The 56,523-nt window shown below is 71.9% G+C and carries 48 protein-coding genes and 2 pseudogenes (1 of these 50 running past the window's edge); 19 read left to right on the top strand and 31 right to left on the bottom strand.

The genetic code is table 11. The features are described 5' to 3' along the window. The first annotated feature begins 96 nt into the window (after positions 1–96). Genes ACFYWG_RS18460 through ACFYWG_RS18450 form a run of 3 tightly spaced genes read left to right on the top strand, consistent with a single transcriptional unit; the run spans position 97 to position 3,143 of the window. Entirely contained in the window at positions 97–1,380 is a 1,284-nt protein-coding gene (locus tag ACFYWG_RS18460) for a magnesium transporter MgtE N-terminal domain-containing protein (protein WP_383505965.1), read from the top strand. Further along, complete coding sequence (locus tag ACFYWG_RS18455) at positions 1,370–1,966, top strand: DUF1003 domain-containing protein (protein WP_376332478.1); 597 nt, start codon at positions 1,370–1,372, stop codon at positions 1,964–1,966. The genes ACFYWG_RS18460 and ACFYWG_RS18455 overlap by 11 nt, the downstream gene beginning before the upstream one ends. A gap of 43 nt (positions 1,967–2,009) precedes the next feature. After that, positions 2,010–3,143 (top strand): Mrp/NBP35 family ATP-binding protein, encoded by a 1,134-nt coding sequence (locus tag ACFYWG_RS18450; protein ID WP_376332476.1) that lies wholly within the window; start codon positions 2,010–2,012, stop codon positions 3,141–3,143. Positions 3,144–3,258: 115 nt separating this feature from the next. Here ACFYWG_RS18450 and ACFYWG_RS18445 read toward each other — a convergent pair whose 3' ends face one another. From ACFYWG_RS18445 to sigE, 5 genes are all read right to left on the bottom strand, one after another. Then, entirely contained in the window at positions 3,259–3,930 is a 672-nt protein-coding gene (locus tag ACFYWG_RS18445; protein ID WP_376332474.1) for a hypothetical protein, read from the bottom strand. A 236-nt stretch (positions 3,931–4,166) separates the two neighbouring features. Further along, positions 4,167–4,613 carry a sec-independent translocase gene (locus tag ACFYWG_RS18440; RefSeq protein ID WP_383505971.1) on the bottom strand — a complete coding sequence of 149 codons (447 nt, stop codon included), beginning with the start codon at positions 4,611–4,613 and terminating at the stop codon, positions 4,167–4,169. Positions 4,614–4,830: 217 nt separating this feature from the next. Beyond that, the gene (locus ACFYWG_RS18435; protein WP_389202246.1) at positions 4,831–7,002 is read right to left on the bottom strand and encodes a trypsin-like peptidase domain-containing protein; all 2,172 of its coding nucleotides are present in this window, start codon (positions 7,000–7,002) and stop codon (positions 4,831–4,833) included. A gap of 133 nt (positions 7,003–7,135) precedes the next feature. Next, entirely contained in the window at positions 7,136–8,125 is a 990-nt protein-coding gene (locus ACFYWG_RS18430) for a zf-HC2 domain-containing protein (protein ID WP_389202244.1), read from the bottom strand. Next, complete coding sequence (gene sigE, locus ACFYWG_RS18425) at positions 8,122–8,820, bottom strand: RNA polymerase sigma factor SigE (protein WP_376332466.1); 699 nt, start codon at positions 8,818–8,820, stop codon at positions 8,122–8,124. The genes ACFYWG_RS18430 and sigE overlap by 4 nt, the downstream gene beginning before the upstream one ends. Positions 8,821–9,054: 234 nt before the next feature. Here sigE and ACFYWG_RS18420 point away from each other — a divergent pair, with 234 nt between their 5' ends. After that, positions 9,055–9,753, top strand: a complete 699-nt coding sequence (locus ACFYWG_RS18420) for an O-methyltransferase (protein ID WP_376332550.1) — start codon at positions 9,055–9,057, stop codon at positions 9,751–9,753. Between the two features lie 103 nt (positions 9,754–9,856). Here ACFYWG_RS18420 and ACFYWG_RS18415 read toward each other — a convergent pair whose 3' ends face one another. After that, complete coding sequence (locus tag ACFYWG_RS18415; protein WP_003966491.1) at positions 9,857–10,024, bottom strand: DUF3117 domain-containing protein; 168 nt, start codon at positions 10,022–10,024, stop codon at positions 9,857–9,859. A gap of 384 nt (positions 10,025–10,408) precedes the next feature. Here ACFYWG_RS18415 and ACFYWG_RS18410 point away from each other — a divergent pair, with 384 nt between their 5' ends. After that, on the top strand, positions 10,409–11,212 hold the full coding sequence (locus tag ACFYWG_RS18410) for an enoyl-CoA hydratase/isomerase family protein (protein WP_389202242.1): 804 nt from the start codon (positions 10,409–10,411) through the stop codon (positions 11,210–11,212). Positions 11,213–11,295: 83 nt separating this feature from the next. On the opposite strand, the gene ACFYWG_RS18405 is transcribed toward ACFYWG_RS18410, so the two are convergent. After that, positions 11,296–11,883, bottom strand: coding sequence for a DNA-3-methyladenine glycosylase I (locus ACFYWG_RS18405; RefSeq protein ID WP_389202240.1), 588 nt, complete (start codon positions 11,881–11,883; stop codon positions 11,296–11,298). Next, positions 11,880–12,269, bottom strand: a complete 390-nt coding sequence (locus ACFYWG_RS18400) for a DivIVA domain-containing protein (RefSeq protein WP_376332460.1) — start codon at positions 12,267–12,269, stop codon at positions 11,880–11,882. Before ACFYWG_RS18400 ends, ACFYWG_RS18405 begins: the two co-directional genes overlap by 4 nt. 135 nt (positions 12,270–12,404) lie before the next feature. Between ACFYWG_RS18400 and folP the strand changes: the two genes are divergently transcribed. Continuing rightward, positions 12,405–13,265 (top strand): dihydropteroate synthase, encoded by an 861-nt coding sequence (folP, locus tag ACFYWG_RS18395; protein WP_383505990.1) that lies wholly within the window; start codon positions 12,405–12,407, stop codon positions 13,263–13,265. Between the two features lie 92 nt (positions 13,266–13,357). On the opposite strand, the gene ACFYWG_RS18390 is transcribed toward folP, so the two are convergent. After that, complete coding sequence (locus ACFYWG_RS18390) at positions 13,358–14,116, bottom strand: TIGR00730 family Rossman fold protein (protein WP_376332456.1); 759 nt, start codon at positions 14,114–14,116, stop codon at positions 13,358–13,360. A 119-nt stretch (positions 14,117–14,235) separates the two neighbouring features. Further along, positions 14,236–15,315 (bottom strand): succinyl-diaminopimelate desuccinylase, encoded by a 1,080-nt coding sequence (gene dapE, locus ACFYWG_RS18385; protein WP_389202237.1) that lies wholly within the window; start codon positions 15,313–15,315, stop codon positions 14,236–14,238. 85 nt (positions 15,316–15,400) lie between these two features. Between dapE and ACFYWG_RS18380 the strand changes: the two genes are divergently transcribed. Next, a complete protein-coding gene (locus tag ACFYWG_RS18380) occupies positions 15,401–16,468 on the top strand; it encodes a heavy metal transporter (protein WP_389202235.1) in 1,068 nt (355 codons plus the stop codon). 347 nt (positions 16,469–16,815) lie between these two features. Beyond that, on the top strand, positions 16,816–17,262 hold the full coding sequence (locus ACFYWG_RS18375; protein ID WP_376332450.1) for an ATP-binding protein: 447 nt from the start codon (positions 16,816–16,818) through the stop codon (positions 17,260–17,262). Between the two features lie 82 nt (positions 17,263–17,344). Here the strand turns inward: ACFYWG_RS18375 and ACFYWG_RS18370 are convergent, their stop codons facing one another. Continuing rightward, complete coding sequence (locus ACFYWG_RS18370; protein WP_383506001.1) at positions 17,345–18,436, bottom strand: bifunctional succinyldiaminopimelate transaminase/glutamate-prephenate aminotransferase; 1,092 nt, start codon at positions 18,434–18,436, stop codon at positions 17,345–17,347. Between the two features lie 119 nt (positions 18,437–18,555). Beyond that, positions 18,556–18,876, bottom strand: a complete 321-nt coding sequence (gene fdxA / locus ACFYWG_RS18365) for a ferredoxin (protein WP_014048159.1) — start codon at positions 18,874–18,876, stop codon at positions 18,556–18,558. 140 nt (positions 18,877–19,016) lie between these two features. On the opposite strand from fdxA, the gene ACFYWG_RS18360 reads away from it, so the two are divergent. Together ACFYWG_RS18360 and ACFYWG_RS18355 are read left to right on the top strand one after the other, a co-directional pair. Beyond that, positions 19,017–20,048: a GNAT family N-acetyltransferase gene (locus ACFYWG_RS18360; RefSeq protein WP_389202233.1), complete on the top strand. Its 1,032-nt coding sequence runs from the start codon at positions 19,017–19,019 to the stop codon at positions 20,046–20,048. A gap of 17 nt (positions 20,049–20,065) precedes the next feature. After that, on the top strand, positions 20,066–20,917 hold the full coding sequence (locus ACFYWG_RS18355) for a tetratricopeptide repeat protein (protein WP_376332444.1): 852 nt from the start codon (positions 20,066–20,068) through the stop codon (positions 20,915–20,917). Between the two features lie 176 nt (positions 20,918–21,093). Here ACFYWG_RS18355 and ACFYWG_RS18350 read toward each other — a convergent pair whose 3' ends face one another. From ACFYWG_RS18350 to ACFYWG_RS18335, 4 genes are all read right to left on the bottom strand, one after another. Beyond that, positions 21,094–23,712, bottom strand: a complete 2,619-nt coding sequence (locus ACFYWG_RS18350) for a hypothetical protein (protein WP_389202230.1) — start codon at positions 23,710–23,712, stop codon at positions 21,094–21,096. Positions 23,713–23,868: 156 nt separating this feature from the next. Beyond that, on the bottom strand, positions 23,869–24,282 hold the full coding sequence (locus ACFYWG_RS18345; RefSeq protein WP_376334659.1) for a DUF6113 family protein: 414 nt from the start codon (positions 24,280–24,282) through the stop codon (positions 23,869–23,871). Then, positions 24,279–25,145 carry an N-acetyl-1-D-myo-inositol-2-amino-2-deoxy-alpha-D-glucopyranoside deacetylase gene (mshB, locus tag ACFYWG_RS18340; protein WP_383511781.1) on the bottom strand — a complete coding sequence of 289 codons (867 nt, stop codon included), beginning with the start codon at positions 25,143–25,145 and terminating at the stop codon, positions 24,279–24,281. The genes ACFYWG_RS18345 and mshB overlap by 4 nt, the downstream gene beginning before the upstream one ends. A gap of 28 nt (positions 25,146–25,173) precedes the next feature. Then, on the bottom strand, positions 25,174–25,368 hold the full coding sequence (locus tag ACFYWG_RS18335; RefSeq protein WP_376334663.1) for a hypothetical protein: 195 nt from the start codon (positions 25,366–25,368) through the stop codon (positions 25,174–25,176). 175 nt (positions 25,369–25,543) lie between these two features. On the opposite strand from ACFYWG_RS18335, the gene ACFYWG_RS18330 reads away from it, so the two are divergent. Continuing rightward, complete coding sequence (locus ACFYWG_RS18330) at positions 25,544–27,667, top strand: prolyl oligopeptidase family serine peptidase (RefSeq protein WP_389202227.1); 2,124 nt, start codon at positions 25,544–25,546, stop codon at positions 27,665–27,667. Between the two features lie 125 nt (positions 27,668–27,792). On the opposite strand, the gene ACFYWG_RS18325 is transcribed toward ACFYWG_RS18330, so the two are convergent. The 9 genes from ACFYWG_RS18325 to ACFYWG_RS18285 form a co-directional block, all read right to left on the bottom strand. Next, the gene (locus ACFYWG_RS18325; protein ID WP_389202225.1) at positions 27,793–28,209 is read right to left on the bottom strand and encodes a VOC family protein; all 417 of its coding nucleotides are present in this window, start codon (positions 28,207–28,209) and stop codon (positions 27,793–27,795) included. 67 nt (positions 28,210–28,276) lie between these two features. Further along, on the bottom strand, positions 28,277–29,425 hold the full coding sequence (locus ACFYWG_RS18320; protein ID WP_376334668.1) for an ABC transporter ATP-binding protein: 1,149 nt from the start codon (positions 29,423–29,425) through the stop codon (positions 28,277–28,279). Continuing rightward, entirely contained in the window at positions 29,418–30,476 is a 1,059-nt protein-coding gene (locus ACFYWG_RS18315) for an ABC transporter ATP-binding protein (RefSeq protein WP_383505740.1), read from the bottom strand. The genes ACFYWG_RS18320 and ACFYWG_RS18315 overlap by 8 nt, the downstream gene beginning before the upstream one ends. A gap of 11 nt (positions 30,477–30,487) precedes the next feature. Continuing rightward, positions 30,488–31,450, bottom strand: a complete 963-nt coding sequence (locus tag ACFYWG_RS18310; RefSeq protein ID WP_376334672.1) for an ABC transporter permease — start codon at positions 31,448–31,450, stop codon at positions 30,488–30,490. Beyond that, on the bottom strand, positions 31,443–32,372 hold the full coding sequence (locus ACFYWG_RS18305) for an ABC transporter permease (RefSeq protein WP_333932341.1): 930 nt from the start codon (positions 32,370–32,372) through the stop codon (positions 31,443–31,445). The genes ACFYWG_RS18310 and ACFYWG_RS18305 overlap by 8 nt, the downstream gene beginning before the upstream one ends. Before the next feature lie 132 nt (positions 32,373–32,504). Further along, positions 32,505–34,118 (bottom strand): ABC transporter substrate-binding protein, encoded by a 1,614-nt coding sequence (locus tag ACFYWG_RS18300; RefSeq protein ID WP_383505736.1) that lies wholly within the window; start codon positions 34,116–34,118, stop codon positions 32,505–32,507. 653 nt (positions 34,119–34,771) lie between these two features. Then, complete coding sequence (gene typA, locus ACFYWG_RS18295; protein WP_383505733.1) at positions 34,772–36,679, bottom strand: translational GTPase TypA; 1,908 nt, start codon at positions 36,677–36,679, stop codon at positions 34,772–34,774. A 154-nt stretch (positions 36,680–36,833) separates the two neighbouring features. Next, positions 36,834–37,511 carry a hypothetical protein gene (locus ACFYWG_RS18290; protein ID WP_389202220.1) on the bottom strand — a complete coding sequence of 226 codons (678 nt, stop codon included), beginning with the start codon at positions 37,509–37,511 and terminating at the stop codon, positions 36,834–36,836. Between the two features lie 116 nt (positions 37,512–37,627). Next, positions 37,628–39,793, bottom strand: a complete 2,166-nt coding sequence (locus ACFYWG_RS18285) for an ABC transporter family substrate-binding protein (RefSeq protein ID WP_389202218.1) — start codon at positions 39,791–39,793, stop codon at positions 37,628–37,630. A gap of 289 nt (positions 39,794–40,082) precedes the next feature. Here ACFYWG_RS18285 and ACFYWG_RS18280 point away from each other — a divergent pair, with 289 nt between their 5' ends. The 4 genes from ACFYWG_RS18280 to ACFYWG_RS18265 are packed head-to-tail and all read left to right on the top strand — an operon-like array spanning position 40,083 to position 43,997. Next, positions 40,083–40,373 (top strand): hypothetical protein, encoded by a 291-nt coding sequence (locus ACFYWG_RS18280; RefSeq protein WP_376334681.1) that lies wholly within the window; start codon positions 40,083–40,085, stop codon positions 40,371–40,373. Positions 40,374–40,428: 55 nt separating this feature from the next. Beyond that, positions 40,429–41,265: a hypothetical protein gene (locus ACFYWG_RS18275; RefSeq protein WP_376334683.1), complete on the top strand. Its 837-nt coding sequence runs from the start codon at positions 40,429–40,431 to the stop codon at positions 41,263–41,265. 18 nt (positions 41,266–41,283) lie between these two features. Further along, positions 41,284–43,224 carry a fumarate reductase/succinate dehydrogenase flavoprotein subunit gene (locus ACFYWG_RS18270; protein ID WP_389202215.1) on the top strand — a complete coding sequence of 647 codons (1,941 nt, stop codon included), beginning with the start codon at positions 41,284–41,286 and terminating at the stop codon, positions 43,222–43,224. Further along, positions 43,221–43,997, top strand: coding sequence for a succinate dehydrogenase/fumarate reductase iron-sulfur subunit (locus ACFYWG_RS18265; RefSeq protein ID WP_389202213.1), 777 nt, complete (start codon positions 43,221–43,223; stop codon positions 43,995–43,997). Before ACFYWG_RS18270 ends, ACFYWG_RS18265 begins: the two co-directional genes overlap by 4 nt. Before the next feature lie 42 nt (positions 43,998–44,039). Here the strand turns inward: ACFYWG_RS18265 and ACFYWG_RS18260 are convergent, their stop codons facing one another. Next, complete coding sequence (locus ACFYWG_RS18260; protein WP_389202211.1) at positions 44,040–45,173, bottom strand: hypothetical protein; 1,134 nt, start codon at positions 45,171–45,173, stop codon at positions 44,040–44,042. A gap of 300 nt (positions 45,174–45,473) precedes the next feature. Here ACFYWG_RS18260 and ACFYWG_RS18255 point away from each other — a divergent pair, with 300 nt between their 5' ends. From ACFYWG_RS18255 to ACFYWG_RS18240, 4 genes and pseudogenes are all read left to right on the top strand, one after another. After that, complete coding sequence (locus tag ACFYWG_RS18255; RefSeq protein WP_389202209.1) at positions 45,474–48,428, top strand: hypothetical protein; 2,955 nt, start codon at positions 45,474–45,476, stop codon at positions 48,426–48,428. A 12-nt stretch (positions 48,429–48,440) separates the two neighbouring features. Next, positions 48,441–49,304, top strand: coding sequence for an immunity 49 family protein (locus ACFYWG_RS18250; protein ID WP_389202207.1), 864 nt, complete (start codon positions 48,441–48,443; stop codon positions 49,302–49,304). A 26-nt stretch (positions 49,305–49,330) separates the two neighbouring features. Further along, a pseudogene (locus ACFYWG_RS18245) lies at positions 49,331–50,271 on the top strand (immunity 49 family protein). 462 nt (positions 50,272–50,733) lie between these two features. Then, on the top strand, positions 50,734–51,516 hold the full coding sequence (locus tag ACFYWG_RS18240) for an immunity 49 family protein (RefSeq protein ID WP_389202205.1): 783 nt from the start codon (positions 50,734–50,736) through the stop codon (positions 51,514–51,516). Positions 51,517–51,535: 19 nt separating this feature from the next. Here the strand turns inward: ACFYWG_RS18240 and ACFYWG_RS18235 are convergent, their stop codons facing one another. From ACFYWG_RS18235 to ACFYWG_RS18215, 5 genes and pseudogenes are all read right to left on the bottom strand, one after another. Further along, positions 51,536–54,172, bottom strand: coding sequence for a SpoIIE family protein phosphatase (locus ACFYWG_RS18235; protein WP_383510377.1), 2,637 nt, complete (start codon positions 54,170–54,172; stop codon positions 51,536–51,538). Positions 54,173–54,424: 252 nt separating this feature from the next. Then, entirely contained in the window at positions 54,425–54,856 is a 432-nt protein-coding gene (locus tag ACFYWG_RS18230) for an ATP-binding protein (RefSeq protein WP_376334283.1), read from the bottom strand. Between the two features lie 135 nt (positions 54,857–54,991). Continuing rightward, on the bottom strand, positions 54,992–55,420 hold the full coding sequence (locus ACFYWG_RS18225; protein ID WP_385419866.1) for a (deoxy)nucleoside triphosphate pyrophosphohydrolase: 429 nt from the start codon (positions 55,418–55,420) through the stop codon (positions 54,992–54,994). 99 nt (positions 55,421–55,519) lie between these two features. Continuing rightward, a pseudogene (locus ACFYWG_RS18220) lies at positions 55,520–55,738 on the bottom strand (SPOR domain-containing protein); the annotation flags it as partial. Between the two features lie 314 nt (positions 55,739–56,052). Beyond that, positions 56,053–56,523: the 3' portion of a GntR family transcriptional regulator gene (locus ACFYWG_RS18215; RefSeq protein WP_376334279.1), read on the bottom strand. The gene runs 282 nt beyond the window's last position; 471 of the gene's 753 nt are visible here — the last part of the coding sequence; the start codon falls outside the window, past its right edge; the stop codon is at positions 56,053–56,055.

Here is a 56,523-nt window from a genome sequence, read left to right as displayed (position 1 = left end):
AAGCCCACCCGAGCGGGCAATTCGGAAGAGACAGGCAGCAGCACAGCCCCACACACAGGCACCACGAACCACCCCGCACGAAAAGGAGCCGCGGCCATGGCAGCGGGCGCCCCCCGGATCTTCGTATCGCACCTCTCCGGCATCGCCGTGTTCGATCCCGCCGGCGACCAGGTGGGGCGGGTGCGCGATCTGGTCGTCATGCTGCGGGTGGGCCAGCGGCCGCCGAGACTGCTCGGCCTGGTCGTCGAACTCGCCACCCGCCGCCGCATCTTCCTGCCGATGACCCGGGTCACCGCCATCCAGTCCGGCCAGGTCATCACCACCGGCGTGCTCAACGTGCGGCGCTTCGAGCAGCGTCCCACCGAGCGGCTGGTGTTCGGGGAGCTGCTGGACCGGCGCGTGACGCTGACCGAGACGGGTGAGGAGGCCACCGTCCTGGACCTGTCGGTGCACCAGCTGCCGGCCCGCCGGGACTGGGAGATCGACCGGGTCTTCGTCCGCAAGGGCAAGCGCGGCGGCGCCTTCCGGCGGGCCAAGGGCGAGGCGCTGACCGTGGAGTGGTCGGCCGTCACCGGCTTCTCGCTGGAGGAGCAGGGGCAGGGCGCGGAGAACCTGCTGGCCACGCTGGAGCAGCTGCGCGCCGCCGACCTGGCCAACGTGCTGCACCACCTCTCCCCCAAGCGCCGGGCCGAGGTCGCCGCCGCCCTGGACGACGACCGGCTGGCCGACGTGCTGGAGGAGCTGCCGGAGGACGACCAGATCGAGATCCTCGGCAAGCTGAAGGAGGAGCGGGCCGCCGACGTGCTGGAGGCCATGGACCCGGACGACGCGGCCGACCTGCTGGGCGAGCTGCCGACGGACGAGCAGGAGCGGCTGCTGAGCCTGATGCAGCCCGGCGACGCGGCCGACATGCGGCGGCTGATGTCGTACGAGGACCGCACGGCGGGCGGGCTGATGACCACCGAGCCGATCGTGCTGCGTCCGGACGCCACCGTCGCCGACGCCCTGGCCCGCGTCCGCAACCCCGACCTGTCGCCCGCCCTGGCCGCCCAGATCTACGTCTGCCGGCCGCCGGACGAGACCCCGACCGGCAAGTACCTGGGCACGGTCCACTTCCAGCGCCTGCTGCGCGAGCCACCGCCGTCCCTGGTCAGTTCCATCGTGGACACCGACCTGCAGCCGCTGGACCCGCAGGCGGACCTGCCCGCCATCGCCGGGTTCTTCGCCACGTACGACATGGTCGCCGCCCCCGTCGTCGACGAGGCGGGGTCGCTGCTGGGCGCGGTGACGGTGGACGACGTGCTCGACCACATGCTCCCGGAGGACTGGCGCGAGCAGGAGTTCCACCTGGACGAGGAGGTGGCGACCGATGGCTCCTGAGCGCGACCCCGCACGCGACCGGGCCCCCTCGGGCGCCACCGCCGCCTCCCGGCCGCGCACCCGCCTGGACCAGCCGCTGCTGCGCAGGCGGCGGTTCCTGCCCGAGTACGACCCGGAGGCGTTCGGGCGGCTGTCGGAGCGGATCGCGCGCTTCCTGGGCACCGGGCGGTTCATCGTCTGGATGACGGTCGTCATCATCCTGTGGGTGGTGTGGAACGTCTTCGCGCCGGGTCAGCTGCGCTTCGACGAGTACCCGTTCATCTTCCTGACCCTGATGCTGTCCCTCCAGGCCTCCTACGCCGCCCCGCTGATCCTGCTCGCGCAGAACCGGCAGGACGACCGCGACCGGGTCAACCTGGAGCAGGACCGCAAGCAGAACGAGCGGTCGATCGCCGACACCGAGTACCTCACGCGGGAGATCGCCGCCCTGCGCATCGGCCTGGGCGAGGTCGCCACCCGCGACTGGATCCGCTCCGAGCTGCAGGACATGGTCAAGGAGCTGGAGGAGCGGCAGAACGGCCACCGCCACGACCCCGTCGTATTCCCGGCGGAACGGTCACGGGGACGTGACGCAGACGACCGCTGAGACGCTTTCCTACGCCCCGGTACGGCGCCGTACCATCGACCCTATGGCTATGGAAGACGCGGTGCGCGAGGCACTGGCGACGGTGAACGACCCCGAGATCCACAAGCCCATCACCGAGCTGGGGATGGTCAAGTCGGTCGAGATCGGTGCTGACGGGGCGGTCGCGGTCACCGTGTACCTCACGGTCTCGGGCTGCCCGATGCGGGACACGATCACGCAGCGCGTGACCGACGCGGTCTCCGCCGTCGAGGGCGTCACCCGCGTCGACGTCACGCTGGACGTGATGAGCGACGAGCAGCGCCGCGAGCTGGCCTCCGCCCTGCGCGGCGGGCAGACGGAGCGCGAGGTCCCCTTCGCCAAGCCGGGCAGCCTGACCCGCGTCTACGCGGTCGCCTCCGGCAAGGGCGGCGTCGGCAAGTCCTCGGTGACGGTCAACCTGGCCGCGGCGATGGCGGCCGACGGCCTGAAGGTCGGTGTCGTGGACGCCGACATCTACGGCCACTCCGTGCCGCGCATGCTGGGCGCCGACGGCCGGCCCACCCAGGTCGAGAACATGATCATGCCGCCGTCCGCGAACGGCGTGAAGGTCATCTCCATCGGCATGTTCACCCCGGGCAACGCCCCGGTCGTGTGGCGCGGCCCGATGCTGCACCGAGCCCTTCAGCAGTTCCTGGCCGACGTGTACTGGGGCGACCTGGACGTCCTGCTCCTGGACCTGCCGCCCGGCACCGGCGACATCGCGATCTCCGTCGCCCAGCTGGTCCCGAACGCGGAGATCCTGGTCGTGACGACGCCGCAGCAGGCCGCCGCCGAGGTCGCCGAGCGCGCGGGCTCCATCGCCGTGCAGACCCACCAGAAGATCGTCGGCGTCGTCGAGAACATGTCGGGGCTGCCCTGCCCGCACTGCGGCGAGATGGTCGACGTGTTCGGCACCGGAGGCGGCCAGCTCGTCGCCGACGGCCTGACGCGCACGACCGGCGCGAACGTCCCGGTCCTCGGCAGCATCCCGATCGACGTCCGCCTGCGCGAGGGCGGCGACGAGGGCAAGCCGGTCGTGCTGACGGACCCGGACTCCCCGGCGGGCTCGGCCCTGCGCGCGATCGCGGGCAAGCTGGGCGGCCGCCAGCGCGGCCTGTCGGGCCTGTCGCTGGGCATCACTCCCCGCAACAAGTTCTGACCGAGACGCCCGTCGGACACCCCAGGCCGAGGCCCCACGGCGAAGGGGCGCCGGAAACCCGGCGCCCCAGCGAACTCACGCGCACGCGAACGAACTCACTCGTACGCGAACGAACTCACTCGTACGCGGCGATGTCCTTCACCACGGCGAACCCGAGCCCGTACGCGCTCATGCCCCGGCCGTACGCACCGACGTGCACCCCGGCCGCGGTGGACCCGGCGAGCACCCAGCCGAACTCCGACTCCCGGTAGTGGAAGGCCGTCGGCACCCCGTCCACGGGCAGCGACAGCGTCGACCAGTCGGGCCCGTCGAGGTCGTCGGCCAGCACCCACGCCGTCTCGGTCTGCTGCTCCAGCCAGTCGTCCCGCAGGGCGTGGTCCATCTGGCCGGGCCAGGTGAAGGACAGCAGTCCCACACCCGCGAGCCAGGCCGCGGACGACACCGACGTGGCCTCCAGCAGCCCCGTGCCGTCGGCGGTGCGCCGCTGCGGGTTGGCCGCCACGGTCACCACGACCGCGAACTTCTCCTTGGACTCCTGATCGCCCCCGGCGGCGTGCTCGTTGCGCACCGTGGGCTCGTCGCCGTGTCCGATGGACCCGTGCTCCACGGCGCCGTCGGCCGTGGTCCCGACCTGCATCAGCCAGCGCGGTCCCGTGAAGGCCTCGTCGAGGCCGTACCACGGGAAGGGCGCACGCAGGTAGCCGTCGACCGTACGCCGTGCGAAGGGGACCGGTTGTCCACCCTCCGCGGCCGGCGCCTGCGCGACTGCCCGACTCGTCGTCTCCATGTGCCCGGACGCCTCCTCGCTCTCGTCGGGCCGGTGGGCCCGCCCCCCTCGGGTGGCGCTGCTGGTCCGTATGCGGCCACCCGTCAACTGGGCAGCATAGCCACCCCGCCGCGAGCAGCAGGGAAAGCGCCCGGCGCGTGGGCCGCACGAGCGCCCGGATCAGGCCGTACTCGCCCCGACCGGAGTATGAGACGCGTCACTCCCGCCCGGCGCACCGCCCCGGGCCGGGGCGGTGCTCAGGTGGCGTCCGCGTCGAAGGGCGGGCGGTCGTCCCGGTCCGGCGTCTCGGGCTTCTTCGTCATGTCGATCCGGCCGCCGGCGGAGCCGGACGACGAGGAGGACGAGGAGGACGTGTCGGAGTCACGGCCGTGGACGGCGTCGGTGACCTCGGCCATCTCCTTCTTCAGGTCGAAGCCGTTGCGGATCTCCTTGAGCCCCAGGTCCTCGTTGTCCAGCTGCTTGCGGATGAACGTCTTGGGGTTGAGGTCCTCGAACTCGAAGTCCTTGAACTCCGGGCCGAGTTCCTCCCGGATGTCGTTCTTGGCGCTCTCCGAGAACTCACGGATCTTCCGGATCGTGCGTGTCACGTCCTGAATGACCTTGGGGAGCTTGTCCGGACCGAAGACGAGCACGGCAAGGACGATGAGCGTCACCAGCTCGAGTGGTCCTATGTCATTGAACACCTGAAGCTCCTAGCGATGTCCTCGGTCCTCGGCCCTCGTGGTCGGTGCGGGTCCTGCCGTGGTCCGGGCCGGATCCACGGTACCCGGCGATCCCGTCCGACCGGTACTGTCCCGGGATCTCCGGGTGTGCGCGGTGGGAGCGCTTTCCCGATTGTTCGCCTCGCCGGCGCCCGGGGGGAGCCGCGGCGTCGGCTGCGTCCGTCCGGCACGTCGTCCCTCAGCCGCCGGACGATCCGAGGACCAGGGAGACGGTCCGTTCCCTGCCGTTCCGCTCCAGGGTGAGTTCCAGCCGGTCCCCGGGGCGGTGCGCCCGGGTCTTGACGATCAGCTCCTCCCCGGAGTGGACCCGCTGGCCGTCCACCTCGGTGATGACGTCTCCCGCCTTGATGCCGGCCTCGGCGCCGGGGCCGCCCTTGGCCACGGGCGGGCCTCCCTCGCCGCCCTCGGCGGCGACCCGGGCGCCGTCGCCCGAGTAGTCCATGTCAAGGGTGATGCCGATGACGGGGTGGGTCGCCCGGCCGGTGTTGATCAGCTCCTCGGCGACGCGCTTGCCCTGGTTGATCGGTATGGCGAAGCCCAGGCCTATCGAGCCGGACTGTCCGCTGTCCGGGCCGGAGCCGCTCTCCGCCGAGCGGATGGCCGAGTTGATGCCGATGACCCGGGCCCGGGCGTCGAGGAGGGGCCCGCCGGAGTTGCCCGGGTTGATGGGCGCGTCGGTCTGCAGCGCGTCGACGTAGGACACGTCGCTGCCGTCGCCCTTCTCGCCGCCGGCCGTGATGGGCCGCTGCTTGGCGCTGATGATGCCGGAGGTGACCGTGCCGGCCAGGTCGAAGGGCGCGCCGATGGCCACGACCGGGTCGCCGACGCGCACGTTGTCCGAGTTGCCGAGGGGCAGGGGGGTGAGGCCGCGCACGCCCTTCACCTTCACGACGGCGAGGTCGTAGCCGCTGTCCCGGCCGACGACCTCGGCCCGGGCCGTCTGGCCGCCGTCGAAGGTGACGGTGATGTCGCCGCCCGATCCGGCCGGCTGGACGACGTGGTTGTTGGTGAGGATGTGGCCGCGGGTGTCGAGCACGAAGCCGGTGCCGGTGCCCTGCTCGCCCGAGCCGCTCACGTGCAGGGTGACCACGCTGGGCAGGGCCCGGCCGGCGATCCCGGCGACACTCTCGGCGTCCCGGCCCGCGGGCTCCTTCCCCGCCTGCGGCAACTCGACGGCGCCGACGCCGCCGTTGCGTTCCAGGTACGTCCCCACGGCGCCGCCGATGCCCCCGGACACGAGCGCGATCACCAGACCGGCGGCGACGAGCGACTTCCGTCCCTTCCTGCGCCGCTGCGCGGTGCTGAGCACGGCGGCGCCGGTCTGCTGCAACGGCCCCTGACTTCCCCCGGGTACGGCCCAGGGGTCGTAGCGCTGCCAGGGGTCGGGGGCGGTATCGGGGGCGGTCTCGGGGGCCGCCGGCGCGGCGCCGCCTTCACCGTGGGCCGCATCCGGCGGCGGCGCAGCCGCGGGGCCACCCGGGGGCGGCGCCTGAGCCGGCACCGGAGCGGCGGCCGACGGGGCCTGGGCAGCAGCCTGGGTACTGGGCGGGGCCTGCGCGGGGTCCTGGGCGGTGGGCTCGGCCTGCGCCGGGAGCTGGGCAGTGGGCTGGGCCTGCGTGGGCAGCGGGGCGCCGGGGTGGGCGGGAGCCCCGGCCGGCGGCATCGGCGGCTCACCAGGCGCCACCGCTGCCGGCCCGCTCGGGGGCGTCATCGGCGGCGCGGCGTGGGTCGCCGGTACGGGAGCGCCCGGCGCGGCCGGGTGGACGGGGGCTGCCAGGGCCTGTCCCGCCGCCGTCGCGGGGTGCTGCACGGGCGGTGCGGGCGCCCAGGGGCCCGGTTCGCCGTAGGGCGGGGTGCTGTACGGGTCCGGGTCGTGCAGGGGCTGGGGACCGCTTCCGGCAGGGACGGACGGGGACGCTGGGACGGACGGGGACGGTGAGGGTACGGACGCCGCGGCCGGGGTGGAACCCCCGTGCAGGGTGTCGTCCTCGGCGGGGGCGCACGACCTGTCCGCCTCCCCGGCCTCCCCATCAGCCGAGGCACTGGTGTCAGCGACAGCAGGCACAGGAACCTCGGGGCTCCGCAACTCGTAGTCGCCGTCACCCCGGCCGGTCCGGTCCCCCGAGGCGACTCGGTCCGCCTGCGCCTCGGCTGCGTGACGCGCTGCCGGCCGGGCCAGTTCGAAGTCCCCGTCCGTGTCGGCGGGTGCCGGCCCGGCGGTGTCCGCCGGGCGGCCCGTGTCGTGCCGGTCCGTCGCCTGCTGCGGGGTGCTGTCCTCCGGCTCACCCGCGGGTTCCTGCGCCCGCGGCCTGCCCCACCACTTCCCCTTCGTGGGCTTCCCCTCGTCCATGCTCTCCCCACAGCCGCGGCACGGCCCGTCGCGGTGGCCGCGGTTCGTCGAATCGGCGCCCCGGCCACTGCCTCGGCCGCGGGCGGCAACCCCCGGATTCAATCAGGTTCCCCGGCCACCGCGCAGGGACCGGTCAGCGGGACGTGCGGGAGGAGGGCGCCGGGGAGGGGGCCGCGGTGGGATCCGTCAGGGGCACAGCGAGCAGGGGCGCCGTGAGCTCGGGGACCGCGGACCACGAGGTCAGAGCGGCCGGCGTGGCCGCCTCCAGGGGACGTATCAGCGGGGACACGACCGCCGCGCCTGCCATGACCGGGGCGGCCAATGCGTGCACGGCCTGCTGCGGGGCGGCGGACACCGGTACTCCGGGCAGCAGGGGCGCGGACACCTCGGTCGGGGCGACCGGGGCCTGGCCCAGCCCGTTCGGGGTGAGCAGGGGGACGGGGGTGCGGCGCCGCTGGGACTCGGGCGCCGCCGCGGCCGCTCCCGTGCCCGGCGTGCGCGTCGGCGTCACGTTGCTCCCCGAGCCGGAGCCGCTGCGGGCCTCGGTGTCGGTCGGGGTGACGGCGGCGACACCGCCCAGCGCGATCGCGGCCAGGGACACCGCCCCGGCGGCCACAAAGGCGAACCGCAGCCGCGAGGAGGACCGGTCCGTGTCGGGCCGTCCCACGTCGTGGATGCGGAAACCCCGGCTGCCCGAGGGGAGACCGCGCTGGTCGGACGGCAGGGCCGGCACGTGGTCGCGGGACGGGGCGTAGCCGAAGTCGAACCGGTCGCCGCGCCTGACCCCGAAGGCACCGGACGAGGCGAACCGCCCGGACACGTCGGGCAGCCCTCCCCGGCCCGGCGGCGTGGCATCACCGTCCGGGCCGCCGCCCGCGGGTAGTCCCTGCAGGCGGGCCAGGAAGCTCTCGGAGGGGGGCGGCGGGGCCGCCTCCGCGAACACGTTCTTCAGCCGGCGCTGGGCGTCCACCTCCGCCTTGCACTTCGGGCAGGTGGCCACGTGCGCCAGTACGCGCTCACGCGCGTCATGACCGAGCTCGCCGTCCACCAGGGCGGAGAGTCGGTCTCCCAGATGCTGCTCTGCGAGGTGTCCCTCGGAAGCCTTCGGTCGTGTTCCGCTCACGCGCTCGCGCCCCCTCCTCCCAGGGCGGGGACACGGGGCACGAAGGAGCGGCGCCCGGCGCGCGCCTCCGGCGAGCGGTGCGCGAGGGCCTTGCGCAGCTGGGAGCGGCCGCGGTGGATGCGCGAACGGACGGTGCCGAGCTTCACCCCGAGGGTCGCGGCGATCTCCTCGTACGACAGCCCCTCGATGTCGCACAGCACGACCGCGGCGCGGAACTCGGGGGCCAGGGTGTCGAGGGCCTGCTGGACGTCCGCGTCGAAGTGGGCGTCGTTGAACACCTGCTGGGGGGTGGGCTCCTTGCTGGGGAGCCGCTCGGCCGCGTCGTCGCCGAGCGCGTCGAACCGGATGCGCTGCTTGCGGCGGACCATGTCCAGGAACAGGTTCGTGGTGATGCGGTGCAGCCAGCCCTCGAAGGTGCCGGGCGTGTACGTCGACAGGGAACGGAAGACGCGGACGAAGACCTCCTGCGTGAGGTCCTCCGCGTCGTGCTGGTTGCCGGTCAGACGGTAGGCGAGCCGGTAGACCCGGCCGCTGTGCGTGCTGACGATCTCCTCCCAGGTGGGCGGAGTCCACGCCTGCCCGTCCGCGTCGCTGGTGAAGGTCGCGGTCTGGGTGAAGCCGGCGTGGCTCTGGTCGGCAACGGTGTCGTTCACAGATGTCGGCCTGCCCGCTGATCCGAGGAAGCGCCTGAGCACCCCTGCGCGATCGCCGGACGCAGCCGCACCTCCCCTGTCAGCTCTGGTGGTGTCCAGTGGAGCCCCTACCATAGCCACCTCGCCCGTTAGGACCGGATAAGCGGTTTTACGAGAAATTGATGTGGGCTGATACGCCTCGTACTGCTGCGTCGGGACTTGCTCGCCGTCCTGATCCACCGTCCGCCCCCCGTCACGGCCCACACCTGTCGCTCATCCCCTTAAACGACCGGTCCCATCTGCGGGTTCCCGCGCCCAACGGATACAGTCACGCCCAGGCATTCACGGGGACAGGAGAGGGTCATTACCGGCAACCGGCAGACGAGCTGGGCGTTCGCCGACGCCTATGTCGCCGAGGACGAAGCGCTGCTGTGGGCCCGGGACCGGGCCCGCGAGGCAGGGCTGCGCTCGGTGACGCCCGGCACGGGCGCCGCGCTGCGCTTGCTGGCCGCCTCCGTCGACGCGAAGGCCGTCGCGGAGATCGGGACCGGCTGCGGGGTCTCCGGGATCCACCTCCTGCACGGCATGCGGCCGGACGGCGTGCTGACGACCGTCGACCCGGAGCCGGAGCACCAGCAGTTCGCCCGGCAGGCCTTCCGTGCCTGCGGCTTCGCCAGCAACCGGGCGCGCTTCATCCCGGGCCGCGCCCTGGACGTCCTGCCCCGCCTCGCGGACGCCGGCTACGACCTGGTCTTCTGCGACGGCGACCGCCTCGAGGTCATGGACTACCTCGCTGAATCGTTGCGGCTTCTGCGCCCCGGCGGACTGGTCGTCTTCGAAGGCGCGTTCGCCAACGGGCGGACCGTGGACTCCGGCCCGCAGCCCACCGAGGTGCTGCGGCTGCGGGAGCTGCTGCGCTCCGTGCGCGAGAGCCAGGAGCTGGTGCCGTCGCTGCTGCCGGTGGGCGACGGCCTGCTGTGCGCGGTGAAGCGCTAGCGGACGCCCGGGCCGCCCTGCCCCACGGTGCCGGAGGGGAAAACAGCTGCCCCGGCACCTCATGTGATGCCGGGGCAGCTGAAAGGGTATGGTCGCTTGCGCGTCAGCCGACGACCTTCTTGAGGGCGTCGCCGAGGGCGTCGGCCTCGTCCGGGGTCAGCTCGACGACGAGCCGACCGCCGCCTTCGAGCGGAACGCGCATGACGATGCCCCGCCCCTCCTTGGTCACCTCGAGCGGGCCATCACCCGTCCGCGGCTTCATGGCCGCCATGCTCGTTCCCCTTCCTGAAACCCAGCTCATCGTCAAAGCCGACGGCCCTGAGAAGGGCACACGTGCGGCCCTTGTGGCAGGACACGCGACACCGGCATCGAACACATTGCTTCCCAGCCATTATCCCGCATCCCAGGACCCGATGACCAACATCGGTCGGCATCGCTTGGGCAACGCACGCGAGCAAAACCACTCAATTCGGCGGTGAGGCTGCGATACTCCGCCACCGCACGCACATCCGCCGAACAGATCCGGACGAGAATTCTTTGACGCAGGTCACACGGCGGGGCCGGTCTTCCCTCCGCGATCTCCGTCATGCTGTCCTGCAGACCCGGGACGTACCGGCCGGTACGGGCCCGATCCGCGACCCGGAGGGGATACGCCATGGCCGACACCGTGCTCTACGAGGTGAGCGACGGACTCGCGACGATCACGCTGAACCGCCCGGAGGCGATGAACGCGCTGAACGTGGCGGCCAAGGTCGCCCTGCGGGAGGCGGTCGAGTCCGCGGCGGGCGACGCCGCGGTGCGGGCGGTGCTGCTGACCGCCGCCGGTGACCGGGCGTTCTGCGTGGGCCAGGACCTCAAGGAGCACATCGGCCTGCTGGTGCGGGACCGGGAGACCGGCTCGGGGCAGACCATGAGCACGGTCCGGGAGCACTACAACCCCATCGTGCGGGCCCTGGCCGGGGCGCGGAAGCCGGTAGTCGCCGCGGTGAACGGGGTGGCGGCCGGGGCGGGCTTCGGCTTCGCGCTCGCGGCGGACTACCGGATCGTGGCGGACACGGCCTCGTTCAACACCTCGTTCGCCGGGGTCGCGCTGACCGCCGACTCGGGCATCTCCTGGACGCTGCCGCGGGTGGTCGGCCCCTCCCGCGCCACCGACCTGCTGCTCTTCCCGCGCAGCATCAGCGCGCAGGAGGCCTACGAGCTCGGGGTCGCCAACCGGCTGGTGCCGGCCGGGGAGCTGCGCGCGGAGGCCGAGAAGGTGGCGCGGGCGCTGGCCGAGGGGCCCACAGTGGCCTACGCGGCGCTGAAGGAGTCGGTGGCCCACGGGCTGACCCACTCCCTCGAGGAGACCCTGGAGAAGGAGGACGAGCTGCAGACCCGGGCGGGCTCCTCCGAGGACCACGCGATCGCCGTGCAGGCCTTCGTCGACAAGGAGAAGCCCAAGTACCTGGGCCGCTAGGCCCGACCGGGGGGCGGCGACGCCCCCTTTCCGGGCTGTCCCCCGCCCGGCTTCCCCGCCGGGCCGCCCTCTGCCGGGCTCCTTTACCGGGCTCTCCTCGCCACGCACGCCTCCAGGTGGTCGTCGACCAGCCCGCACGCCTGCATCAGCGCGTACGCCGTCGTCGGGCCGACGAAGCGCAGGCCCCGCTTCTTCAGCGTCTTGGACAGGGCGGTCGACTCGGGGGTGACCGGCGGGACGTCGGAGAGGGCCTTGGGGGCCGGGCGGGTGGCGGGGTCGGGGGCGTGGGACCAGATCAGCTCGTCCAGCTCGCCCGGGGACCACCCGGCCAGCACCCGGGCGTTGGCCATCGTCGCGTCGACCTTGGCGCGGTTGCGGATGATGCCGGCGTCGGCCAGCAGGCGTGCGCGGTCCTCGTCGGTGAAGGCGGCCACCGCGGAGATCTCGAAGTCGGCGAAGGCGGCGCGGAAGCCCGGGCGGCGGCGCAGGATGGTGATCCAGGACAGCCCGGACTGGAACGCCTCGAGGCTCAGCCGCTCGAAGAGCGCGTCGTCGCCGTGGACCGGGCGGCCCCACTCCTCGTCGTGGTAGGCCACGTACTCGGGGGCGGACAGGGCCCAGGGGCAGCGCAGCGCGCCGTCCGGGCCGGCGAGGGCGGCACCCGTGGTCACGTGCGGTCCTCCCGGCCGGGGGCGGGCTTGTCGAGGGGGACGTGGTGCTCGCCGGAGCCGTGCACCGGCCCGTGGGCGGCGGCCGAGCGGGCCCCGGCCAGGGCCGACTCCAGGTCGGCGATGCGGGCGTCGCGCTCGGCCAGTTCCGCGCCCAGACGGCTCAGGGCGTCGTCCACGTCGGCCATCCGGTAGCCGCGGGCGGCCAGCGGGAAGCGCAGGCCCTCCACGTCGGCGCGCTCGACCGGGCGGTCCGGGGGCAGCGGGTCGCGCAGCCGCTCGGGCGCGGCCTCGGGCAGCGGGCCGTTCTCGCCGCCGCCGACCACGGCGAGGGTCACGGCGGCGACCACGACGGCGAGCGCGACGACCAGGAACAGGAACATAACCATCGCGGGCCCCCACGGTCGCACGGAACTTGAGTCTTCTCGGACGGACGGTGTCAGGGTCCGATCGTGCCATGCGAGTGTGCCGGTTAGGGTCGCAGGCGGCGGAAGAGGGGCACCTACCAGGAAAGGTCACAGCGGATGCTCAGGCTGGGCAGGCGGGAATTCGGACCCCACGAGCCGGTGATCATGGCGATCGTCAACCGGACTCCGGACTCCTTCTACGACCGGGGCGCCACGTTCCGCGACGAGCCGGCCCTCGCCCGCGTGGAGCAGGCCGTGGCCGACGGCGCCGCGATCATCGACATCGGCGGGGTCAAGGCCGGGCCGGGCGAGGAGGTCACGGCCGAGGAGGAGGCCCGCCGCACGGTCGGGTTCGTGGCGGAGGTGCGCCGCCGGTTCCCGGACGTGATCATCAGCGTGGACACCTGGCGGGCCGAGGTCGGCCGAGCGGTGTGCGAGGCCGGCGCGGACGTGCTGAACGACGCGTGGGGCGGTGTCGACCCGGCCCTGGCGGAGGTCGCCGCCGAGTACGGGGCGGGTCTGGTGTGCACGCACGCCGGGGGCGCCGAGCCGCGCACCCGCCCGCACCGGGTCGAGTACGCCGATGTCATGGCCGACATCCTCGAGGTCACGGTCGGGCTGGCGGAGCGGGCGGTGGCGCTGGGCGTGCCGCGGGAGTCGGTCATGATCGACCCCGGCCACGACTTCGGCAAGAACACGCGGCACAGCCTGGAGGCGACGCGGCGACTGGACGAGATGGTCGCCACGGGATGGCCGGTGCTGGTGTCGCTGTCGAACAAGGACTTCGTCGGGGAGACGCTGGACCGGCCCGTGAAGGAGCGGGTGGTGGGGACGCTGGCGACCACGGCCGTCTCCGCGTGGCTGGGCGCGCAGGTGTACCGGGTGCACGAGGTGGCGGAGACGCGGCAGGTGCTGGAGATGGTGGCGGCGATCGCGGGGCACCGGGTCCCCGCCGTCGCGCGGCGCGGGCTGGCCTAGGGCCACCAGGGGGTTTCCGCCCCCGGTGCTCCCGGCTCCGCCCACGCGACGGCCCGGCGGGGTCCGCCAGGAGCCCGGACGCGACGAGCCCTCTACCTGCCCGCTTCCTTCGACACCAGGGCCACCGCCTCGTCCACGTCGTCCGTCACGTGGAACAGCAGCAGGTCCTTGTCCGCCGCCTTGCCCTGGGCGATCACCGTGTCGCGCAGCCACTCCACCAGGCCGCCCCAGTAGTCCGTGCCGAAGAGCACGATGGGGAACCGGGTGACCTTCTGCGTCTGCACCAGGGTGAGGGCCTCGAAGAGCTCGTCGAGGGTGCCGAGGCCGCCGGGCAGGACCACGAAGCCCTGCGCGTACTTGACGAACATCATCTTCCGGACGAAGAAGTAGCGGAAGTTGAGCCCGATGTCGACGTACGGGTTGAGCCCCTGCTCGAACGGCAGCTCGATGCCGAGGCCGACCGAGACGCCCTTGGCCTCGCAGGCGCCCTTGTTCGCGGCCTCCATGGCGCCCGGCCCGCCGCCGGTGATGACCGCGAAACCGGCCTCCACCAGGCCCCGGCCCAGCTGGACGCCGGCCTCGTACTCCGGGGAGTCCGCCGGGGTGCGGGCGGAGCCGAACACGCTGATGGCGGGCGGCAGTTCGGCCAGCGTGCCGAAGCCCTCGATGAACTCCGACTGGATGCGCAGCACCCGCCAGGGGTCGGTGTGCACCCAGTCGGAGGGGGCGCGCTCGTCGAGCAGCCGCTGGTCCGTCGTCGCCGGCTGCACCTGGTCCCGCCTGCGGAGGACCGGGCCCAGGCGCTGTTCCTCCGGCGGCTGCTTCTTCCCCTCGGGGTTGCCGGTCGCCATGTGCGCTCCCTCCGTCGTGCCTGTCTTTCCACCTCAGCGTAGATCTACGCGGGTTACGAACGAGGGACGTGAGCATGTCCGCGATACAGCGGCGTAAACCCGCCGGGGTGACCGCCGGGTCAGGTGGTGAGCCAGTTCCGCAGGCACTCCTCGCCCGCCAGGATCTTGGCGACCTCCACGCGCTCGTCCCGCTTGTGCGCCAGGAGGGGGTTGCCGGGGCCGTAGTTGACCGCGGGGACGCCCAGGGCGGAGAAGCGGGAGACGTCGGTCCAGCCGTACTTCGGCATCGGGGTGCCGCCGACCGCCTCGATGAACGCCTTGGCCGCCGGGTGGGAGAGTCCGGGCATCGCGGCCGGGCTGTGGTCGACGACGTCGAACCCGCTCAGCGCGCAGTCCGCGAAGACCTCCCGGACGTGGGCGACGGCCTCCTCGGGCGTGCGGTCGGGCGCGTAGCGGAAGTTGACGGTGACGACGCACTCGTCGGGGATGACGTTGCCGGCCACTCCCCCGCCGATGCCGACCGCGTTCAGCCCCTCGCGGTATTCGAGGCCGTCGACGACCGGCCGGCGCGGCTCGTAGGCGGCGAGGCGGGCGAGGATCGGGGCGGCGGCGTGGACGGCGTTGGAGCCCATCCAGCCGCGTGCCGAGTGGGCGCGCTCGCCCGCGGTCCTCAGCTCGACCCGGAGGGTGCCCTGGCAGCCGCCCTCGACCTGCCCGTCGGACGGCTCCAGCAGGACGGCGAAGTCGCCCGCCAGCCAGTCGGGGTGCGCCTCGGCGACGTGCTTGAGGCCGTTGAGCTCGGCGGCGACCTCCTCGTTGTCGTAGAAGACGAAGGTCAGGTCGCGGTTGGGGGCCGGGACGGTGGCCGCGATGCGCAGCTGGACCGCCACACCGGACTTCATGTCGCAGGTGCCGCAGCCCCACAGGACGCCGTCCTCGTCGAGCCGGGAGGGGACGTTGTCCGCGATCGGGACGGTGTCGATGTGCCCGGCCAGGACGACCCGCTCGGCGCGGCCCAGGTCCGTCCTGGCCACGACGTTGTTGCCGTACCGGTCGACCGTCAGGTGGGGCAGCGCGCGCAGGGCGGCCTCGACGGCGTCCGCGAGGGGCTTCTCGGTGCCGCTCTCGGAGCGGAAGTCGACGAGCCGGGCGGTGAGCTCCGCGGCGTCCAGCGTGAGGTCAAGCGAGGTGTCGGCCATGCCGTCGACCCTAACGCGCCAGGTCGTGCGGCCGCTGTCCGCACCGGGCTCCTGTCACTTCGTACTCTCCAGTACCTTGTACCGCGTGCCAGAGCAGTCTTCTCCCAAGCGCCGTGGCCGCCTGTTCCGATGCGGGTCCGCCTTCCTGGCCCTGCTCGCGGTCGCCGGTTACCTCGTCGTGCAGTACGTCACCGGGGGATCGGGCGGACCGGGCTGCAAGGTCGTCTCGGGCAAGGGCGACGGGGCGTCCTACGCGTTCACGCCCGAGCAGGCGGTCAACGCGGCGACGATCACCGCCGTGGGCACCGCGCGGGGCCTGCCGGAGCGGGCCGTGACCATCGCGCTGGCGACCGCCCTGCAGGAGTCGGCCCTGCGCAACATCGACTACGGCGACCGCGACTCCCTCGGCCTGTTCCAGCAGCGGCCCTCGCAGGGCTGGGGCACACCGCGGGAGATCATGGACCCGACCTACTCGGCGGGCGAGTTCTACGACCACCTGGTCAAGGTGCCGGGCTACACGCGGCTGCCGCTGACCGTCGCCGCGCAGCGGGTGCAGCGCAGCGGCTTCCCGCAGGCCTACGCCAAGCACGAGCCGGACGCCGCGCTGCTGGCCGCGGCGCTGACCGGGCAGTCCGCGGCCACGCTGACCTGCGAGGGCCGCCCGGGCGCGACCCGCGCCTCGGGTGCGGACGGGGTGCGGGCCGCCCTGGTCCGGGACTTCGGCCGGGACGTGCTGGCCCCGGCCGCCGCGCAGGTGGACGCCTCCCCCTCGGCCGCCTCGACGCCCTCGCCGGGCACCCCGGCGGCGACCGCGCCCTCCCCCGGCGCCTCGGCCGCGCCGGAGCCCGACGGCAGCGCCTCGGCCGCGCCTACGCCCTCCCCGGGCACCTCCTCCGGGGGCGGCGGCCGCACCGTCACCCTGCCGGTGCCCCCGGGTGCCCCCTCCGCCGGGCGGGGCCCGGACCAGCGGGGCTGGCAGCTGGCGCACTGGGCGGTGGCCAACGCCTCCCAGTTGCACATCGCCCGGGTCGCCTACGCGGGCCGGGAGTGGGTCGCGGGGAACACGGCCAGCGAGTGGCGCGAGGCCCGCACACAGGGGGCGGCGGGCGCGCAACGCGGCGCCGAGGCGGTCCGCATCGTCACGATGCGCTGACTCGGGCAGAGGTGCGGGGCCTCACTCCGGAGAGTTGCCCGGACGGTGCCGCGGGGCCCGGGTGCGCAGGTTTTCGCAGGCTCACCCCACGTACCTCGAAAACCCTTGGGAACAAAGGGCGGGAAGGATTCCTCGCACCTTTCCGCGAGGGCCCCTTTGACCGTTTTTATCCGCAGCCGATAATGCGACGCATTACCAACTCTTTACGTCGGGTCGCCGCAACCTTCGCGGGCTTCGAGCGGTAGTCACTGCGTCCGAGCCGGGGCGATCAACAGCCCGTCGATCAACTCCCGGACCAGGTCAAGCAGTTCACGATCCTCACTGTTTTCACCCGTCGAAGGAGCACCATGTCCCTCCCCCTGACCCGCCGGATCGCCCGTGCCGCGCTGCTCGTCGCTGCGGGAGCGGCTGCCGGGGTCGGTGCGGCCGGCTCCGCCAGCGCGGCCCCTGAGCTGCCCGCCACCCCGAACCTCGGTGGCCTGACCGCCCTGGACGGGGCGAACGTCGCCGGCACCGTCGACGGTGCGGCGCAGAACGTCACCGAGTCCGCGGGCGAGACCGGCGGCAAGACCGTCGAGAAGGCGGTGCCGGCCGCGGGCAAGACCGGCGGCAAGGCGGTCAAGAAGACCACGCCCGTCGCGCAGCAGGCGGCCGGTGACGCGGCCGGCACGGCCGGGCAGCTCGTCGGCGACACCGCCGGTTCGGCCCAGGGCGGCCTGCCCACCGACGCGCTGACCAAGGGCGGCGTGCCCTCGGCCGACTCGCTGCCGGTGAAGAGCCTGCCGCTCGGCTGACGCGCCGGGCGGTCCGACGGCGAAGGGGTCCGGGGAGAGCTCCCCGGACCCCTTCGCCGTGTCCGCGTGTTCCCGTACGGGGTCACAGCCGCCGTACGGCCGCCGCCACCCTCTCGTCCGTGGCCGTGAACGCCACACGGACGAACTGCGCGCCCGCGGGGCCGTAGAAGTCACCCGGGGCCACCAGGATCCCGAGGTCCGCGAGGTGGGCGACGGTGTCCCAGCAGGACTCGCCGCGCGTCGCCCACAGGTACAGGCTCGCCTCGCTGTGCTCGATGCGGAAGCCGTGGCCGAGCAGCGCCTCGCGCAGCAGGGCGCGGCGGGCGGCGTAGCGCTCGCGCTGGACGCGGACGTGCTCGTCGTCGCCGAGGGCCGCGACGACCGCCGCCTGGGTGGGCGCGGACGTCATCATGCCGCCGTGCTTGCGGATCTCCAGCAGCGGGCCGAGGACCGCCGGGTCGCCCGCCAGGAAGGCGGCGCGGTAGCCGGCCAGGTTCGAGCGCTTGGACAGGGAGTGCACGGCGACGATGCCGTCGTACGAGCCGCCGTTGACGTCCGGGTGCAGGACGGAGACCGGGTCGGCCTCCCAGCCCAGCTCCAGGTAGCACTCGTCGGAGACCAGCAGGACACCGTGCTCGCGCGCCCAGGCGACGGTCCGGGTCAGCTCCTGCTTCGACAGCACCTTGCCCGTCGGGTTCGACGGGGAGTTGAGCCACAGGAGCTTCAGGCCCTCGGGGTCCAGCGCGGTGGGGTCGTCGTAGGCCTCGTACGCGGCGCGGGCCAGCCGGGCTCCGACCTCGTAGGTCGGGTAGGCCAGCCGCGGGAAGGCCACGCGGTCGCCGGGGCCGAGGCCGAGCTGGGTCGGGAGCCAGGCGACGAGTTCCTTGGAGCCGACGATCGGCAGCACGTGGCGGTGGGTGACCTCCCGGGCGCCGAGGCGGCGCTCGGCCCAGCCGGTGATCGCGTCGCGCAGCTCGGGCGTGCCCCAGACGGTCGGGTAGCCCGGCGAGTCCGCCGCGGCCACCAGGGCCTTCTGGATCAGCTCGGGGACCGGGTCGACCGGGGTGCCGACGGACAGGTCCACGATGCCGTCCGGGTGGGCGGCGGCCGTGGCCTTGTAGGGCGTCAGCTTGTCCCAGGGGAAGACGGGAAGGCGGTCGGAGACTGCGGACACGGGTTCTGGCTCACTTTCTGGCCGTACGAGCCGGGTGACGGCGAACGCCTCGGCCCCGTACGGCGATCAACGGGTGATCGGGCCGTACGGGACCGAGGCGGCGCTGGCGCGGACCGCCCTTACTGGTTCTGCGGCGGCAGCGCGGCGACGAACGGGTGGTCCCGCTCGATCAGTCCCAGCTTGCTGGCTCCGCCGGGCGAGCCGAGGTCGTCGAAGAACTCGACGTTCGCCTTGTAGTAGTCCTTCCACTCCTCGGGAGTGTCGTCCTCGTAGAAGATGGCCTCCACCGGGCACACCGGCTCGCAGGCCCCACAGTCGACGCATTCGTCCGGGTGGATGTACAAGGACCGCTGGCCCTCGTAGATGCAGTCGACCGGGCACTCCTCGATGCACGCCTTGTCCTTGACGTCGACACAAGGCTGCGCGATGACGTAGGTCACGCTGTCGTTCCTCCTCGATAGGGCGCTGGCGGGCCTCCTCAGGCTCCGCCGCCTGGCGCGCGGGAGCGCGGCGTCGTCGATGCCCGCCCCTAGTATCTCCGTTCCTGGGCATGATCCGAACAGGAGGGGTGAACTGACCTGTGGAAATCTCTGCCGCCGGGCGACTCGAGGTCCGTATCACGCCTGCTGACGTGGGCAAACGGGTCTCCGTGCGGAGCTTGATCGAACATCCGGTTCCGGTGGAGAAGTTCACCGACACGGTCGGTGTTCTCACATCATGGGACAACGGTGTGCTGCTGATCACACGCAGGGGTGGCGAGCGTGTCCGCATCGCGGAGTCCGCGCTGGTCGCGGGCAAGGTCGTGCCCGCTGCCCCGGCGCGTCGCCGCGGGCCCTCGGCCTCCTACGAGGAACTGGCCCGGGTCGCCGCCCGGGCCTGGCCGCCCGTGGAGAGCGAGCGGCTCGGGGACTGGGAGCTGCGCGCCGCGTCCGGGTTCACGCGCCGCGCCAACTCCGTGCTGCCGCTGGGCGAGCCGGACCTGCCGCTCGACGAGGCCCTCGACGCCGTACGGCGCTGGTACGGCGCGCGCGGCCTGCCCGCCTACGTGCAGACCGCGACCGGCGCGGAGGGCACCCAGGAGCTGCTCGGCGCCGCGCTGGAGGAGCGGGGCTGGGTGCGGGAGGTGACCGCCGAGCTGTGGGTGGGGCCGCTGGCGCCGGTCGCCGACGTCGCCGGCCCGGAGGAGCCGCCGGAGGTCGTCCTGTCGCGTGAGGCGGGCGAGGACTGGCTGGCCCGCTACCGGCGCAAGGGCGTCGGCGAGGCGGCGCTGCGGGTGCTGCACGGCGGCCCGTCCGTGTGGTTCGCGACCGTGCCCGGGCCGTCGGGGCCGGCCGCCATCGGCCGGTGCGTGGTGGACGGGCGGTGGGCCGGGTTCGCCGCCGTGGAGGTCGATCCGGCGCTGCGCCGCCGGGGCCTCGGCACGGCCGTGATGGCCGCGCTGGCCCGGCGGGCGCTGGACGAGGGCGCGTCGGCCGCCTGGCTCCAGGTCGAGACCGACAACGCGGCGGCGCGCGCGCTGTACGCCGGGACGGGGTTCACCGCGCACCATGCCTACCACCACTACCGGGAGCCGGACAGCACCGGCGGCCCGGCCGGTGACGAAACGTCGTGAGAGGGCCCGAGCCAGCCATGCGTCCCCCCTTCCCCCCACCCCCGGAACGCTCCGCCGAGCTGCGGCGGCGGTTCGCCGAGGAGGCCCGGTCCGCACGCCCCGACCTGTCCACGCTGTGCCTGCTGGTGGGCGCGGAGGCGGACGGCGACCTCGACGAGGCGGGCCTGGACGCCGCCCAGGTCGAGCTCGACCGGCTCGCCGGGCTGCTGCCCTACCGGCCCGGCGGACCGCACGCCTGGGCCGTCGCGCTGCGCGACCTGCTCGGTGAGCGGCTCGGCTTCCACGGCACCCCGGCCGACTACCGGCGGCTGGAGTCCTCGCTGCTGCACGCGGTGCTCACCCGGCGCCGGGGGCTGCCGATCCTGCTGTCCGTGGTGTGGATCGAGGTGGCCCGGCGCGCCGGGGCGCCCGTGTACGGGGTGGCCCTGCCGGGGCACTTCGTGGTGGGTTTCGGGCCCGACGAGGGCCAGGTGCTCGCCGACCCCTTCGACGGGGGGCGGGTGCTGAGCGGGCCGGACGCGGAGCTGCTGGTGGCCGGGGCGACGGGGACGGGCCTGGAGCCGGCGATGCTGCGGCCCGCGGATCCGCTGGACGTGGTGCTGCGGATCCTGAACAACGTGCGGGCGTGGGCGGCGGCCCGCCCGGAGCGGTCGGACGTGGCGCTGTGGGCGGTCGAGCTGTCGCTGCTGCTGCCGTCGCACCCGGCGCGGCTGCGGTACGAGCGGGCTCAGCTGCTCGTGCGGCGGGGCGAGTTCGTGGCCGGGGCGGCGGAGCTGGAGGCGTATGCGGAGGTCGTCTCGGCGGTGGACGAGGGGGCCGCGGAGCGGGTGCGGGGCGAGGCTTTCGCGGCCAGGGCGATGCTGAACTGAGCCGTCTCGCCGGGGCGCTGCGGCCACCGCCCCTGTGCCGTTGCCGTACGGCCGCTGCGGCCGCTGCGGCCGCGGGAACGGCAGCCCGGGCGGTGCCGGGCGTCCGCTGGGCGCAGGACGGACGCGAGCCCCCGCCCTCGGGGGGGCGGGGGCTCGCGTCGCGGCGGGCGGCGGGATCAGTTGGGCGTGGTGTCGATGACTCCGACGCGCTCCGCGGGCGTCTTGCCGCGCAGGGCGTCGCGCAGGGCCGCGACGACGTCCTGCGGTATGACGTCCCGCTTGCCGCTCGCGCCCTCGACCTGCACGCCGTCGAAGGTCTGCCCGTAGGCCTCCTGCAGCGCCTTGAGGTTGTAGGTGTCCACGAGCTTGCCGTCGACGGCCTTGAAGCTGAGGATCTTCGGCAGGGAGACCGGGCCGAAGTCGATGCTGTGGGCCGCGTCGGTGCGGACGGTGACCAGGTCGGACATCGCGGGCTGCGCGATCTCCTTCAGCACCCGGTCGACCTCGGCGTCGGACACGGTCGGCTGCCGGGTGGTGGTCGGCAGGGTGACGGTGCCCGCCGCGCCGGTCTCCACCTGGGCGCGGTACGCCCGCTCCACCGCCGCCGTCGACTTGTCGAGGTCGACGCCCTTGCCGGGCTTGCCGTAGACGGGGACGGCCTTGCCGCCCTTGAACGTGATCGTGCCGTCGGTCGAGCTGCCCGTGGCGCCCGCCGCGTCCTGGAGGGAGGCGTGCAGCTTCTCCTCGTCGACCGGCATGACCGGGGTGACGACGCGGTGGTTGCCGAAGAGGGAGCCGATCACGGAGACCGGGTTGTAGTCGCTCTTCGCCGCCGCGTCGACCGTGGCGTCCATGTCGAACTGGAGGCCCGCGTTGTCCGGGTCGAGGGAGACGGCCTTGCCGTCCACCGACAGCTTCAGCGGCTTGCCCGCCTGCTCCTCGAAGGCCGCGTCGAGCTTCTTCACGGCCCCGTCCCGTGTCGTGCCGCCGATGTCGACGCCGAGCACGGTGGTGCCCTTGGGCACGTCGGTGCGGTTCATCAGCAGGCCGGCGCCGTAGAGGCCGCCGCAGGCCACGACCAGGCCGGCAGCGAGCAGGACGAGCTTGTTGCGGCCCTTCTTCTTCGGCGCCTTCGACGAGTTCGCCGGGGGCGGCGAGGCCGGTCCGGGCTTCGGGGCCGTGTGCGGCGCCGGTCCGTCGCCGGGCGTGCCCGGGCCGAACGGCGAGCCGGTGCCGGGGGTCACGACGGGGATGCCGCTGGTGACGGTGTGTCCGGAGACGTTGTCGTGCCGGGGCGGGTAGCCCTGGCCGTCCGTCGGTCCGGGGGTCTGCTTCTGCGGGGTGAGGACGGCGGTGTCGTCGCTCAGCCCCGCGCCGGGGCCTGCCGCGCCGGGACCGCCGGCGGCCGAGGGGCCGGTGGGTGCGCCGGGGCCGCCGCCTGTGGCCCGCGGGCCCGCGGCGCCCGGGCGGCCCGTGTCGCGGAAGGCGCCGGGGGCACCCGGGCCGCCGGGGGCACCGGGACGGCCGGGGTCGCTGAAGTTCTCGGGCCCGCCGGGCCTGCCGGGCCCGCCGAAGGCCGGACCGCCGGGACCGCCCGGGCCGCCGGGCGCGTTGTAGGCACCGGTGCCGTTCGGCGCGTCGCTGAACCCGCCGGGCACGCCGGAGCCGCCGGGAAGGTTGTAGGAGCCGGTGTCCTCCGGACTGCCCGGCCCCGCGAAGCCGCCCTGCGCGCCGAACGCGTCGGAGCCCTGGGGAAGGCTGTACGAGCCGGTGTCCTCCGGACTGCCCTGCCCCGTGAAGCCGCCCTCCGCGCCGAACGCGTCGGAGCCCTGGGGAAGGCTGTAGGAACCGGTGTCCTCCGGGTTGGCCTGGCCGCCGAAGCCGGACGCGGCCGGGGGGACCAGCGGGCCGTCCCCGGTGACCGGGCCGCCCGTGGGTCCGGCCGGCCCGTCGAAGCCGCCCGGCGTGCCCGGGCCGCCGCTGCCGTTGTCCGAGAAGTACGGCAGCTCGTCGCGGCGGGCGTCGCCGCCGCCCGGGGCCGGACGCGGGCCGTTGCCCAGCGGGCCCGCCGCCAGTGCCTCGGTGACGTCGAAGGAGCCCGTGCCGCCGCCGTGCCCGGGGGCGACCGGACCGCCGGTCGCCCCGCCGGGGAGGCCGGAGCCGTTCGTGCCGCCGGACCGGGAGCCGCCCGGCGCGCTCATGGAGCCGACCACGCCACCGGGCCGTCCGGCACCCGGCCGGGTCCCGCCCGGCGCGCCGGCGCCGCCGCCCTGCGTCCCGGCGCCGGAAGCGCCAGAACCCGGGCCTCCCGCGCCGGGACCGCCCGCGGCCGGTCCCGAACCGCCCGGCGCCGCGGTCCCGTTCGCCGGGCCGCCGCCCGGACCGGCCTTGCCGGAGCCGGACTTGCGTGGCGCGAACCAGTCGCTGGTCGGCTTGTCGTCGGCAGGCTGGGCGGGCTCGGCGGCGGACGGCTCGGCCGTGCCCGCGCCCTGCGAGGGGTCCGCAGCGGGGGACTTGGGCGCCTCGGCACCCTGGTCCGTGTCGGCGGTGTCCGCCTCGGTGACGGGCTTGCGCATCACCACGGGCGGGATCGGCCGCGACCCGGGGATGTTGATCCGGATCCGGGTCGTCAGCGTGGTCTCGGTCTTGCGTTCCTCCGGCCGCGTGGCCGAACGGCCCGCGTCCGTACCGTCGTCGGAGACCACCGGGGTCCCGTACGGCGGCGTACCCGACGGGTAGGCGGCTCCGCCGCGCCCGTTGGGCCCGGAGGACGAGGTGTCAGTTTCACGACTCAAGGCAGGTTCTCCCGGTTGGCTCCGCCGCCCGACACGACCTCACGCGGGCAGCTCGGCGGCGCGCACCACCATACTGGCCACTTCTCGCCCGTATCCCGGCACCGCTGGGGAAAGTCACACCGGACCCCCACGGGCACGGTCAGGCGAAGTGGTACGTCACTTGGCAAGTCGGGCGGGGCCGCCGTCCGGTTGCCGTCCGGGGGTGAGGGTGGCGCAGATCACAGCCACCAGGATGCCCCCGAGGAGGAAGAGATAGGAGCCGCTTCCCGCGGCGAACAGGAAGTCGCCCTCGGGACGGCTGGCGGTGAGCAGGATGACGGCGAGCATCCAGCCCGCGGCGGCCGCCACGCCCCCCGCCCGGGCCCGCAGGAGGCGTCCGGCGCCGAGCACGGCCCCGGCCTCACCGGCGAGGGCGAGCAGCAGCCCGCCCGGGAACCAGCCGGGCTGCACCAGGGCCCCGGCCGCGCCGACCAGGGCGCCGAGCACGAAGAGCCCCGCGTACGCGCCCAGGCGCCCGGCGGAGGGCGGCCGCATCGGCTGGGCGAGCAGGGGGGTCGTCCGGTCGTTCACGCGACCCCCTCGACGCCGGCGAACAGGTCCGTCTCCCGCTCACCGGGGTCCGCACCGCGCTCACCGCGCACCAGCTCGTAGTACTCGGTGGTGAGGATCGGCTGGGCGAGCTCGTTGGACAGCACGAAGTACGGCCCGTCCACGGTGATCTGGGTCGCGTGGGCGCGCATCGCGGCGGCCTTGGCGGCGGCGTACGCGGTGCCGTCGAGCTCGGTGGTGACACGCTCCTCGGGCACCACGCCCGGCACGTCGCCGACCTCGGCGGTCTTGGTGAAGGGTGTGCCCGGCAGGTCCTCGCGCAGCCGCGCGAAGGCGTCCTCGACGACGGGCCGGGGGACCCGGTTCCAGTAGATCTTGGGGATCGCCCAGCCCGACCCGGCGGCGAGCTCCGCCGCGCGCATGGCGACGCGGTGGGCCTGGATGTGGTCGGGGTGGCCGTAGCCGCCCTCGTCGTCGTAGGTGACCAGGACCTGGGGGCGCACCTCGTGGATGACCTCCACGAGGTGGGCTGCGGCCTCGTCGACGTCGGCCTGCCAGAAGCAGGCGGGGTCGTCGTTGTCGGGCAGGCCCATCATCCCGGAGTCGCTGTAGCGGCCGGCGCCGCCGAGCAGGCGGACGTCCCGGACGCCGAGTGCGCCCATCGCCTCGGTGAGTTCGCGGCGCCGGTGCCCGCCGAGGGCGGCCCCGCTCAGGTGCGCGAGCCCGGGCGGGATGACCTCGCCGCGTTCGCCGAGGGTGCACGTCACCAGGGTGACGTGGGCACCCTCGGCCGCGTACCGGGCCATGGTCGCGCCGTTGTTGATCGACTCGTCGTCCGGGTGCGCGTGCACCAGCAGCAGACGACGGCCGGGCAGATCCGTCATGGGCCCAGCCTACGAGGTCGCGCGAAGCTCAGAACTTGATGCTGCCGATCATCCCCGCGATGTTGTTCGTCAGCTCGTTGATCGTGGGAGCGACGGTCGAGGAGGCCAGGTAGAAGCCGAGGAGGATGCACACGATCGCGTGTCCCCCCTTCAGCCCCGACTTCTTGATCAGCAGGAAGACGATGATCGCCAGCAGCACCACCGCCGAAATCGAGAGTGCCACGGCGGCTCACCTCCAAAGATCCACGAGGGCGCGGGGGGTCGGACTGGGGGCAGTAAATCCGTACAGCAGCCAGCAGGTTGATACCCACTATGCGACATTGATCATAACTATCCCCGCGTGCGCATCGATCGGCGCACGGCCGCACAAGGGGGCGCATGGCCAATATGGTCAGGGCATGACGACCGAGCCTGACTCCTTCCCCCGCCGGCACGCCCGCACCCAGCGATTCACGCTCGGCGCGCCGCGTTCGTTCACCGTGGCGCCCGACGGTTCGCGTGTCGTGTTCCTGCGCTCGCGTTCCGGTACGGACCGGGCGAACGCGCTGTGGGTCCTCGACCCGGAGGGGGGCGGGGAGCGCGTCGCCGCCGACCCGCGCGCCCTGCTCGGCGGGGGCGCGGAGGACCTGTCGCCCGAGGAACGGGCCCGCCGCGAACGCAGCCGGGAGGGCGGCGCCGGCATCGTCGCCTACGCCACCGACGCGGCGGTGGAGCTGGCCTCTTTCGCCTTGTCAGGGCGGCTTTTCACGGCCGAGCTGCGGGCCGGGACGGCCCGTGAGCTGCCCGTGCCGGGGCCGGTGATCGACCCGCGTCCGTCGCCCGACGGGCGGTTCGTCGCGTACACCGCGCGCGGTGCCCTGCGGGTGGTGGAGGCGGAGGGCGCGGGCGACCGGGCGCTCGCCGAGCCGGAGGCGGAGAACGTCGGGTACGGGCTGGCCGAGTTCGTCGCGGCCGAGGAGATGAGTCGTTCGCGGGGCTTCTGGTGGGCTCCGGAGTCGGACCGGCTGCTGGTGGCGCGCGTGGACGACACGCCGGTGCAGCGGTGGTGGATCGCCGACCCGGCGCACCCGCAGCGGGAGCCGCAGCGGGTGGCGTACCCGGCGGCGGGCACCGCGAACGCGGAGGTGCGGCTGTTCGTCGTGGGCCTGGACGGGACGCGCACCGAGGTGCTGTGGGACCGGGCGCGCTACCCGTATCTGGCGCGTGTCCACTGGTCAGCGGCGGGTGCGCCGCTGCTGCTCGTCCAGGCGCGCGATCAGCGCGGCCAGGTGTTCCTGGCGGTGGACCCGGACACGGGCGCGACGCGGATGGTGCACGCCGAGGAAGATCCAACATGGCTGGAACTTTTCCCCGGTGTGCCGTGCTGGAGCCCCTCCGGGCAGCTGGTGCGGGTCGCGGACGAGGGGGGCGCGCGGGTGCTGGCGGTCGGGGAGCGGCCGCTGACCGGGGCGCAGCTGCACGTGCGGGCCGTGCTGGACGTCTCCGACGCGGACGTGCTGGTCTCGGCGTCGGCCGGGGCGGACGCCGCCGACGCGGAGACGGGCCAGGTGCACGTGTACCGGGTGAACGAACTGGGCGTGGAGCGGCTCTCGCAGGAGCCGGGCGTGCACACGGCGGTGCGGTCCGGGGACGTCACCGTCCTGGTGTCGGCGGTGCTGGACCGGCCAGGTTCCCGGGCTCAGGTCCTGCGCGACGGAAAACCGACCCTGACTGTCCCCTCGTACACAGAAGCCCCCGGTTTGTCCCCCCGCGTGACACTCACCGAGGGGGGCGCACGCCGCGTCCCGTGCGCCGTGCTTATGCCTCGGGACTACGACGGTGACACCCCCCTGCCGGTGCTCATGGACCCCTACGGCGGCCCGCACGGCCAGCGGGTGGTCGCCGCGCACAACGCGCACCTCACCTCGCAGTGGTTCGCGGACCAGGGCTTCGCGGTCGTGGTCGCCGACGGCCGGGGCACCCCGGGCCGCTCCCCCGCCTGGGAGAAGGCGATCCACCACGACTTCACGCTGTCCCTGGACGACCAGGTCGAGGCGCTGCACGACCTCGCCGGGCGGTTCCCGCTGGACCTGTCCCGGGTCGCGATCCGCGGCTGGTCCTACGGCGGCTGGCTGGCCGGCCTGGCGGTCCTGCGCCGCCCGGACGTCTTCCACGCGGGCATCGCGGGCGCGCCGGTGACGGACTGGTCCCTCTACGACACCCACTACACCGAGCGGTACCTCGGGACCCCCGCGGACCACCCGGAGGCGTACGCACGCAGCTCCCTGGTCACCGCCGGCGGGCTGTCCGCACCGGCCGGGCCGCACCGGCCGCTGATGATCGTCCACGGCCTGGCCGACGACAACGTCGTGGTCGCCCACGCGCTGCGCCTGTCCTCGGCCCTGCTGTCGGCCGGCCGGCCGCACGAGGTCCTGCCGCTGTCGGGCGTCACGCACATGACCCCGCAGGAGCAGGTCGCCGAGAACCTGCTGCTCCTCCAGGTCGACTTCCTCCAGCGCGCCCTGGGGCTCACCGCCCGCTGACGGCACGGCAACGGGCCGGGGCGACATGGCGCGCCCCGGCCCGTCCCACGGCACCCGCACGGCCGTACGTCATCCACCCTGACGCGTCCGTATATCGGACCAGGGTCGGCGAAGTTGCCTGTGTGTTAACGGTGTTGGGGGTCGTCCGAGCCGGTCTCGGGCACGGCCGCGACGAGTTCCGCCTCGAAGCCGTCGCCGTCCACGAGGTAGGCCGCGTAGTGCCCCGGGCCGCCGGCGTGGGGGTAGCGGTCGGGGAAGAGGGGCGTCCAGCCGTGGTCCGGTGCCTCGGCGGCCAGCGCGTCCACGCGCGCGGCGGGGCCGGCGTGGAACGCGAGGTGGTTCAGGCCCGGCCGCAGACGGTCGTGCGGACCCGCGCGCATCGCCGGCGACTGCTCCAGCACGAGGTACGTCCCGTCCAGGCGCCAACTGCGGCCGATCTCCCAGGAGCGGTACGGCCTCCAGCCGAGCCCCTCCAGCAGCCAGCCCCAGGACCGGGTGGCGCGGGTCAGGTCCGGTACCCAGAGTTCGACGTGGTGCAGCACGGGCGCGGTCTCCTGGAACGCCGGTTCCCGGCACCCCCGTTCGGGTGCCGGGAACCGTGAGGGAAGGTCAGGCCGCGTGGACGACGTCCTTCTCCTCGGCGAAGTGGCAGGCCGACTCGTGCGCCGCCGGGGAGTCCACGCTCTCGAAGCGCGTGGGGATCGCCAGCAGGGGCACTTCCTCGGCGCACTTGTCCTGCGCCTTCCAGCACCGGGTGCGGAAGCGGCAGCCGGAGGGCGGGTTGGCCGGGGACGGCACGTCACCGGTCAGGATGATGCGCTCGCGGCCCTCGCGGGCCTCCGGGTCCGGCACGGGGACCGCCGACAGCAGCGCCTGGGTGTAGGGGTGCGTCGGGTGGTCGTAGATCTGCTCGTCGGTGCCGATCTCGGCCATCTTGCCGAGGTACATGACCCCGACCCGGTCCGAGATGTGCCGGACGATCGACAGGTCGTGCGCGATGAAGAGGTAGGAGAGGTTGAACTCGTCCTGCAGCTTCTCCATCAGGTTGACGACCTGCGCCTGGACGGACACGTCCAGCGCGGAGACCGGCTCGTCGCAGATGATGATCTCGGGGTTGAGCGCGAGGCCCCGGGCGATGCCGATGCGCTGGCGCTGACCGCCCGAGAACTGGTGCGGGTAGCGGTTGATGTACTCGGGGTTGAGGCCCACGACGTCCAGGAGTTCCTGGACCTTGCGCCGGCGGTCGCCCTTCGGCGCCACCTCGGGGTGGATCTCGAAGGTCTCGCCGATGATGTCGCCCACCGTCATACGGGGGTTGAGCGAGGTGTAGGGGTCCTGGAACACCATCTGGATGTTCCGGCGGACCGCCTTCAGCGCCCGCCCGGACAGCTTGGTGATGTCCTGGCCCTTGTAGAAGATCTCACCCGCGGTGGCCTTCTCCAGCATCATCAGCAGCTTGGCGACCGTGGACTTGCCGCAGCCGGACTCGCCCACGATGCCGAGCGTCTCGCCCTGGTACAGGTCGAACGAGATGCCGTCGACCGCCTTGACCGCGCCGACCTGCTTCTTGAAGAGGATGCCCTGGGTGAGCGGGAAGTGCTTCACCAGGTTGCGCACCTGCAGGATCGGCTCGCCGCGCTCCACCGGCGCCTCGATCGCCGCGACCGCCTCCGTCTCGGAGGAGGCGTCGACGACCTCGACCTCGGAGACGTTCGGCGTGGCGTCCTGCGGCCCGCCGGTCTTGCCGAGCTCAGCCATGGATCGTCTCCTTCCAGAAGTGGCACGCGCTGCCGCGCCCGACCAGCTCGCCGCCGTCGCGCTCGGTGACGGGGTACAGCGGCGGGATGTCCGTACGGCAGATGTCCTGCGCCTTGGGGCAGCGCGGGTTGAAGGCGCAGCCGGACGGGATACGCGTCAGGTTGGGCGGCAGGCCCTTGATCGCGTACAGGTCCTGGCCCTTCTGGTCCAGGCGCGGGATCGAGTCCAGCAGACCCTTGGTGTACGGGTGCGCCGGGCGCTTGTACAGCTCGTGGACCGGGGCGCGCTCCACGATGCGGCCGGCGTACATCACGGCGATCTTGTCCGCGACGTCGGCGACCACGCCGAGGTCGTGGGTGATCAGGATCAGGCCCATGTTGTACTCGCGCTGGAGGTCCGCGAGCAGGTCCATGACCTGGGCCTGGACCGTCACGTCGAGGGCCGTGGTGGGCTCGTCGGCGATGATCAGGTCGGGCTCCAGGGCAAGCGCCATCGCGATCATGATGCGCTGGCGCATACCGCCCGAGAACTGGTGCGGGTAGTCGTTCACCCGGGCCGCGGCGGCCGGGATCTTCACCCGGTCCATCAGCTCGATCGCCTTGGCCTTGGCGTCCTTCTTGGACATGCCCTGGTGGACGCGGAACATCTCGCCCAGCTGGTAGCCGACGCTCAGCACCGGGTTCAGCGAGGACAGCGCGTCCTGGAAGATCATGGCGATGCGCTGACCGCGGATCTTGCGGCGCTCCTCGGCGGACATCTTCAGCATGTCCTGGCCGCGGAAGAGGATCTCGCCCTTGGGGATGCGGCCGGGGGGCATGTCGAGGATGCCCATGATGGCCTGGGCGGTGACGGACTTGCCGGAGCCGGACTCGCCGAGCACGGCGAGCGTCTCGCCCGCGGACACCGAGTAGTTGACGCCGTTGACGGCCTTGGCGACACCGTCGCGGGTGTGGAACTCCACGTGCAGGTCGCGGACTTCGAGCAGCGGGCGGCCCGTGTCCTCCGAGCCGTCCGATGCCGGACTCCCGGCCACTTCATCGATGATGGTCACGTACGCCTCCCTCAGCGCATCTTGGGGTCGAGGGCGTTGCGTACCGCATCGCCGAACATCAGGAACGACAGCACCGTGATCGACACCATCACCGAGGGGATGATCAGGGTGTGCGGGGCGATACGGAGCTGCTCACGTCCTCGCGCCACGTCGCCGCCCCAGGATACTGCCGTGTCCCCGAGACCCACGCCCAGGAAGGACAGGGTGGCCTCGGCCGCGATGTAACCGCCGAGCGCGATGGTCGCGACGACGATGATGGGCGCGAGGGCGTTGGGCAGGATGTGCCGGAACAGGATTCGCGAGGTCGAGGCGCCGAGTGCCTTGGCGGCCACGACGTAGTCGGCCTGCTTGATGGTGATCACGGCACCGCGGGCGACTCGGGCGATCTGGGTCCAGCCGAGGAAGGCCAGGGCCATGATGACGACCCAGACGGTGCGGTTGTCGAAGGAGTTGAGGACCACCAGGGCACCGAGCAGGAACGGGATGCCGAGGAAGATGTCGGTCACCCGCGACAGCAGGGTGTCGGTCCAGCCGCCGAAGTAGCCGGCGATCATGCCGATGATCGTGCCGAGTATGGTCACGGCGACGGTGACGCCCACACCCACGGTGATCGAGGCGCGGGCACCGTAGACGACCCGGGCGTAGATCGAGCGGCCCTGCACGTCGTAGCCCAGCCAGTCCGGGGCGAAGAAGTGGCCCCAGTTCGGCTTGCCGAGGTAGTGCTTGGCCAGGTCGGCGTCGCGCGGGGAGGCGCTGGTGAACAGCCCCGGCCAGAGCGACATCACCAGCAGGAAGACGATCAGCGCGGCCGAGATCAGGAACAGCGGGTTGCGCCGCAGGTCGTGCCAGGCGTCGGACCACAGGCTGCGCGGCTTGTCGGGGGCCGGGCCGGCCTCCGCCACCACGACGCCCGCGGTGCTCACGGTGTCGCCGGGAAGGGCTTCGACCTTCTTTTCGACGGTCTTGTCAGGCATACCGGATCCTCGGGTCCAGGACCGCGTACAGCAGGTCGACGATCAAGCTGGCGGCGAGGTAGATGAGCACCATCAGCGAGGCGATGCCCACGACCGTGGCACCTTCCCGCCGGGTGAGCGCGTCGTAGATCTCGAGGCCGATACCCCGCACGTTGAAGATGCCCTCGGTCACGATGGCGCCGGTCATCAGGTTTCCGACCTCGATACCGAGGAAGGTGACCACGGGGATCAGCGAGTTGCGCATCAGGTGGACACCGATGATGCGTCGGCGCGGAAGTCCCTTGGCCACGGCGGTGCGCATGTAGTCGGATCGCAGGTTCTCCGCGATCGACGTGCGGGTCAACCGGGCGACGTAGGCGAGGGAGAGCGATGCCAGCACGGTGGCCGGAAGCGCGAGCTGAGCCCAGTCCGTCGAGTCGGTCACGGTGGGGGTGGTGACCGACCACTTGAACGCGAACAGGTACTGCAGCAGGAAGCCCAGCACGAAGGACGGCATCGAGACGAGGACCAGCGTCAGCGTCAGCAGGCCGCGGTCGCGCAGCGTGTCGGGGCGCAGGCCGGCGACGACACCCAGGCCGATGCCCACGAGCGTGACGAAGGTGAACGCGAAGATCGTGAGCCTGATCGTCACCGGGAACGCGTCCGCGATGATGTCGGCGATCGGCCGCTGACTGGCGATCTGCGTACCGAAGTCGCCCTGGAACAGGCCGGTCATGTAGTTCACGTACTGCTGAAGGAGCGGCTGGTCGAGGCCGAGTTCCTTCTTGATGCTCGCGACCACCGTCGGGTCGTACGCCTGGTCTCCCATCATGGCCCGGACGGGGTCGCCGGGCAGGGCGTACATCATGCAGAAGATGAGCAGGGTTGACCCGATGAAGACCGGGATCATCTGGAGCAGTCGTCGTGCGACATAGCGCCCCATAGGTGCCTCCGTGAGGGGTTAACGCAGGTGCGGGGGCCGTCTCCTGGTGGTGAGACGGCCCCCCGCACCTCCCACCGCCACCTGGGTGGCGGCGGGCTTACGGCCGAGTGGGAAGAGCCCGGAGGACTCCTCTTACTTGGTGGTGACGGCCCACACTTCGAGGTCACCGTGGAAGTCGACGTTGACGTTGTCGACGTTCTTACCGTGGCCGCCGTTGATGCGGTAGTACCAGAGCGGGATGGCCGGCATGTGCTCGACCAGCTTCTTCTCGACCTCCTGGAAGGCCTTCACGGACTCGTCCAGGGACTTGGCCTTGTCCGCCTTGTTCATCAGCGAGTCGATCTCCTTGTTGGAGAAGCGACCGTTGTTGGCCTCGGCGGTGGTGTGGTACAGCTCCTTCATGAAGTTGGCGTTGACCGGGTAGTCGGCGACCCAGCCACCGCGGTACATGCCCTTCACCTGGTCGTTGTCACGGGCCTCGAGGTCCGTGGCGAAGTCGGGCTTCGGGTCACCCGTGCAGTCGACACCGGTGTTCTTGCGGATGGACTCGCAGACCGCGGTCACCCACTCCTTGTGCCCACCGTCGGTGTTGTACTGGATGGTGAACTTGTTGCCCGGGACGCCGCCACCCTCCTTGATGAGCTGCTTGGCCTTCGCCGGGTTGTACGTGAACACGTCCGTGTCCAGGTTCTGGTAGCCCTTGACACCGGGCGGCGTGAAGCCCTTGGCCGGCGTACGGGTGTTGTTCAGAACCGTCTTGGTGATCGTGTCGCGGTCGATCGCCATCGACAGACCCTGCAGGACCTTCGGGTCGATGTCCTTGAAGGTCTTGGAGTAGAACGCCGGGGTCAGCGTCTGGATGGCCGCGTACGGCTGCTCGATGGCGCCGTCGCCCAGGTCCTGCTTGTACTTCGGCAGGTCCGTCGGGCCGACCTGGCGGATCATGTCCAGGTTGCCGGAGACGACGTCCTTGTACGCGGCCTCGAGGGTCGTGTACGCCTTGAACTGGACGCCCTTGTTCTTGGCCTTGTTCGGGCCCTGGTAGCCGTCCCAGGCCTTGACCTGGATGAGCTTCTTGTGGTCCCACTTCTCGAACTTGTAGGGACCGTTGCCGACCGGCTTCTGGCCGAAGGCCTTCGGGTCGTCGTAGAAGACCTTGGGCAGCGGGGCCCAGGTGGTGTAGCCGAGCTTGTAGTTGAAGTACGGCATCGTGTACTTCAGCTCGATGGTGAAGGTGTGGTCGTCCACGGCCTTCAGGCCGGACATGGCCTCGGCCTTCGGGTCACCCTTCTCCGGGTGGACATCGTCGTAGCCCTTGATGTCCTGGAACCAGAAGGAGTTCTGCTGGTTGTTCTTGATGTTGGCGTACCAGTTCCAAGCGTCGATGTACGACTTGGAGGTGACTTCTTCGCCGTTGTGGAACTTCCAGCCCTTCTTGAGCTTGACCGTCCACGTCTTCGAGTCGTCGGTGGTGATCGACTCGGCGTTCGTGTAGACGATGTCGCCCTTGGCGTCGAAGTCCAGCAGCTGGGTGAAGAGCGACTGGATCACGTACGAGCCGTTGCTCTCGTTCGTGTCGGCCGGGATCAGCGGCTTCTGCGGCTCGCCGACGTCGATCGACACGTAGCCGGCAGGTCCGGAACCCTTGCTCTTGCTCTCACCATCACTGTCGCCGCCGCAGGCGGTGGCGGCCAGGGCGACCACAATCGCCCCCGCGACCCACTTGGCGCTCCTGGCACCGCGCATGGGTTCCTCCTAAGAAGTCATTGGTTCACCGCAAAGGGAGCACAGACGGACCACCGCCACCGCCCGTCGCCGGTGCCGGAAATCGTCAGGTGCCCCCGCGCTCGTGAGTCTGCGCCGCTGCCGGCGAGTGACCCGTTCGTCCGAGCTCTACGCGCCTAACTATCTGCCAAACGCCAGGACCGAACCACACTCTCGAGGTCTCGGTTCGATCACAGCTCTCGCATACATCTTCCAAAATCCGGACAAAGGGTTTGGTGAAAGATCCCTGCGAAACGGACTTGTTACACATCTATCGGTGGCGGCTGTCCGCATTCCGGACGCGAGAGGGAGAAAAACCGCTTGCGGTCGTCGCGGCCCCCGTGCAGGGTTCCAGCGGAGCCGGCCGCACTCTCAACGAGGCTGTGCGGCACGGAGGTTGTGCGACGCCGGAATCGTGAGGCGCGCCACTTCCGCAGCAGGGTAGTGGCGGTGGCCCTCCCGCGGCGGCCGCGGCAGGCAGATCAAGGGTTTTCCCTACCCTTTTCCTCGGCGTTCCCCGGCGTTCCCGGGCGTCGCCCGTCCTTCAAGGGGCGTCGCCCGTCCTTCAACAGGACAGCACCGGGTCCCCCGCGCCGTTGCGGGGTCCCCGGTGCTGTGCGCTGTGCGGGAGGGCGTCAGCCGTGCTTGGCGCGGCTCGCGGCGCGGGCGCGCTCACGGGCGTCCAGGTTCACCTTGCGGATGCGCACGGCCTCCGGGGTGACCTCGACGCACTCGTCGTCGCGGCAGAACTCCAGGGACTGCTCCAGCGACAGCTTGCGGGGCGGGACGATGGACTCCGTCACATCGGCGGTCGAGGACCGCATGTTCGTGAGCTTCTTCTCCTTGGTGATGTTGACGTCCATGTCGTCGGCGCGCGAGTTCTCGCCGACGATCATGCCCTCGTACACCTCGGTGCCCGGCTCGACGAACAGCACGCCGCGCTCCTGGAGGTTGGTCATCGCGAACGCGGTGACCGCACCGGAGCGGTCGGCGACCAGGGAGCCGTTGTTACGGGTCTGGAGCGTGCCGAACCAGGGCTCGAAGCCCTCGTGGATGGAGTGGCCGATGCCCGTGCCGCGGGTCTGGGTCAGGAACTCGGTACGGAAGCCGATGAGACCGCGGGAGGGCACCACGAACTCCATGCGCACCCAGCCGGAGCCGTGGTTCGACATGTTGTCCATGCGGCCCTTGCGGACGCCCATGAGCTGCGTGACCGCGCCCATGTGCTCCTCGGGCACGTCGATCGTCATGCGCTCGACCGGCTCGTACGTCTTGCCGTCGACCTCCTTGGTGACGACCTGCGGCTTGCCGATGGTCAGCTCGAAGCCCTCCCGGCGCATCGTCTCGACCAGGATGGCCAGCGCCAGCTCGCCGCGGCCCTGCACCTCCCAGGCGTCCGGCCGCTCGGTGTCCAGCACCCGGAGGCTGACGTTACCGATCAGCTCGCGGTCGAGGCGGTCCTTGACCTGGCGGGCGGTGACCTTGCGGTCCTTGACGGCCGCCTTGTTGTCGGCGCCCTTGCCGGTGGCGCCGCGGCCGACCAGCGGGGAGGTGTTGGTGCCGATGACCATGGAGATCGCGGGCTCGTCGACCGTGATCAGCGGCAGGGCGACCGGGTTCTCCGGGTCGGCCAGGGTCTCGCCGATCATGATGTCCGGGATACCGGCGACCGCGCAGATGTCACCGGGGCCGGCCTTCTCCGCGGGCTTGCGGGTGAGCGCCTCGGTCATCATCAGCTCGGAGATGCGCACGTTGCTGACGGACCCGTCGCGCTTCATCCACGCGACCGTCTGGCCCTTGCGCAGCTCACCCTGCTCGACGCGCAGCAGCGCGATACGGCCGAGGAAGTTGTCGGCGTCCAGGTTGGTGACGTGGGCCTGGAGCGGGGCCTCCTCGTCGTAGGTCGGGGCCGGGATGTGCTCCAGGATCGTGGAGAAGAACGGCTCCAGGCTGGTGGAGTCGGACGGGACCGTGCCGTTGTCCGGCTTCGTCAGCGAGGCGATGCCGTCGCGGCCGCACGCGTAGACGATCGGGAACTCGATCTGCTCCTCGTCGGCGTCCAGGTCGAGGAAGAGGTCGTAGGTCTCGTTGACGACCTCGTCGATCCGGGAGTCCGGGCGGTCCGTCTTGTTGATGCACAGGATGACGGGCAGGCGCTGCTGGAGGGCCTTGCGCAGCACGAAGCGGGTCTGCGGCAGCGGCCCCTCGGAGGCGTCCACGAGCAGGACGACGCCGTCGACCATCGACAGGCCGCGCTCGACCTCACCACCGAAGTCGGCGTGGCCGGGGGTGTCGATGATGTTGATGGTGATGGGTTCCCCGCCGTCCTTGGGGTGATACTTCACCGCCGTGTTCTTGGCGAGGATCGTGATGCCCTTCTCACGCTCCAGGTCGTTCGAGTCCATCATGCGGTCGTCGACCGAGTCGAGCTGGTGGGCGGCGAAGGCACCGGCCTGCTTCAGCATGCCGTCGACGATGGTGGTCTTGCCGTGGTCGACGTGGGCGACGATGGCGACGTTGCGGATGTCGTGGCGCGTGGCCATAAAGCGGCGATCTCCCGGAGTGTGAGGAAGGGGCCGTCGCGTACGTCTGTGTTACGCGGACCCTGCCGGGCTCAACATGCCACGGCCTCACCCCATGGTACGGGTCCGGGCCCCCGGAGGTGACCCGGGCCGTGTCGGCGCAGGTCAGAGCGGCTCAAAAGGGCTCAGCGCCGGTGGGTCCCGGTCCGTCGGACACGGTGCCGTGGCAAGCCAGCCGGGCGGCCGCCCGGCCGAGAGCCGAGTCCGGGCGCTCGCGGCAGTCGATCAGGCCGGCGATGTCGACCGTCCAGCTGCCGGCATGGCCCGAGGCGGTCCTGCCGTCCGGGCACGTGTAGCGGAAGTCCGCCGCCACTTCCCGTACACCGGCGTACTGGGCCATGTCGCCGCCGCCTTCGGGCGTCATGCGGTCGTTGTCGAGCTCGGGGGCGGGGAGCCGGACGTCCGTGAACGCCCAGGTGTCCCCGCCCGCCTCGGCCAGGGTGGGCGCGTCGGAATCGATCTCGCCGATCTTCTTCCCGAGCGAGAAGAGAACCTCCGCGGCGGACGGTGCCGGTCCGTCGGCCCGCACGGAGGGGCTGGGGGTGTACACCCGCCACAGAGGTTGTCGCAGCGGCCCGCCGTCCGAGCCCAGCCGCTCCACGGGCGACACCCCGGTCAGCCGGTCACGCGTGGTGACGTGTGACCACGCGAAGGTGCCCTTCGCGCAGGTCTTCGCCGCGGGCGTGCCGGTCGCGCGGTGCGTGCCGTCGCCCGGTCGCACCCCCGTGCATGCCGTCACCAGAAGCCCGGCGGCCAGTGCCGTCAGGCAGGTGTGTCGTGCCGTGCCGCGCATGCGCCGGCTCCCGTCCCCCGTACGCGGACCCGCCCGGCGTCCGCACCATGATCACGTACGGACTCATGGTGCGGACGCCGGGCGGGCGGCGGCAAGGAGTTTGAGCGTTCCCAGAGCTACGGCGCGGCCGAACCCTCCGCCGAGGCCCCCGACGCGGGCTTCGCGCCCTTCTTCAGGAAGCCCATGTCCTCGTAGAGCGGCGTGCCGAAACCGAAGGCGCCCGTGTTGACCAGCGTCTTGCGGGCCGCGACCAGCTGCGGGCGCTGGAAGAGGGGGATGGAGCCGGCCGCCGCCCAGATGCGGGAGTCGGCTTTGCGGATCAGGGAGCGGGACTCGCCCTCGTCCAGGCTGGCTGCGGCCTGGTCGAAGAGCTGGTCGACCTGGTCGGTGCCGACGCGGGTGTAGTTCTGCTCGACGTTCAGCGAGCCGTCGGCGGCCGGGACGGGCTTGGCGTAGACGGGGCGGGCGTCGGTGGCCGGGTAGGCGCTGGAGGGCCAGGACCACAGGGCGAGGTCGTACTGGCCGGAGGCGATGTGGTCCTTGAAGTAGGACTCGTCGGAGACCTTGGAGATCTCCGTGCCGATGCCGACGCGCTCCAGCATGCCGGAGATCCGCTCGGCGACCGTGCGCAGCGCCCCCGAGCCCGGCCCGGAGGGGAGCACGAAGCGCAGGGTGAGCGCCTTGCCGTTCTTGGCCAGCCGGGCGGCCTCCTGGTTGGCCGGGGCGGCGCTGCCCTGCGGGGCGTACGCGCCGGGTGCGCCGCCCTGGTGGGCCTGCTGGCGGTCGGCGGGGTCGAGCGCGCGCGGGGCCTTGTCGTCCTGCCCGACGATGTAGGTGCCGTCGTCGCCGGAGGTGTCCCCGGAGTCGGCCTTCTCGCCCTCGGCGCCCGCCGCCTTCTCCTTCTCCTTGTCCTTCTTCTCCTTCTTGACCGGGCCGCCGCGCACCCACCCGGCGTCGGCGAGCAGGGCCTGTGCCTCCTCGGTGTCCTGGCCGCCGAGGGCGCCGCTGCCGTCGGCGTAGGCGGCCTGCCCGGACAGGGCCAGGTGGCTGCCGACCGGGACGGCGGGCAGCCCGAGCGGCTTGAGCACGGCCTCGGCGAGTTCCTTGCGGTCCAGCGCCCGGGCGACGGCCCTGCGGACGCGCTCGTCGGCGAGCGGCCCCTCGGCGCCGTTCAGGGCGAGCTGGGTGTAGGCCGGTTCCAGGGACTTGCGCACCTCGAAGCCCCCGAGGGCCTGCTGCTGCCGGGCGTACCTGGCGGCGGCCTTGCGGAGCTTCGTGCGGGCGAGGGTCTCCTCGTCGGCGGCGTCCTCGTCGGAGCCGTTGGCGACGGCCCAGGACGTCAGGTCGTCCGCGGCGGACCGGTCGGCGCCCGGGCCCATCATCGGGCTGCTGGAGCTGTGGGGGCGGGCGGCGACGGTGATGCGGCGGGCCGCGGTGGGGTCGATCTCGGCCAGGTCGAGGTCGCCGGCGGCCAGTTCCGCGGCCCGCTTGTCCCGCGGGACGGAGCGCAGCACGATCCCGGACAGCTTGGCGCGCTCGCCCCACCAGCGCGGGTTGCGGGCGAGGGTGATCTCCTCGTCCTCGCGGTCGACCTTCTTCACGGTGAAGGGTCCCGCGCTGACCTCGAGCTTCTTGCGGGCTCCGTCGTTGAAGGCGTCCGGGGTGCCCGTGACGTCCTTCGGGTAGAGCGGCGAGAACAGCGAGCGCCAGTCGGCGTAGGGCCGGCTGAAGGTGACGCGCACCTCCAGGGCGCTGTCGCCGCGCTCGACCTTCTGGATGCGGTCGTAGCCGGCGTTGCGGGCGGTCCAGTAGGCGGTGTCCTTGCCGGACAGGGCGCGCCACTGGGCGGCGAAGTCGGCCGCGCCGATCTCCCGGCCGTCGCTCCATACGGCCTGCTGGTTGAGCTTGTAGAGCACCACCTGCTTGGGCTCGGTCTCGACGACCTCGGCGGACTCCAGGTAGTCCGCGTTGCGCTCGGGGCGGCCGGAGGCGTTCATCCGGAACATCGACGGCAGGACGGCCTGCGCGACGCGGCCGGTGGTGGTGTCGGCGTCGGACTGGAAGGTGTTCAGGGTGTCGGGCACCGAGTCGACGGCCCAGCGCAGGGTGCCGCCGTCGGCGATCCGGTCGCGGTCGGCGGGGCGGATGTCCTGGCCCGCGAGCGGCTTGCCGGCGGGGTCCTCGGAACCGCATCCGGCGAGCGCGGGCACCGCGAGGACGCCCGCGGTCAGGAAGGCGGCCGAGCGCGCGAGGGCGCGTGGGCCGACGCTGTGCTGGGACATCTGTGCTACCTCCGGGGAGCCGCGGGCGTTACGATCACATTTGGCGGTATTTGGAGCTTGTCTGATGTATGCGGCCACTGAAGAGGAAAGGGTTCGGCAACACAGGGCGACACGGCGGTCACGGACGGCACATCACTCGTCCGGCGCAACGAACCCGCCGACTGCACCCGCACACCCCGGCCAATCGATGCACATCCCTTCACAGCGCAAGGTGTGACGCGCAACACTCGCAGGCGCATGAACGTTGCCGCCTTGGGCCGTGAAGGACCCGTGGAAGTGAGGGCAAGTCATGTCCGTTCACGACGAACTGACGTCAGTCCAGCGCAGTCTCGACGACCTGTTCCGCTCGCTCGGGCGCCTGGAGAAGCAGGTCGGCACCGGCGGCCTGGAGATGCGCCGCGTCCGCGCCGACGCCAGCCACCTGCGCGAGAGCGTCGCCCTGCTGCGTGAGGCGGCCGCCTCACCCGCAGCGCCCCAGCGCCCCGAGCTGGTCACCATCTCGGACGCCCCCTACGACCCCACCCTGTGGATCGACTCGGACGACGAGGGTCTCGGCGCCCGGGACCGGCGCGCTCCCTGACCGGGAGGGCGTCGAGCGACCGGCACCTCCCCCGACACCCGACCGGAGTCGTCACGTGGCCACTGGTACGGAACCTCCCGCCACCGATCCCCGTCCGAGAAGCGGCGGCGTGCGGACGGGCGGGCGCGCCGCGATCGCCGCCCCACACCTGCGCACCGACCGCTGGTGGCTGGCCCCGGCCGGCACGGTCGCGGGCCTGCTCGCCTTCATCGCGTACTCGACCTGGCGGGCCTTCGCCAACGCCGACTACTACGCGGCGCCCTACGTCTCGCCCTTCTACTCCCCCTGCCTGGCGGAGAACTGCGAGCCGATGAAGGGCGGCCCCAACTGGGAGATCTTCGGCAGCTGGTGGGGGATCTCCCCCGCGATCATCATCCTGATCTTCCCGCTCGGCTTCCGGCTGACCTGCTACTACTACCGCAAGGCGTACTACCGGGGCTTCTGGGCGTCCCCGCCGGCCTGCGCGGTGGCCGAGCCGCACAGGACGTACACCGGTGAGACCCGCTTCCCGCTGATCCTGCAGAACGTCCACCGGTACTTCTTCTACGCCGCGCTCCTCGTCGCCGGGATCCTGACCTACGACACCGTGCTCGCCTTCCGCGACGAGACCTACGCCTGGGGCCACATGGGCCTGGGCACCGTGGTGTTCCTGGTCAACATCGCGCTGATCTGGGCCTACACGATCTCCTGCCACTCCTGCCGGCACATCGTCGGCGGCAAGCTCAAGCACTTCTCCCGGCATCCCGTGCGCTACCGGATGTGGCAGTGGGCGGGCCGGCTCAACGCCCGCCACATGCAGCTCGCCTGGGCGTCGCTGGTCAGCGTGGCCCTCGCCGACTTGTACGTCTATCTCGTCGCGTCCGGCGTCTTCGACGATCCGCGCTTCTTCTAGAGGGATGGGGACCGACTGATGTCCGTGGTCGACCGGCAGGAATGGGACGTCGTCGTGGTGGGCGCGGGCGGTGCCGGGCTGCGCGCCGCGATCGAGGCCCGCGAGCGGGGCGCCCGCACGGCGGTGATCTGCAAGTCGCTGTTCGGCAAGGCGCACACGGTGATGGCCGAGGGCGGCATCGCCGCGGCGATGGGCAACGTCAACAGCGGCGACAACTGGCAGGTCCACTTCCGCGACACCATGCGCGGCGGGAAGTTCCTCAACCAGTGGCGGATGGCCGAACTGCACGCGCAGGAGGCGCCGCAGCGGGTCTGGGAGCTGGAGACCTGGGGCGCGCTGTTCGACCGGACGAAGGACGGCCGGATCTCCCAGCGCAACTTCGGCGGCCACGAGTACCCCCGCCTGGCCCACGTCGGCGACCGCACCGGTCTGGAGCTCATCCGCACCCTGCAGCAGAAGATCGTCTCCCTCCAGCAGGAGGACCACCGGGAGACCGGCGACCACGAGTCCCGGCTGAAGGTCTTCCAGGAGTGCACGGTCACCCGCGTGCTCAAGGACGGCGAGCGGGTCTCCGGCGTCTTCGGCTACGAACGCGAGTCCGGGCGCTTCTTCGTCCTCCAGGCGCCGGCCGTGGTGATCGCGACCGGCGGCATCGGCAAGTCCTTCAAGGTGACGTCCAACTCGTGGGAGTACACCGGCGACGGCCACGCGCTGGCGCTCCTCGCGGGCGCTCCCCTGCTGAACATGGAGTTCGTGCAGTTCCACCCGACGGGCATGGTCTGGCCGCCGTCGGTGAAGGGCATCCTCGTCACCGAGTCGGTGCGCGGCGACGGCGGTGTGCTGCGCAACTCCGACGGCGAGCGGTTCATGTTCGACTACATCCCCGACGTCTTCAAGGACAAGTACGCCGAGACCGAGGAGGAGGCCGACCGCTGGTACGACGACCCGGACCACAACCGGCGTCCGCCGGAGCTGCTCCCCCGTGACGAGGTCGCCCGGGCGATCAACTCCGAGGTGAAGGAGGGGCGCGGCTCACCGCACGGGGGCGTGTTCCTCGACGTGTCGACCCGCATGCCCGCCGAGGTCGTCAAGCGGCGGCTGCCGTCGATGTACCACCAGTTCAAGGAGCTCGCGGACGTCGACATCACCGCGGAGGCGATGGAGGTCGGCCCCACCTGCCACTACGTGATGGGCGGGATCGCCGTCGAGTCGGACACGGCCGCGGCGCGCGGGGTGCCCGGCCTGTACGCGGCCGGTGAGGTGGCCGGCGGCATGCACGGCTCCAACCGGCTCGGCGGCAACTCCCTCTCCGACCTGCTGGTCTTCGGCCGCCGCGCGGGCCTTCACGCGGCCGCCCACGCGGCGGGGCTTGCCGGGGCCCGCCCGGTGGTGGACGACCTGCTGATCGAAGCCGCGGCGGCCGAGGCCCTGCGGCCCTTCTCCGCCGAGGCCGAGACCGGACCGTCGTCGGGCGGCCCGCCGGAGAACCCCTACACGCTGCACCAGGAACTGCAGCAGACCATGAACGACCTGGTCGGCATCATCCGCCGCGAGCCGGAGATGAAGCAGGCCCTGGAGAAGCTGGCGGAGCTGCGGGTCCGGGCCCGCCGGGCCGGGGTCGAGGGGCACCGGCAGTTCAACCCGGGCTGGCACCTCGCCCTGGACCTGCGGAACATGCTGCTGGTCAGCGAGTGCGTGGCGCGGGCCGCGCTGGAGCGCACCGAGTCGCGCGGCGGCCACACCCGCGAGGACCACCCGGGCATGGACCGCAAGTGGCGGCGGATCAACCTGCTGTGCGCGCTCACCGACCCGACGGGCGGACTGGCGGCGACGGACCCGGTCCGCGGCCAGATCACCCTCGGCCGCGAGACCACCGAACCCGTCCGTGCCGACCTGCTCGCCCTGTTCGACAAGGAGGAGCTGGTCAAGTACCTCGCCGAAGAGGAGCTGTACGAATGAGCGGCTACACGGCCCGTTTCAAGGTGTGGCGCGGGGACGCGGAGGGCGGCGGCCTGGAGGACTTCGAGGTCCAGGTCAACGAGGGCGAGGTGGTGCTGGACATCGTCCACCGCCTGCAGGCCACCCAGGCACCCGATCTCGCCGTGCGCTGGAACTGCAAGGCGGGCAAGTGCGGTTCGTGCTCCGCGGAGATCAACGGCCGTCCGCGGCTGATGTGCATGACGCGCATGTCGGTCTTCGACCGGGCGGAGACGATCACGGTCACGCCCCTGCGTGCCTTTCCGGTGATCCGCGACCTGGTCACGGACGTCGGCTTCAACTACCGCAAGGCCAGGGAGGTCCCGGCCTTCGTGCCGCCGGCCGGGGTCGCCCCGGGCGAGTACCGCATGATGCAGGAGGACGTGGACCGGCCGCAGGAGTTCCGCAAGTGCATCGAGTGCTTCCTGTGCCAGGACACCTGCCACGTGGTCCGGGACCACGAGGAGAACAAGCAGGCGTTCGCCGGGCCCCGCTTCCTGATGCGCGTCGCGGAGCTGGACATGCACCCGCTGGACGCGGCGGCGGAGGCGGGCCTGGACCGCAAGGCCACCGCCCAGGACGCACACGGCCTCGGCTACTGCAACATCACCAAGTGCTGCACGGAGGTCTGCCCCGAGGGCATCAAGATCACGGACAACGCCCTGATCCCCTTGAAGGAGCGCGCGATCGACCGCAAGTACGACCCGCTGGTCTGGCTGGGCTCGAAGATCAGGAGGCGCTCCTCGGCGGGCTGAGCGCCGGACGGGGGTGGTGCCCGCTACCGGGCGCCGGGCCGGTCACCGCAGCCAGTCCTCCTCGTAGGCCCGCCAGTCCGCCTCGGTGGCGGCGAAGTCGATGTAGAGGGCGACGCCGAAGCGGGCGCGGTCGGCGTCCGTGCGGGACAGGCCGAGGCGCACGCCGCGGACGGCTGCGGGGACGGTCTCGGCGTGGTTCCAGTGGCCGAAGCGGTTCTCGTGGAAGAACGGCAGCCCCATCAGCAGGTCCGTGGACGGCGGTGTGACCTCCAGCGCGAGGGACGTCTGCTGCGCCACGTAGCCGCTGTAGGTGCTCTCCAGCGGCTGCATCGTGTCGTACGACATCACGGCGATCTGGTCGACGCGGCGGGCGACCTGCCCGAAGAACCTCTGCGACCACCACTTGGGGTGGCCGGTGACGCCGCCCCACGCGGTGTGGAAGCCGGGCAGCGGATCGATCTGGTGCGCGGCGACGGAGAGCCGGGCACCGCGCGGCCGGGTCTCGCCGCGCAGGGCGTCGAGGAGGGCTAGGTAGTCGCGGTCGCCCGAGTGCAGCGGTTCGAGGTCGAGGTGGACGCCCTCGTAGCCGGTGTCCAGGACCTGCCGGGCGGATGCGACCACCGCGGCCCGGGTCGCGGGCTCGTCCAGCCGCATGCCGTCCGGGCTCTCCGTCGCGAGGACGTCGCCCAGGAAGGCCTGGACCCGCACGCCGGGCATCTCCTCGTGCACGGCGTCGACGAACCAACGCGCTCTCGGGTGAACCGACTTGGGCAGTGTCCCGTCGTGCTCCAGCGGCCCGGTGTGGACGTACAGGTCGCGGATGCCGGTGCCCCGCAGGCGGCCGGCCAGGGCCCGGACGTCGGCGTCCTTCTTGCGGCCGTCGACCCAGGCGTGGCCTAGCCAGAGGGCGTCGCGGTCGCGGGTGCGGGTCCCCGGCGCGAGGTCGCCGGTGTGGTTGACCCAGAGGGCCGTCTCGGCGGCGAGCACGGGGACGAGGAGGGCGAGGACGAGCGCGAAGGCGACGCGCCGCGCACGGCGTAACAGGCGCGCGCGACGTGCGGGTTGCGCCGCCTCCGGATCCGGCTTCACGCCCTGCGCGCCCCCGGAGGAGGCACCTTCGCTCTCCTTTGCCACCTCGTCGCCGGACACCGGCTCGGTACGGCCCGTCGTCTCCATCCGAATCCCCTTCAGACAAGGCCCGTTCCGGCGCGCCCCGCGCCGCGACCGGTCGGGATCGTGGGGCGTTGCCGCCCGGATCGCTGTGGCGGGCGTTGCCGGGGAGGACGACGAGGACCGGTGGTCCGGTTGCGGTCGGCAGTGGTGCCGGCGCCTTCTCACCGGAGTGCTCCGCCCTTGTAGGGATTCCGTAACGAGCCCTGAAGCAGCCTGAATCCCATTTGTAAGATGATCCAACTTGCCAGAGCCTGGAACGACTTGCCGAGCCGATGGTGACGGACACACGGGGGTGGGGAAGCAGTGATCCAGCCGGAGAAGATCCCGCAGTTCACGGGTGATCTGGAGCAGCTGGAGTCCGATTACGCGGCTCTGAAGAAGGACGCGGGTGATGTCCGGGGTGCGGGTGGGGACATCCATTCCCGGTTCCAGGGCCTGTCGGCGTACTACACCGCTCCGGAGGCGGAGCAGCTCTTCGCCACGACGAAGCCGGTCAAGGACAGGGCGGACGGGTTCGCCGACGAGTTGGAGACGGTGTCGGGGGCGTTGTCGTCGTATGCCACCGAGGTGCGTCCGCTGGTGGCGAAGCTGAAGCAGTTGAAGGCGGACGCGGCGGCGTTCGTGTCGTCGGTGAAGGACGACGACGAGTGGGAGTACGACGAGGACAAGGTCGGCGAGCACAACCGGCTGCGGGAGGACATCACCGCGACGGTGGCGGCGTTCTGGGCGGCCGAGCGCACCTGCCACAACAAGATCACCGCCTTGTGGGGCGGGGCGCAGATGGTGGCGGGGGACGGCTCGGAGAAGGACAACCAGTACGGCTTCAACGCGGAGGATTTGAAGAACGCGAAGCTTCCCTGGGGTGACCCGGTGGAGGAGAAGCACTACTGGTACGAGGTCGGCCACTGGGTGAAGTCGTTCGTGTGGGACGGGCTGATCGTGGACGGTGTGTGGGGCACGATCAAGGGCCTGGGCACGCTGGTCGGTTTCGGCGGCTGGGAAGCGATGGGCCAGGCCTGGAAGGGCCTGGCACAGCTCGCCACTGGCCTGGCGCTGTCGTCGATCCCGGGGGTGGCGACGGCGTTCTGGGCCCTGCCGGACGACAAACTCCCCTCCTGGATCCGTGATTCGCGCACGGCGATGAAGGAGACGGGCAAGGCGCTCGTGGCGTGGGACGAGTGGGGGAAGAATCCTGCGCGGGCTGCGGGTGCGGTCACCTTCAATGTGGTGACGACGGTGTTCACGGGTGGTGCGGGTGCTGCGGCGTCGGGTGCGGGCAAGGCCGGTGCGGTGGCGAAGGCGTTGTCGGTGGCGGGCAAGGCGGGCCGGGTCATCGACCCGATGACCTACATCGCCAAGGGCGCGGGCGCGGGGTTGTCGAAGATCGGCGACATCACCAAGGGCCTGCGCGGGGTGGGCAACATCGACATTCCCGCGCTGCCGGAGAACGCGCTGACGCTGCCGGAGGGCAGTGTGCGGCTTCCGGGCGGCACGGTGCAGCTGCCGGAAGGCGCGGCGATCCCGGAGGGTGCGACGCGGCTGCCGGACGGGACGGTGCGCCTGCCGGATGATGTGCCGGTCCTGCCGGAGGGCACGACGCGGCTGCCCACCGAGGACGGCGCCCCGGCCCGCTACTACGACCCGGACGGCAATCTGCTGGACGAGCGCGGCAATGTGCTGCAGCGGTCCGCCGACGGTCCCGGTGACGTCGTGGACCAGCCGGGCTCCCCGGACGCTCCCGCCTCCGGTGCGGACCATCCGCGGGTGGACTCCCCGGACCGGCAGCCGGTCCTGGTCGGTGCGGGCACACACACCGCCGAACAGGCCGGCCGGCACGTGCGCCTGGGCGACAGCCTCGACACCGGCCTGAGGGACGTCGGCCGCGCCACGGACAACCCGGCCACCACACCGGCCGTCCACGCCGGAGGGGACTTCCCCGGGGGCTTGGCGGGCGACCACCTGCCGGGCGGCACGGCGGGCCACACGCCGGGTGGCGGTGTGGGCGACCACATGCCGACGAACGAGCTGGACAACGGGCGTCACGGCAGCCCCGACGGCACCCCGGTGACGGGCGCGGGCCGCCCGGAGACGCCTTCCACCGCCGGCCACACGGACGGACCGGGTACGAGCGGCACGCACGGCGACGGCCCCGCCACGGGCGGCGGCGGCCACCACGAGCCCCCGGCGCCGGGCAGCGGCCTGCCCGGCGGGGCGGACGACCTGGGCCGGGGGGCGGACGACCTGGGCGCGGGCGCGGACGACGCGGCCCGGGGCGGGGACGACGTCACGGGCGGGGCGGACGACGCCGCCAGGAACAGCGACGGCGAGCCAGTCACCGGCCACCCGGCGAGCCCGGAACGCCCCAGCTTCATGCGAGACGGCGACAACCCGTACGGACCGAGGGGATCGCTGACACCCGAGCAGGTCAAGGAGATCCAGGTCTATCGCGCCAACCACGAGCCCGGGTACTTCGAGCAGCATTACTACTCTGACGGTCGTCGCCTCAACTCGAAGTTGCCCGACGAAAGCGGATACGTACCGGTTCAATTGCACGTGGATCCGGTCACCCACGTCAGAACCGCCGCGTCCGACGCTCCTCCGCCCATTCCCGAGAAGTACGTGGACGGAGCGGCGGTGAGCCGTGGACGTCACGAGGTGCTCAGTCCTGAAACGCTTAGGACATTGGACGAGGCCGCCGCTCGCAGGCGCAGCTCCATCGACTACTCCATGAGCACCGAGCGCCACAGAAACCTGCCTGACGGCGCGCTCGACGCAGAGACGGCGCTCGACAGGGCGAACGAATACAAGGCCGCGATGAACGAACGCACGAAGGCGGCCGAGGCCTTCGGTGAAGCCGTCGCGGAACACCAAGTGATCGCCGAGCTCTATCCGAACTCGACCAGGCAGCCGCTGTACGGACCGGCCAACGGCAACGATCAGTTCGATCAGTTGTGGCGCCGTGAAGACGGTGGGTTCGTCGTCGTCGAAGCGAAGTCGACAGTCGACACCCGTCTGGGAAAGCGGGATGTCCCCACGCCCGACGGCAAGCGCGCAGCCATGCAGGGCACCAGGGAATACTTCATGGACATCCTCGCCCATATGCGAAGCAGGGGGCGAGATTTCCCGAGCGAGCGGGTGCTTGCAAGGGAGCTCAAGACGGCGCTCGCACAAGGAAAGGTGGACTACATACTCGTGAAGGGGAAGGTCGATGGAGGCCAGTACGCTGGCTACGAGAAGCAGCAGTTCGACATCGGCTGACGGGAGAATACGGTGACCACACGGGTGGAGCGGCACGGCGGCCCGGGCCCCGATGACGAGGGGTACGCGCAGGACCTGGGCGAGGGGCTCGCCGAGACGATCGCGCTTCTCGAGCAGTCGCCGCGCATGCTCGACAGTGCACTGAGCGAAGCCATGACCTACCTGAACGCATGCCTGGCGGTCGATCCGGACGCCGCGACTCTGCGCACCTGGGAAGCCACGGTGACGGCCATGGAAGTGACGTGCGCGGCATTCGCCGCGGCCGGCCGAACCGAAGGAAGCATCGAGGTCCGGCTCCCGGACCGGATGCTGACCATCCCGGCGACGGGTCCGCAGTACTACGCCAACGCGGGCAACTGGCTGGCCGCATTCTGGCTGGCAATCGTCTGCCGCGAACAAGCGCAGATGACCAGGCTCTGCGAATTCCCGGTAGAGGCACTGCGTGCTTCAGGCGGCGAATACGACGAGTTCGTCTATCGCTGGATCGACGCCTTGCAGTCCTACTGGCTGGAGCGTCCAGGTCTGGGCGAGAAGCTCGTGTCGGCTATCGAGGCATCTTCACCGGAGATCGCACGCATCGCCGACCGAGAGGTACTGGACAAAATCCTCTACCAACCGATCGGCCTTTTCCATCAATTCCTGCGCAAGGACCACCAAGGCTTCAATCAGGCTCTCCGGGAAGCCCTGGTGCTCCACAGGGATTTCTGGACCGCGACCGAGCCTCGGGAACGCTCCGTCGACGGCTACCTCGCGCTCGGCCCCCTGGCCATCACCTGCCTCGCCCATGACGCCGGCTTTCCCATCGACGTGGAGTCTCCCTACATGCCGAGTCAGTTGCTCAACCGCGCGTGGCTCGGCGAGTTCCCGACGTCGTAGCAGTCACAGCCTTCGCCGAGGCCGACATGCCCGTCGAGGTCGAGTCCGAGTACCTTCCTCGGGCACATCTGAAGCGGGCACCGCCCGGTGACAACACGTTTCGCAAGGAGAACGCGCTGACTGCCATCGTTCCCCGCCCTCCGTTGCCCACGGGGAACGCGGAAGAGGGTCTCGCCGTCCTTCAGGAGAATGCGCAGGAGCTGATCGAGGGACTGGAATCGGATTCGACTCGCCTGGGCGACGCCTTCAGTACGACTCTCACCCTGGCCCAAGCGCGCTGCCTCATGGATCCGCGGGCTGCGATTTTTCCCACGTGGGACGCCTGGGTGACCGCGATGCAGGTCGGTTCGGCCGTGTTCGCCACCGCCACTGCGAACGAAGGGAATGTGCAGTGCCGCATCGCGCACAAGGATCGCACTCTGCAGGCCACGGGACCTCAGTGGTATGCGCACCCGGGGGCATGGCTCACCGCCTTCTACCTGGCGGTGGCATGCCGAGAGAAGGAGAGGATCACAGCGCTGTGCCACGTGCCGCTGCCCCTGTTGCGTGAGAACGGCGGACAGTTCGAGGAGTATGAGTACGCGTGGATCGAAACTCTCCGTACCTACTGGCTCGGAGGGCCGGACCTGGTGTCCACATTGGTGTCGGCAGTTGACGGCACCGACCCGCAGACCGTCTCCGACCCGGAAACCGCGGGCCATCTCATGTACCCGCCCATGGAGATGTTCCACCGCTTCATCCGCAAGGATCACGACGGTTTCAACCGCGCACTGGCCCAGGCACTCGAACTGCACAAGCAGTACTGGAGCGAGGAGGACGCCTCGTCAACGTTGCGGGTCTCGTCGCCCTCGCCCCGCTCGCCATCGCCTGCTTCGCCCACGACGCCGGCCTGCCCATCGAGGTGGAGTCCGAGTACCTGCCGGCCGTCCTGATCAAGCGCAACTGGTGCGGCGAATTCCCCACCTGATGCGTTCCGGGCGGAACCGAACGGTGACAAGAGAGGGAGTTCGCCCGCCGCAGCTCCATCACCACCAGCGTTCCGGCGCGGGCGACCAGCAACTCGGGGATGTCGCCAGTGGCATCAGGTCGGGAAGCAGTTCGGCGTGGATCTCCTGGCGGGTTGCCAGAGACCAGTGATCGGCGCGGAGGAGTTTCCCGGTGAGGAGCCCTCCGATGCGCCGGGCCGGTCGTCGGTCCGCCAGCAGAGACACGAACTCCGCCGAGTCCTCGAACATCCGGAGAGTCCAAAAGCGGCCGGAGCCACGGTCACCCATCGGCCGGGTGTCTACGGTGGTGCTCCCACCGGCGCCGATGCCGATGTCACCGACCCAGCCGGAGCAGACACGTGGTCACCCGCATTCCCCGCCATGAGTTCCGCACGGACAACGCGGGCGAGCTCATGGCGCCCGTCATCAAGAGCACATAGGACGTGCTCGATCACATCGAGACGTCGGAGGACGACCGGTACGACGCCCTGCAGGCCGCGCTCACCCTGGCGAAGTGGCGGTGCCTGACGGATCCCACAGCGGGTGAGTTCCCCGCCTGGGAGGCGTGGGTCACCGCCCTGCAGGTCGGCTGCGGGCTCTTCGCCGCCGGCCTGGCGACCGAGGGCCCGGTGCCGTGCCGGGTGGGCAGCAACGGTGAGGTCAAGCAGCTGCCCGCCACCGGGCCGCAGGACTACCTGCACGCGGGCAACTGGCTGACGTCGTTCTACCTGGCGGTGATCTGCCGCGACAACGACCGCGTCAACCAGCTGGCACAGGTGCCCGTCTCCTTCCTGCGAGCGTCCGGCGCGAAGTTCGACGAGTATGTCTACGCCTGGGTGGAGAGCCTCCAGCACTTCTGGTTCGGCCGCCAGGAGACCTGGGACACGCTCGTCACCGCCGTCGACGGGACGACCCCCGAGGCGGCCAGGATCGCCGGCCCGGAGCTCATGCTGAAGATCCTCCATCCGCCGCTCGAGCTCTTCCAGCGCTATCTGCGCCGGGAGAACGAGCAGTTCAACACCGCACTCGTCGACGCCCTCACCCGGCACAAGGAGTACTGGACCGCCAACGAGGCACGGTCGCTCAACGGCGAAGGGCTGGTCGCCCTCGGTCCGCTCGCCGTCGCCTGCATGGCCTACGACGCCGACATGCCCGTCGAGGTCGAGTCCGAGTACCTTCCTCGGGCACTCGTGAAGCGGTCCTGGGTGGGCGAGTACGACACCTGACCGGCCCCGAGCACGTCGCTCAGAACAGACTCAGCAACGCCTCCGCCGGGTCCGGGAGGCCCGGGCCGCCGTCGGGGAGGGGGAGTTCGAACCAGACGGTCTTGCCGCGGGGCGTGCGGCGGGAGCCCCAGGCCGCGCTGAGGAGGCCGACCAGTTGCAGGCCGCGACCGCCCTCGTCGGTGTCGCGGGCGCGGCGGCGGCGCGGCTGGACCAGGCCCGCGTCCCACACCTCGCAGACCAGCGTGCGGTCGAGCAGGAGCCGCAGGCGGATCTCGCCCTCGCCGTAGCGCAGGGCGTTGGTGACCAGTTCGCTGACGAGCAGTTCCGTGGTGTCGACGAGCGGCTCCAGGTCCCAGCTGAGCAGCTGGGCGCGGGCGTACTCGCGGGCCCGGCCCACGCTGCGCGGCTCGCGCGGCAGGGTCCAGTCGCCGACGGACTCGGTGGGCAGGCCCTGGACGCGTGCCATCAGCAGGGCGATGTCGTCCTCGCCGTGATGGGTGTCGAGCGTGTTGAGGACGTGGTCGCAGACGTCCTCCAGCGGCTGGGTGGGGTCGGCCAGCGCGCTGACGAACGCCTGGAGTCCCTCGTCGAGGGGGTGGTCGCGGCTCTCGACCAGTCCGTCGGTGTAGAGGGCGAGGAGGGCGCCTTCGGGCAGTTCCACCTCGACCTCCTCGAAGGGCTCGCCGCCGACGCCGAGCGGCATGCCCGGCGGCACGTCCAGCATCAGGGCCGGCTCGCCCGGTTCGACCAGGACGGGCGGCAGGTGGCCCGCGTTGGCGAACGTGCAGCGCCGGGTCACGGAGTCGTACACGGCGTAGACGCAGGTGGCCAGGTAGACCTCCGACAGGTCGGCCTCGCGCGGGCGGCGGGCCGCCCGGGTGGCCTGCTGGACGCCTCCGGGGGCGCCCAGGCCCCGGGCGATCTCGTCGAGCTGGGAGAGCACCTCGGCCGGTTCGAGGTCGAGCTGGGCCAGAGTGCGTACGGCGGTGCGCAGTTCGCCCATGGCGACGGCGGCGCGCAGGCCGCGGCCCATGACGTCGCCGACCACCAGCGCGGTGCGGTGCCCGGGGAGTTCGATGACGTCGAACCAGTCGCCGCCGACCTCGCTGGGCCGGCCGGTGTTGACGTTGCCGGGAAGGTAGCGGCAGGCGATGTCCAGGCCGGAGGCCTCGGGGTCGCCGGGCGGGAGCAGGGACCGCTGCAGTATCAGCGCCCGTTCGTGCTCGCGCCGGTAGAGCCGGGCGTTGTCGATGCAGACCGCGGCGCGGGCCGCGAGTTCCACGGCGAGGTCCCGGTCGCGTTCGCCGAACGGCTCGCTGCCCTTGGTGCGGGCGAACTGGACCAGCCCGACGACCGTGTCGTGGGCGACCATCGGCACGGCCAGCGTGGACTGCACCAGCCCGCCGTCCTCACCGGCGACGGTCTGCGGGCGGGCGGTGCGCAGGGCGTCGGCGCACGGGGAGTTGAACGGGTAGTGGTGGACGGCGCCGACCGAGACGGGCGCGCCGGTGCCGGCGAAGGGCGCGTCGGAGACGGCGCTGGCGAAGGCCACGCGGCGCAGCTCGCCGCTGCCGTCGGCGAGCCCGGGCGGGGTCTCGTCGCCGACCAGCAGGCCCTGGTAGAGGTCGACGGTGGCCAGGTCGCAGAAGCCGGGGACGACGACGTCGAGGAGCTGGCGGGCGGTGGTCTCCAGGTCGAGGGAGTTGCCGATGCGGGCGCCGGCCTCGTTGAGCAGGGCGAGGTTGCGGCGGGCGGCGGCGGCCTCTCGGGCGGCGGCGCGGCGGGCGGTGATGTCGGTGCCGAGCCAGGCGACGCCGATGGGCCGGCCGGAACCGCTGTGCACGCGGTAGAGGTTGACGGACCAGTGGCGGCGCTCGTCGGATTCCGGCACGAACCCGGTGACGTGCATGTCGGTGATGGAGTTGCCGGTCTCCAGGACGCGGCGCAGCGTGGCGGAGACCCGTTCGGCCTCGGCGCGCTGCAGGTAGTCGTGGACGCCCTTGCCGCGGTGGTCGTCGGGCGAGCCGCCGAAGATGGAGGCGAACCGCTGGTTGGCGCGGCGGACCCGCAGGTCGGGGTCGATGAGCAGGAAGCCGAACGGCGATTGGCCGAAAATGGCCTGCGAGGCGGCGAGGTCCGTCTCGATGCTGCGCAGGGTGCGGACGTCGACGACGATGCACACGGCGGCCTTCTCGCCTTCCTCGGTGCGCGTCGGCATGACGTACACCTCGGCGAGTCCCTCGTGGCCGCATTCGCCCGAGACGCCCTTGGGCAGCCGGAAGGGCACCACGCCGGTCCACTCGCGGCCGTCGAGGATCTCGGCCATCTTGCGCATGCCCCGCGCCTGGTGGCGCGGGTCGATGAACGCCTCGATGGGGTCCATGCCGACGGCGCGGTCGGCGGGGATGCCGAAGAGGTGCTCGGCGCGCAGGCTCCACTGGTCGACCAGCCCGTCGGGGCCGATGGAGAAGGACGCGACCTTGATGTAGTCGTAGATGGAGCCGGGAGGGCTGGCCTGCCACATGGCGTCCCCCGGGCGGGGGCCGTCGGCTGCGAAGGCGCCCGCGGCCGCGGGGTCCGGGCCGTCCGCGGCCCCGGCCCTCGCGCCCTCCGACGGGTCCTCGGACTCCGTGGCCTTCGCTGGTATCTCGCTCACGCGAACCGTCCCCTCCAGCTCACCGCGCCCGGCACCGGTCACCGGGGGCGGCTGCCCGCAGTATCCAGCACTACGGTGCCGCACAACACGGTGTTCACGATCACAGCACGGTCCCGATGGTTTTCGGTCCGGACCGTGACAACACTTCCAGTCTTCTAACCAGGGGACACGTCCTCGAATCACGTTCCGCGGCACCGGTCACCTGCGCGAACCGGCCGCTCTACAGCGATGACGGGTACGTACACCGTTTTTTCACTCCGGCACCGGCAGTTCGAACCAGACGGTCTTGCCGAGCCCGCCGGGCCGGGTACCCCAGCGGCGGGAGGAGGAGGCCACCAGTTGCAGCCCGCGGCCGCCCTCGTCGTCGGGGCGGGCGGCGCGTGCCCGGGGCGGGTCGGGCAGCGGGTCGGAGACCTCGACCCGCAGGACGCCGACGGGGCCCGACGGGCGGACGAGACGGACGCCGATGGGGCCCGTGGCGTGCCGCAGGGCGTTGGTGACCAACTCGCTGACCAGCAGCGCCGCGAGGTCGGCGAGACTTTCGAGACCCCAGTTGCGGAGTTTGCCGCGGACGGCCTGCCGGGCGGTGCGCACGGCACCGGGCTCGGCGGGGAAGGTCCACTCGGCGCAGTCACCCTCGGGGTTCGTCACGCCGATCACTTCCCAGACAGACGGCCTGCCCATGTCCGGTTTCATGGGGTTAATGGGCACATACCCGATATCCGGGGCGCAGTACCGCGCGGGGTGGCGCTCTGTGGCACGAAAGGCGTACGGAGAGCCACTGCAGCGGTCGTGCCACCCGTACGCCCTTGTCCGGCCTCACACGCCGGGCGCCTGCCGCGGGGCCGGGGAGCCGAGGAGGGCGAGGGTCTGCCGCACGGCCGGGACGTCCTGGTCGAGCCAGCGCACCTCCCAGACGTCGCCGGGGCCGAGCCAGCGCAGCTCGTCGTGGTCCTGGAGGGGCTTGGGCGCGGCGGAGCCGGGGCGCAGGCGGGCGGTGAACACCTGCAGGACGTACGGAGACTTCAGGGGCCACTCCCCCGGGACGCGCGCGCCGGCCTCGGCGTCGACGCCGAGTTCCTCGCGCAGCTCGCGTTCGAGTGCCGCTTGAGGTGTCTCCCCGGGTTCGACCTTGCCCCCGGGCAACTCCCAGCGCCCGGCCAGTTCGGCGGGCGCGCTGCGCCGGGCGGCGAGCAGGTGCCCGTCCTCGATCAGCGCGGCACCCACGACGACGATCCGCTCACTCATGCCGGGAGCCTACGGGAGGTGGCGGACCCCGGACGCGCCGTGTCCATGCCCGGCGGGGACGGGCCGGTGCCCGTCAGCCACGGGGGTCGGCCGCCGATGTCAGCCGTGTCCGGCCGGTCCGTTCTGGCCGAGGCGTTCGACCCAGTAGAGCTGCTTGTGGCCGCGTCCGTCGAGGCTGTCCGCGATCTTCTGGGCCTCGTCCCGGGTCGCGTACCGGCCCACGCGGTACCGGTTGCCGTTGTCGTCCTCGCGTATCACGAGCCAGGGCAGAGCGACCGTGCTGTCGTTCATCGCGCCCCTCCTCTTCCCACTCGCGGCCTGAGCCGTGCCCCACCCGCTAAGGAAACCGCACTGCGCATATGCCCGAGCCTACGCCTTACCTTCACGGAGCGAATACGGCTTTTCACGAAGAGGTACGCAACCAGCCAGAACGCCGGGGGCGCACGCCGGTGAACGCGCCGTCCGCACTCCCCTGGGCGTCGGATCGGGGGCATACCGAGCAGGCCGTCCCCTAGCTGCGGAAACGACGTGTCGCGGGTCGAAGCGGACCGGTCGGGTCGGTGACGGCCGAGGTGCCGGTCGGGTGAGCGGGGGGCGCGGGAAGTGCGCCCCGGGGCGGATGTGAGCGTGCGCTACTTGACCGGAAGGTGGTAGGCGACCCGGTACCGATCGGCCGGGACGACCACGTCGGCCGTCTCGACGGGACGGCCCGAGGCGTAGAACGTGCGCTGGACGACCAGCACCACGTGGCCCGGGACACCGCCCAGCGCCAGCAGTTCCTCGGCGAGGCCGGGGCGGGCGCCGACCTCCTCGGTGACGTTGTCCACGATGACGTCGATGGCGCGCATGCGCTCGACGACCCCCATGCCGCCGACCGGGCCCTCCTCCGGCAGCATGACCGGCGTACGCCCCGTCAGGGCGAGGGGCTCCCAGGACGTGGAGAGCATCATCGCCTCGCCGCCCTCGCGGTACAGGTACCGGGTGCACATCACCCGGTCGCCCGGCTCGATGCCCAGCCGCTCGGCGATGGCGGCGCCGGCCTCGGTCTGCCGGCTGCTGGACTCCCAGGTGCCGCGCCCCTCGCCGTCGGCCTGCTCCTGGCG

This window comes from Streptomyces sp. NPDC003456, from assembly GCF_042878735.1.
Lineage (GTDB): Bacteria > Actinomycetota > Actinomycetes > Streptomycetales > Streptomycetaceae > Streptomyces.
Note: the sequence above shows the minus strand (reverse complement) of the source record. Positions and strands in the feature narration are given on the sequence as shown.

Excerpts from the sequence above, each read along its gene's own strand:
- ACFYWG_RS18460 (WP_383505965.1), top strand. The coding sequence starts at position 97 with ATGGCAGCGGGCGCCCCCCGGATCTTCGTATCGCACCTCTCCGGCATC.
- ACFYWG_RS18455 (WP_376332478.1), top strand. The coding sequence starts at position 1,370 with ATGGCTCCTGAGCGCGACCCCGCACGCGACCGGGCCCCCTCGGGCGCC.
- ACFYWG_RS18450 (WP_376332476.1), top strand. The coding sequence starts at position 2,010 with ATGGCTATGGAAGACGCGGTGCGCGAGGCACTGGCGACGGTGAACGAC.
- ACFYWG_RS18445 (WP_376332474.1), bottom strand. The coding sequence starts at position 3,930 with ATGGAGACGACGAGTCGGGCAGTCGCGCAGGCGCCGGCCGCGGAGGGT.
- ACFYWG_RS18435 (WP_389202246.1), bottom strand. The coding sequence starts at position 7,002 with ATGGACGAGGGGAAGCCCACGAAGGGGAAGTGGTGGGGCAGGCCGCGG.
- ACFYWG_RS18415 (WP_003966491.1), bottom strand. The coding sequence starts at position 10,024 with ATGGCGGCCATGAAGCCGCGGACGGGTGATGGCCCGCTCGAGGTGACC.
- ACFYWG_RS18410 (WP_389202242.1), top strand. The coding sequence starts at position 10,409 with ATGGCCGACACCGTGCTCTACGAGGTGAGCGACGGACTCGCGACGATC.
- ACFYWG_RS18400 (WP_376332460.1), bottom strand. The coding sequence starts at position 12,269 with ATGGTTATGTTCCTGTTCCTGGTCGTCGCGCTCGCCGTCGTGGTCGCC.
- folP (WP_383505990.1), top strand. The coding sequence starts at position 12,405 with ATGCTCAGGCTGGGCAGGCGGGAATTCGGACCCCACGAGCCGGTGATC.
- ACFYWG_RS18390 (WP_376332456.1), bottom strand. The coding sequence starts at position 14,116 with ATGGCGACCGGCAACCCCGAGGGGAAGAAGCAGCCGCCGGAGGAACAG.
- dapE (WP_389202237.1), bottom strand. The coding sequence starts at position 15,315 with ATGGCCGACACCTCGCTTGACCTCACGCTGGACGCCGCGGAGCTCACC.
- ACFYWG_RS18375 (WP_376332450.1), top strand. The coding sequence starts at position 16,816 with ATGTCCCTCCCCCTGACCCGCCGGATCGCCCGTGCCGCGCTGCTCGTC.
- ACFYWG_RS18355 (WP_376332444.1), top strand. The coding sequence starts at position 20,066 with ATGCGTCCCCCCTTCCCCCCACCCCCGGAACGCTCCGCCGAGCTGCGG.
- mshB (WP_383511781.1), bottom strand. The coding sequence starts at position 25,145 with ATGACGGATCTGCCCGGCCGTCGTCTGCTGCTGGTGCACGCGCACCCG.
- ACFYWG_RS18330 (WP_389202227.1), top strand. The coding sequence starts at position 25,544 with ATGACGACCGAGCCTGACTCCTTCCCCCGCCGGCACGCCCGCACCCAG.
- ACFYWG_RS18320 (WP_376334668.1), bottom strand. The coding sequence starts at position 29,425 with ATGGCTGAGCTCGGCAAGACCGGCGGGCCGCAGGACGCCACGCCGAAC.
- ACFYWG_RS18310 (WP_376334672.1), bottom strand. The coding sequence starts at position 31,450 with ATGCCTGACAAGACCGTCGAAAAGAAGGTCGAAGCCCTTCCCGGCGAC.
- ACFYWG_RS18305 (WP_333932341.1), bottom strand. The coding sequence starts at position 32,372 with ATGGGGCGCTATGTCGCACGACGACTGCTCCAGATGATCCCGGTCTTC.
- ACFYWG_RS18300 (WP_383505736.1), bottom strand. The coding sequence starts at position 34,118 with ATGCGCGGTGCCAGGAGCGCCAAGTGGGTCGCGGGGGCGATTGTGGTC.
- typA (WP_383505733.1), bottom strand. The coding sequence starts at position 36,679 with ATGGCCACGCGCCACGACATCCGCAACGTCGCCATCGTCGCCCACGTC.
- ACFYWG_RS18290 (WP_389202220.1), bottom strand. The coding sequence starts at position 37,511 with ATGCGCGGCACGGCACGACACACCTGCCTGACGGCACTGGCCGCCGGG.
- ACFYWG_RS18285 (WP_389202218.1), bottom strand. The coding sequence starts at position 39,793 with ATGTCCCAGCACAGCGTCGGCCCACGCGCCCTCGCGCGCTCGGCCGCC.
- ACFYWG_RS18280 (WP_376334681.1), top strand. The coding sequence starts at position 40,083 with ATGTCCGTTCACGACGAACTGACGTCAGTCCAGCGCAGTCTCGACGAC.
- ACFYWG_RS18270 (WP_389202215.1), top strand. The coding sequence starts at position 41,284 with ATGTCCGTGGTCGACCGGCAGGAATGGGACGTCGTCGTGGTGGGCGCG.
- ACFYWG_RS18265 (WP_389202213.1), top strand. The coding sequence starts at position 43,221 with ATGAGCGGCTACACGGCCCGTTTCAAGGTGTGGCGCGGGGACGCGGAG.
- ACFYWG_RS18260 (WP_389202211.1), bottom strand. The coding sequence starts at position 45,173 with ATGGAGACGACGGGCCGTACCGAGCCGGTGTCCGGCGACGAGGTGGCA.
- ACFYWG_RS18230 (WP_376334283.1), bottom strand. The coding sequence starts at position 54,856 with ATGGGCAGGCCGTCTGTCTGGGAAGTGATCGGCGTGACGAACCCCGAG.
- ACFYWG_RS18225 (WP_385419866.1), bottom strand. The coding sequence starts at position 55,420 with ATGAGTGAGCGGATCGTCGTCGTGGGTGCCGCGCTGATCGAGGACGGG.